Genomic DNA, 54,432 nt, shown 5'->3' on the forward strand with positions numbered 1-54,432 from the left:
TGCAGACGGCGTTAAGCAACGCGGCGTTGCGACGTCACGGGTTTTGGATGCCATCCGACCTTGCGGCCACCGTGTGAAGGGCCGCTGCGTTCAACCGCCGGATGCGGAAAACCGCACGTCCGGTGGTGTGGGAGGGTGCCGGGGCGCAATCCCCGGCACCCGACCCGATCAGCAGACAGGGCTGTCTGCGTTACCAAGACAACCTCTGGAGGCACGGGGCACCGCGAGGGATGGCGGTTGAGGATTCTTTTTTTCGAAAGAAATGGCGTGGTGCGCGAGGGGTCAGTAGGGTTCAAGCCAGTGAAGATTGCATTTGTTGGGGACATTGTGGGGGAACCGGGGCGCCGGGCGGTGCAGCGGCTCTTGCCGCGGCTGCGACAAGCGCACGGGATTGTGTGTGTGGTCGCCAATGGGGAAAACGCGGCGGGCGGTTCGGGAATCACACAGGAAACAGCGGCCGAGATTTTTTCAGGAGGCGTGGATGTCATCACCACGGGCGATCATGTCTGGGATCAGAAAGAGACGGCCCATTTCATCCAGCAAGAATCGCGGCTCTTGCGTCCTTGTAATTATCCCGCGGGCACCCCGGGGAACGGCAGCTTCATCCATCGCATGGAGGATGGCAGTGCGATTGGCGTGGTGAATGTGCAGGGACTGACGTTCATGCCTGATTTGCGGGATCCATTTGAAGCTGTGGAGGAAGAATGGCGCCGTCTGCGGGCCGACACGCGGGTGGTGATCGTGGATTTTCACGCGGAGGCCACTTCGGAGAAAGTGGCTTTGGGACGGTTTATGGACGGGAAGGTCAGCGCGGTCCTGGGCACGCACACGCATGTGCAGACGGCGGACGAACGGGTGTTTCCAGGCGGGACGGCGTTTCTATGTGACGCGGGGTTTACCGGGCCTCATGAGAGTGTCATTGGACGAGAAATCGAGCCGGTCATCCGCCGTTTTCGCACGCGCATGCCGCAACGCTTCGGCGTGGCAAGGGGAGACGTGCGGATGCAGGGGGTCATCCTCGAAGTCGATCCTGAATCGGGGCGATCCCGATCCATCGAGCGGTTCTCGATTCCTTTGGAAGAGGGCACCGCCTAGGTTTTAGTCCGGCAACCTTCGATTCCGAGTATGGCGGGACTTCAACAGACCGGTTGGGACTTCGATGCTCCGCCCCCTGAACGAGGATCTTCGTCACGGGCGGAGTCCTCCAATCGGACCTGGTCCGTGAGTGAATTGACGTCGCGCCTCAAGGGTTTGATCGAAACTCAATTTCGATCCGTCTCGGTCCGGGGTGAGATTTCCAACTTGCGCATCCAGAGTTCCGGGCACGCGTATTTTGGGTTGAAGGACGAGGGCGCGCAGCTTTCCTGTGTGATGTTCAAGTCGGCTGGGGCCGAGTCTCGCCGGTTGCTGGCGGATGGGTTGAGTGTGGTGGCGACGGGGGAGATGAGCGTCTATGAGCCGCGGGGCCAGTATCAACTGGTTGTTCGTCAAGTGGCCTTGGAGGGGCAGGGGGCGTTGCAACTGGCGTTCGAGCGCTTGAAGCAGAAGCTGCGCGAGGAGGGGTTGTTCGACCCTGGAAAAAAGAGGCCCATCCCCAGGCATCCCCAGCGTGCCGGGGTGGTGACTTCTCCCACGGGTGCGGCGCTGCGCGACGTGTGCCATGTGCTGGCGAGGCGCGACCCGGGTTTGCGGCTTTTGCTGGCACCCTGCCGGGTGCAAGGCTTGGACGCGGCGCGGGAGATTTGCGCCGCCCTTGAAGCGCTCAACCAGTGGAGCCGTGTTCAGCCCCCGGGCCAGAAGCTCGACGTCATTCTGATGACGCGTGGTGGCGGCAGCCTGGAAGATTTGTGGTGTTTCAACGAAGAATCGGTGGCGCGGGCCATCCGAGCTTCCGTCATTCCGGTCATTTCCGCGGTGGGCCACGAGATTGATTTTACCATTGCGGACTTCGCCGCGGATTTGCGCGCGGCGACTCCAAGCGCGGCGGCGGAGATCTTGAGTGAAGGTGCGATGCAGGCTCGCGACTTCGTGGAGGAAGTGGGACAGTCACTTTTCAGATCTGCGCGGCGCGGGTTCGATGCGGCCTGCGATGGCTTGGACGGAGCGCGGGGTCGATTGGCACGGGCGCATCCGCGGCGCCAGTGGGAGGATCGTGTGCAGCGGGTGGACGAGGTGGTGGATCGTTGGCAGAAGTCTTGGGTTGCGGCGCTGGCGTTGAAGAAGCAGGAGGCCCGGGCGTTGGGGGCGCGGGTGGCCTTGCGGCTCTTGAGGCCGCGTTTGGACGCGGCGAGGATGGGTGTCCAGCAGTGGCGCACCCGGTTGGAGAGTGCCGCGCGGCACGGGCTGAATCAGAAAAGCTCCGGCTGGGAATCGGCTCGGTCGCGATTGCGGGCCCTCTCACCTGACGCTGTCTTGGAGCGCGGTTATTCGATCACCCGCCGGGAGAGGGATGGTGTGATCGTGCGCCGGGCGGGGGATGTCGAGGATGGCGAGGTGTTGCTGACGAGGGTTTCTGCCGGGGAACTGCGCAGCCGGTTGATCTGACACGGAGAGAGCAGGGCGCTCCGTGGCAGCGAATCGGAATGCGGATCAAGGCTGCGTCAGTGTGCCATGGCCTGCGCGCGGCGCCGGCCTTCGGTCAAATAATCCAGGCAGTTTGCCAGGCGTTCCTTGAGTTCCTTGCGATGGATGATCGCGTCGATCAGCCCGTGGTCGCGCAGGAATTCGGCGGTTTGGAAGCCGGGAGGCAACTCCGCTTGGGTGGTATCTTTGATGACGCGCGGCCCTGCGAAACCGATCATGGCGCCGGGTTCGGCGAGGATCAGATCTCCGACGCTGGCAAAACTGGCCATGACACCGGCGGTGGTGGGGTGGGTGAGCACGCTGATGAAAGGGAGGTTTTGTTTGGCGTGGTAGGCCAAGGCTCCGCAGGTTTTGGCCATTTGCATCAGGCTGAACATGCCTTCGTACATGCGCGCGCCGCCGCTGGTGGCGATCAGGATGACGGGCAGATGCCGGTCCGTGCAGGTTTCCACCAAACGGGTGATTTTTTCTCCAACCACGGAACCCATGGATCCTCCCAGAAATCCGAAATCCATCACGCCGAGCCCTGTCCGATGGGAGCCGATTTGAGCCAAGCCCGTCAGCACGGCATCCTTGAGCCCGGTCGATTTCATGTAACTCCGCAGTTTGTCCGCGTAGGAAGCGGCACCGGTGAATTTCAGGATATCCACACTGGTCAGTTCCGAGTCCATTTCCTCGAACGAACAGAGTTCGACCAGGGCATGAATGCGTTCTCGCGCCGAAATCGGGAAGTGGTGTTCGCAGCGATTGCAGACTTTGAGGTTGGCGTCGAGTTCCTTGTCATGGAGCAAATGGGAGCACTTGGGGCATTTGGTCCAAAGACCTTCCGGGATCTCCCGTTTCCGCGATTTGCCCGCCCCGATTTTCCCCTTCTTTACAAAGCTTGTTTCGCCTTTCAGTTCGGGCGGGGTGACGGCAGGTTCCACCGTTTCAAGTCCGAGCGTGCGCTTCGTAAAGGTGCTGGTTCCCATGTGCGGTGGTCACTCTAGTCTTCAAATCCCCAGGCTGTCGATTCGCGATTCGAGCCGTCCTAAGTTGAGGGCGGCCTGGCCCACCAAGCCTCGAGCGAGGGTCCAAACCGCCACTTCCTCCGCCCCGGCCTTGAGGAGTGACCTTGCACAGGCATCGGTGGTCGCCCCCGTGGTCAACACATCATCCACCACCACGATTCGCGCGGCTCTAACCATTTCTAAGTTATTGACTGTAAATGCTTTGTTGACGTTTCGACGGCGGTCTTCGCGTCCCAAAGCGGTTTGGGTTGACGTATTTTGGACACGGCTGAGGCAGCGAACGTTCAGTGGAATTCCGGTGGCGGAGCTTAGTTCTCGGGACAAACACTCGGCCTGGTTGAATTCTCTTTCGCGACGCCGGACAGGGTGCAGTGGAACCGGCACGATCCAGGTCCAGCTACCTGATTGAAGTGAGGGGGCCGCTCTGGCGACGAAGAGGGAGGTCAAAAAGGGCTCGAAGTATTTATGGCCGTTGTATTTGTACCGATGAATGATCTGGGAAAAGGTGGGTGTCACGATGAGACAGGAACGAGCATGACTGAAGGCCAAATCCATGTCCTCGCAGTTGGCGCAGCGGAAGTTCGAATCCATACTCCCTGCGTAGGGGAGCGCGCATTTCTCACAGAAGGGCGGTTGGAGCCATTGCAAGCCATTTTGGCACGCGGCACAGACAAACCCGGATTCGCACGAGGCGCGTTTCAGTCGGCAGATTTGGCACCAAGGCGGGAAGACCAAGTCCAGTGCAGTCTTGAGCCAGAGATGTGAGTTGGAGGCCAGTTTCTGCAGTAAACCTGGATCAATGGACGGCGCTTCGCTTGGTGAGTGGCTCATGGGAGGTGCTCCTTCGCGCTATGAAGATATAAACCACGAGCAACACGGGCAAGGCAATCCAGCCGTCAATGAGGCGTTCGCTACCCCAGACGCGTGGGGAGGCGCTCGAGACTGGATCGGTAAGGAAACCGTACATTTTTAGCCAGAAGACCCAGCCGGCGTGGAGCGCTGCGGGTCCCCAAAGGGATCCAGACTTGAGGTGCCATCGACCCAGGATGAGGCCTGCCACGAGCAGGTTGAGGAATGCGGGAAACAAGGAAGGCAGATCGACGAAGCCGGCGGTCATTTGCGCGAGCACGGAGAATCCCGAATCCCATTTGATATCTCCCTCATGCTGAACTCGGCGGAAAAAATGGGTGATGGCATAGACGGAACTGCTGAACCAGAGTGCGGCTTTTGGACCCCAAGCTGGTCGTGTTCCCCCCAGCAGCATGCCCCTGAAAAGGGATTCTTCGATGAGGGCAACTGCCACGGCAGAAAGGGCGGCTTTTCCGACTGATTTCAGGGTTGAAGGCAAGGTCAGAGAGGTCTGGAGTTCGTGCGCACCGGCAAGCCAGGCGAGAATCCCCAGGGAGATCCAACCGACGAGAAATCCGTGGGCGAGTTCGCGTCCGGGAGCCGGTTGGGGGGTCCATCCCAAGCCGGTGATCCCGCGAAGATTTAAAAAACGGCCCAGCGGCCAGAGTCCTGCGATGGCGATCAATAACAGGCAGCGATTGACGTAGCGATGGAACGGCGCCGAAGCGAGACCTTGCCAGGCTGGGTGATGCTCAGCCAGGAATTGGACCAAGGCATGGAGCCAGGGGGCGAGGATCGCCGCTCCGAGGAACACTGCGGTGAAGTATCCGAGAAGCGCCAAACCGGTGCGTTTCATGCGTGGTCTCCACGCGAAACCGCGTTCTCTGAGAGTTTCCTGTGGGGCAGGAGACTGACAAGTGGGGTGGTTCCAAGCCGATGGACCCCTGACAAAACGGGAAAAATCCACCAAAAATTGGCTGGAGCGGCTGGGGGGGCGGGACGCGGGTCTGGATTCATGCAAGGTTCTGCGTTGCAAAAACCTTTGGCACGGGAACCGCTGCCATGATAGACGATTCGCCGCGCCGGGTGCGGTTCATTTGGGGAAACATGTTTGGATTGAGCAGACAGACAGCGGTCACGCAGGGGCCATTCGGCCCTTTCCAGCTCCATGAGTTGATCAATTCGGGGGGCATGGCGGAGATTTGGCTGGCGACGAACGCGAGGAACGAGCACCTCGCTCTGCGATTGATGCAGGAGACATCGGGTTTCGATTTTCTGAGCAAGAAGCGTTTTCTCAGGGGTTCGGAAGTGCTTTCGACCATGTCGCCGCACGATTCGGTGATTCGCTATTTGGGACATGGCAAAATCAACGGTATTCTCTATCAAGCCACGGAGTACGTTGAAGGCGCCAATTTGAAGCAATGCATGGCGCGCAATGACGAGAATCTTGCGGAGTTCGTCGGAAACATCATCCTTGATGCCGCCTCGGCTCTGGAGCACGTGCATGACTCAGGATACATGCACCTCGATTTCAAGCCTGAGAATATCATGGTGACGGCCAATGGAGGTTCCCGCCTGATTGACTTCGACCTGGCTCAGCCGATTCCGGACAAACCCAAGAAATTGACGGGGAACCCCGGCACTCCTGCTTACATGGCGCCCGAGCAACTGATGCGGCGTCCGATTGACCGGCGGACGGACATTTTTTCCTTCGGGGTGACGGCGTACGAGGTGCTGACCTTTCACAAGCCCTTTCCCGGTGAAACGCCAAAAGAGGTCCTGCTCAAGCAAATCGCGGATCGCCAGAATGGATTCGTTCCCCCGCGCGAGCTCAATCCGGCCATTCCGGCTGGAGTGGAGAAGGCCATTTTGAAATGCATCGAAGCGGATCCGGAACGGCGTTACCCCTACATGAGCGTGCTCGTGCGTGACCTCAAGTCCGCGCTTTACGTCTAGTGATCTGTTCAGGCCCCCGCACCTTGGACTGGGCATTCCGAGTCAGCGGTGGGCCCGCCGGAAGGAGCCATCAAGCGAATTTGGTGATGCCGGGCAGCGCGAGAGGCGGAGGGGTGAACTTCATGTTCCAATCGATGGGATCCGGCACCAAATGATCGTTCGATTGGAGGGCCTGTTCCCACGTGACTTCGAGGCCGGTGTAGGCGGCCATGCGACCCATGATGGACAGCAGGGTGCTGGTGCACATGCGGTCCCCATCGTTGATGGGATTTCCCGAACGAATCGAGGCGAAGAGTTCATCGTGCTCGGTTTGATACATGTTGTTGTTTTCGCCTTGGTAGCGCCACGCTTTGGGGCCCTGAATTTCAGGAGTGGAACGCACCCCAATGGTGCCGGTGCCCTGGGTGCCCAGCACATAATCGGCGTTCTGATTGTAGCACCCCGTTTGCTGCCGGCAGCCGAGGAACGCGCGCACTCCTTTGGCGTATTCGTAATTGATGTGGAAGTGGTCGTAAATGTTGCCCCCATGCGCGGGTATCTGTCGGCCCCCGACCGCCACGGCTTTGAGGGGCGGCACATCGCCCATCGCCCAGGCAATCTTGTCGATGCTATGCACCGCTTGCTCCACGAGCCCATCCCCGCAGAGCCAGACGAAATTGTACCAGTTGCGGATCTGCCACTCGATATCGGTCATGCCGGGACGCCTTCGATCCGCAGGCGGCATGGGCTTCACCGGTCCCGTATAATAAGTGCTGTAGAGCGCTCGAATCTCGCCGAGATCCCCTCCCAGCACGCGCTTGTAAAACTCCCGGCGCGCAAAATCGTAGCGCCAGCAGAATCCGGCGACGACCGCCAGTTTCTTCTTTTTGGCCACTTGCGCCGCCTCCATCACCATGCGGACGCCGGGTGAATCAGTTGCCATCGGTTTCTCACAAAAGACGTGCTTGTTGGCCTCAATCGCGGCCTTGAAATGAACCGGACGAAAACCCGGCGGCGTGGCCAGCAACACCACGTCGATCCCGCTCTCCAGCACTCGCTGGTAGCCGTCCAACCCGGTGAAACATCGCTCCGGGTCCACTTTGATTTTGTCCGGCGCTTCCCGGCGAAGGGCGGCGAGGCTGTTCTGCATTTGATCCTCAAACGTGTCCGCCATGGCGTGCAAGACCACGTTCTTGTCCGCCGCCAGAGCCTGGCTGGCGGCGCCCGTGCCACGTCCTCCGCAACCGATCAATCCGACTTTGAGCGTGTCGCTGCCGGCGGCATGCACGCCGCCGCCGAGGTGTAGATCTGCGGCAAGCACGCTTCCAAAAGTGAGGGTCGAAGCTCTCAGGAAGTCGCGCCGATTGGATGAAGCGGCAGGGGTTGCACTGACAGCATGTGTGGGTGTGGATGCGGATTCGTTCATACGTTGAGACGGTGTTGATTCTACTCTGCAGATTGCCTGCGGGTGGTGTGCTGCGTCAAGGCTTCGCGTCCTTCGAGACTTGGTCCTGACGGGAAGCACGAGGGGGTGGGGGTGGAGGCGCGTAGTCTTCCCCCAGCTTCATGCCTGCCGGCGGTCCGGGCGGCGGGGGGGGGTGTCCGGCGGCGATCAAAAGTTGATGCAGCGCTTGGACGGTATCCGGAGAGGGTTTGTAATTTCCCACCCGGTAACCTTCGGCAATTTTGACCGGGGTCCAGCCGTGCCGGTTGGTTTGGTGCCAGGAGGTTGCTTTGGCGCCGTGATCGGCGAGCAAACGGACGGCGAGCGGCAAATTCTTGTAAGCCGCTCCATGCATTGCGGTATCACCGTTCCGGTCTTGCGCGTTCACATCGGCCCCGAGCGCGAGCAGATACTTGAGCATCTCAAGAACTTCGGGTCCGGTGCCCGCTTCCTCGGTCGGCGCCATGGTGCCTAGGCCGGCGGCGGCCATAAGGGGTGTGCTCCCATCCGCGTTAGGAATCCCGGGGTTGGCACCCAACTCCACGAGGAGCTTGGCCATGGGCAGATCGGCGGTGGCGCAGGCGAGCAGGAATGGGGTGGCACCTTTTCGATGCAGCACAGCCTTTCCGCCCCGGCCCGAGCTGAGTTGGAGGTTCGGGTTGGCACCTCTGCGGACGATTTCCCGGATGAACTTCAAACTGCCCACCTGACCCGAACCGAGTGGAGGCGGATCGCCGTCCTCGCCATCGCCGCGGTTGGGTTTGCGCACCCACGTCAGAGCGTGCAGCGGTGAGAATCCCGAACGTTGATCGTTGGGATCAGCTCCGGCTTCCACCAACTGCAATGCGAGTTCGAAGTGCCCGCTTTCCACCGCTAGCAGGAGTGGGCTCATGCCTCGGCGGGGTCCCTTGGACACTTGCTTCCGTGGCTCAATCGTCGCTTGCACATCGGCTCCAAGACGGAGCAGAGCGGCGACGGCTTCCGAACGGCCATCGCGTGCCGCCAAATGGATGGGGCCGAACCCCGAGTCGAGCGTGATTTTCAGATGGGCCCCGTTTCGGACCAGGGCTTCGATGATGCTCGCGTGTCCTTCGGAAGCGGCCCAATGGAGGGCGGCCTGTCCTTTCGAGTCGGTGGCGTTGGGGTCTGATCCCTTCGACAAGAGGATTTGGACGGCTTCGAGATTGCCGGAGCGGGCCGCGATGGCGAGCGGCCGTTCTCCTCCTGGGGAGGTTTGCGCGGGATCCGCCCCGGCGTTGACCAGCAGGCGCGCGACGTGACCGTGGGGTGAGGCGCAGGCCAGCGCCAGGGGGGTGATGCCGAATCGATTCGTGGCATCGGGCTTGGCTCCGGCGCGGAGCAGCCAACGCGTCGAGTCGGGGTGGCCGTGAAAGGCAGCCCAGTGCAGGGCGGATGCGCCGTCTGCTTGAGCCGCGTTCGGATCGGCTCGTCGAACCAGTTGACGTTTGACTTCGGAGAAGTCCTGTCGCTCGGCTGCGTCGGCCACCGTGGAATCGGATGGCGACGGGGTTGGATTTCCGGCGTACGCGGACCAGAGCACCGCGAAGAGGCCGAAAACGGAAGCGCGTGCGCGCATGCAGGTCAGAGGGAAACCGATCCGCCGAGCTCGTCGATCTTGCCGCTGCTGTCCGCAAACTGGTCGAGTCTGACGCCGGCTTGATCGAGGAGGGTGAGGTGCAGATTAGCCAGAGGGGTGGTTTTTTCAAAACGAATGTGGCGTCCGCCACGAACTCCCGCGGTGGCTCCGCCCGCCAGGATGACGGGCAGATGGGTGTGGTCATGGACGTTGGGATTTCCCATGCCGCTTCCGTAGAGATAAAGAGAATGGTCGAGCATTGAACCGCCGCCTTCGGGGGTGTCCTTCAATTTCAGAACGAATTCGGCGAAGAGCGAAACGTGGAACTGATTGATCTTGGCCATGCGAGCGATCTTGTCCGGATCGTTGCCATGGTGGGTGAGCGGGTGATGAGCGTCGGGCACGCCCACTTCGGGGTAGGTGCGATTGCTGGTTTCGCGAGCGAGTTGGAACGTGATGACGCGCGTGATGTCTCCAAGGAGGGCGATGCGCTGCAGCTCGAACATGACTCGTGCGTGTTCGGCATAGGAAGGTGGGACCCCGGCGGGCCGGTCCATGTCCGGCAGCGCCCCTTCCTGGGAGGCGGTTTCGGCGAGTTGGATGCGTCTTTCAACTTCGCGGATCGTATCGAGGTAATTCTCGACGCGTGCTCGGTCGGCGGGCCCGAGTTCGCGATTGAGGCGGGCGAGGTCCTGTCGGAATCCATCGAGCAGACTGGCTTTGCGCCGGAGAGCGGCGCGTCGTTCGGCCTTGGATCCGCCGCCGCCGAACAATGTTTCAAAGACCAGGCGCGGGTGGGCTTCGGCGGGGAGGGGTGTGGTGGGAGAGGACCAGGAAAGGTTGTTTTGATAGACGCAGGCGTAGCCGTTGTCGCATTGGCCGGTGGTTTGGAGGAGGTCCATGGCGATTTCGAGCGACGGCAGTTGCGTCGTTTTCCCGATCTGGCGGGCGGCGATTTGATCCACCGTGGTGCCGAGATAGTAATCGGAACTCTCCGTGAGTTTGGCGCGGGCGGCGCTGAGGAAGGCGGAATTGGAGGTGGCGTGCGTGCCAGGATAGGCGTTCTTGAGTTCGAATCCGGAGAATACGTTGACGTGGTTCCGGATCGGTTCGAGCGGGGAGAGAATGGGGGAGAGCTGATCGAGAGAATGCTCGCTCCGAGGAGTCCAGCGTGTGAGATCACAGCCCATGGGCATATAGACGAACCCCAGGCGGCGCACGGGTTGGGCGGCGGTCTTAGAGAGTGCGGTGGCGGCGGGAACCATGGCGTCGAGGAGGGGAAGGGCCAGTGTCGCGCCCATGCCGCGCAGGAAAGCACGGCGAGGAAGGTGTTTGCGGGTCAAGATCATGGTTTGGACCTCATGTTAAACGGTGTGCTCTGAACAACGCCGAGAATCAAGTCTGAAACGCGGTAGCCGGACTTGGCCGCCTCGCGCACAATTTTCCTCACGGCCGGGCTGTCGGAAGGTTCCACACCACGTCCGAGCGCAAACGTCAGGAGTTTTTCGGTGAGGGTGGCGGCAAAGATGTCCGGACGCATTTGCAACCGCTGTTCGAGTCCGGCGACTCCTGCAATGACACTGCCATCGGGGAGCCCGCCGCTCACGTCGATGGGCTGGCCGTCCTCGGTGGTGCGCCATCGGCCGACGGCATCGAATTGGCCGAGGGCAAATCCCGGTGGGTCCATGAGGTTGTGGCAGCCGGAGCAAGCGGGATTGGCGCGGTGTTGAGCGAGGCGTTCGCGCATGGGGAGGCTCTCGAGGGTAGTCTTTTCGTCCAGGGAAGGAACGTTCTCCGGCGGTGGCGGCGCGGGGGTTCCCAGAATGTTTTCGAGCACCCACTGTCCTCGCAGGACGGGGGAGGTGCGAGTGGCGTAGGAGGTGACGGTCAGGACGCTGCCGTGGCGGAGCAGACCGCCTCGCTGGCGGTCGGGTCCGAGTTGAACCCGGCGGAAATGGCTGCCTTGGACGTGAGCGATGCCGTAGTGGCGAGCGAGGCGCTCGTTGAGGTAGGTGTAATCGGCGGTGAGAAGGTCGATGGCGCCGCGGTTCTCTCGAAGCACCGATTCGAAAAAGAGCCGGGTTTCCGTTTTCAACGCCTGGCGAAGATTGTCGTCGAAATCGGGAAAGAGGCGTTGATCGGGCGACACTGAATCGAGGTTGGGAAGTTGGAGCCATTGGCCGGCGAAGTTTGCGGAAAGCCGGGAAACTTTCGCATCGGCGAGCATGCGCCGCACCTGCTGGCGCAGGATGGCAGGTTGTTGAAGTTGATTGTTTCGGGCGAGTTCGAGCAGCGTATCGTCCGGTAGGCTGCTCCAAAGAAAAAAGGACAACCGGCTGGCGAGTTCGAGGGAAGTGATGCGGTAGGGCTGGCCGGAGGGGAGGTCCGTTGGATCGCGCTCGACGCGGAACAGAAAGTTGGGGTTGGCGAGAATCGAGGCGAGAGCGTGTTCGATACCGGACTCGAATCCACCCAAAGCTCGTCCGGACTCGAAATGGGCGAGCGAGCGGGAGAGGTCCACAGCATCGGGCGGGCGCCGGTAGGCTCGGAGCATGAGTTGGGAGAGGATGCGAGCGGCTTCGTTCGTGCCTGGATTCGTAGCCCGGTTGAGGTCGCCGAAGAGGATCCGGCGGCTGGGGGTCATGGAGGGGGGCGAGGGATGGAAGGGGCCTTGGATGGTGATCTCGTAGATGGCTGGGGTGAGGCGCGGGTGGCGATGCATGTTGAATCGCGCCTCCCAAGGCTGGCGCCGGGTTTGGGCGAGCTGGGGCGTGTTTTGGAGGAACGTGACTCCGATCTGTTGTGCTCCGGCGGGCAAGTTGACCTTGAAATGGAGGTGGGCATCGACCTTGGAGAAATCTCGGCGTCCGGGCGGTGGCGAAACGGTGGCCTGGCCGATCGTTTTTTTGTCGAGGAGCAACAGCAGTTGGTGGGGCTCATAAAGCCCCTCGACCTCCTCGTTGCGATCACGCGCGAGGCGGACTTGGATTTCGTAGGTGCCCGATTGCGGCGCGTGATGGGAAAGTCGAACCCCTCCGCGCGTGCCCCAGGGCATGCCCTCGACATGGCCTTCCTGGGTAAGATCAGGGCGGATGCGATAGATTTCGGCTTCGATCGAGGGCGATGGGGCTCCGACGGCGAGACGGCTTATCTTCTCGGCGGCGGCAAAGTAACGGTTGAGCAAGGTGGGAGAAAGGTTGGCGACCGTGACATTGTCGAATCCGCGGCTGGAATCCTCCTTGGGCAGCAGGGATGACGCGTCGATTTCCAGGGCGAGCAGGTCTTGGATGGCGTGTTGATATTCGGTGCGAGTGAGCCGGCGGAATGTTTCCGTGCGGCCGGGTTCCGGGTGGAGCGCGGCGTGCCGGTCGAGCTTAGACTCGATCGAGGTCAGGGCCTTCCGGTATTCTGCTTCCGAGGGGCGGCCTTTGCCTGGAGGCGGCATTTGCCGGGTGTTCAGTTTGCGAACGACTTTCTCCCAAGCGGTCGTGTATTCGGAAATCGGTTGATGGATCCACGATTCGAGATTGAGTCCCCCTTTCTTCGCGTCTGCATCGTGACAATCCAGACAATAGTTTTGGATGAACGCGCCTGGAGCGGCCTTGGAAGTCCTGGCCAGGGCCGCCTGTGCGGAAGCATCAGCGAACCCGAGGAGAAAGCCGGCCACAAGCCACGGAAGGCCCAGCGAGACCGCCCGACACGAGTCCAGCCTTAAGGGAAAGGCATGGGCCAGGAAGGTACTCATGGTATCGCGTGGATATTGAACCACAACCCGGTGACAGAACCAAAGCTTGAAATGAGCGACGAAACGCAACTCAAACTCGTCCAGCCAGGAATCCCTTTGGGATTGAAGGCGGGATTCCGTCGCCGTGGGCATCGCCCATTCCGTGGTCATTGAGAAAAACACGACGAAGAACGAGGCCTATCCTTGATGGATCTGGTGAGTGATTCGGAAAGGCTTTATCGCCTGGACCTTGCGAAGTTTCTTGAAGGCAATTGCCATTGTAAACAAGTAAACTCCGCCGGGCCGAGGTGCGGAGTGGCGACTAACTTCAGTATCAAGTGAGTTGGGAGGATCATGCAAACTGGTGCCGGCGCCGGGTGGGTTGGGCACGGATGCAGACCGGCTGACCGGAGGGACCGGATCAGATCCGAGTCGGACGGCGGGAAACGCCGCGTTGGCCGACCCACAATAGGCAGAGGATCAACGCGAGGAACGGGAGCAGAGAAAGGGCGTCGGCCCGGCCCTCATTCCAATTCTCAGCCGAGAAGAAGGGATTGTGGGAGGAAGACCACCGAGTAACTCTGGCGCTGAAGTCAGTGAAAATGCCCTCGCTAAATGCGATGACGATGCCGGCGATGGCCCCGCCCGCGATGTAACCTGAGGCCAGCATGACTCCCGAGCTTTTGTCACTTTCGGCAGCCAGCTCCTCCTCGGTGGTCTTGTGTTGTTCCAATTCTCGCCGTTGCCGACGATCGATCCACGCTCGGATCACCCCTCCCATGAAGAGGGGCATGGAGGACGAGATCGGCAGATAAACGCCGACGGCAAAGGCCAGTGAAGGGACACCGCAGAGTTCGAGGACGACGGCAATGAGCACTCCGAGGAGCACCAGGGCCCAAGGCAGTTTCTGATCGAGAATGCCTTTGATGATGTAGGACATGAGCAAGGCTTTGGGAGCGTCGAATTTTCGCACCTCGGTTCCATCCTCGCGTTTGCTGTGCGATCCGTTGATCCCGGGATCCACCAGCCAGAGCGCCTTGCCATCGGGCGCGACGAGATACTTGCCCGCGGGAGCGATGGCGGCATCCGTGTTGTGCCAGACTTTGAGCGGCTCACCGACCTCGGATTTGTCAGGATCGCGCTTCTTCTCGGTGCGGGTGAGTTTCGAAGCGTCGGTGGTCAGCCCCGGTTTGATTTGAGCGATAGGGACATAAACGGTGGCCGTTTCATTCAAGGTCAAGAGAATGGGGCCGAGGACGAGCGCAGAGGCGAGAGCGCCCACGAGGATGGCGGCTTGCTGCAGCCGGGGCGTCCCGCCCACTAGGAAACCGGTTTTGAGATCCTGGGCGGTGGTTCCGCCATTGGAGGAAGCGATGCATACGATGCCGCCGATGGAGAGCGCGGTCAGGTAGTACCGGCTTTCCCTCCAATCCAACAGGAAGAAGATGAGGCAGGTGAAGAGCAACGTGGCGACGGTCATGCCGGAGATAGGATTGGACGAGCTGCCAATTTCCCCGGTGAGCCTCGATGAAACCGTGACGAAGATGAATCCGAAGATCACGATCAGCAGAGCTCCGACCAGGTTCACTTGCAAGGGGGGCGCCATCCAGATGGCGGCCAGGAGGACGACGAGTCCGCCCACGACGACCTTCATGGAAATATCCTGGTTGGTGCGGGTGATGCGGGGGGTGCCCGTGCTTTTCCAGCCGAGATCCTGAAGCCCACCCTGGATGCCGTGCCAAATCGTCGGGATGGAGCGGAAGAGGCTGATGAGTCCGCCCGCGGCCACCGCGCCAGCCCCGATGTAGAGGACGTACGCGCCGCGAATATCGCCAGGGCTCATTTGCGAGATGGGGGAGGAGCCGGGTTCGAGCGCGCTCGAGCCCAGGGAACCGAAGAACTTGATCATCGGTATCAGGACCAGATGCGAAAGGATCCCGCCGGCGACAGTCACGGCGGCGATGCGGGGTCCGATGATGTATCCGACCCCGAGCAGTTCGGGTGAGATTTCGCATCCCACGGATCCGGACGGAAGAACCTTCGAGAAGACTTTTTCGGGGACATCGCGCCAGCCTTTGAACGCGACCATGGCCGTCTTGTAGAGCAGTCCAATGCCGAATCCCGTGAAAATCGTGGCGGCGGCGAGGTTGTTTCCAGCGCCGGCCTTGGCGCTCCGTTCCCATTCGGCGCGGGCGGAAGCCGAAGCGGAGGCGCGGGATTCGGCGGAGGCGCCGGCCTTAAGGACATGGGCGCAAGCGGTGCCTTCCGGGAAGCGAAGAGTTCCGTGTTCGCGGACGATGAGGGCGCGGCGGAGGGGGACCATCATCAAGATGCCGAGAAGACCTCCGAGCACGGCGACGAGGGCGACGCGGGAAAGTTCGAGGTCGAAGCCGAGGATGAGGATGGCCGGCATGGTGACACCCAAGCCGAAGGCGATGGATTCCCCGGCTGAGCCGGCGGTCTGAATGATGTTGTTTTCCAGAATGGTCGAGTCTCGGAAACCGAATCGGGCGAGCATTCGAAACCAGGCGATGGAGATGACCGCAACCGGGATGGAAGCGCTGACGGTCAATCCCACCTTGAGCACGAGGTAAAGCGAAGAGGCGCCGAAAATCATGCCGAGGAACGTACCGGTGAGGAGCGCCCGGGCCGTGAACTCTGGCAGCGAAGTTTGGTCGGGAATGAACGGTTCAGGGGCCGTGGATGAGGCGCTCATGCAAAAAGAAACGGGGGTCAGCCTGCGAAGGATCGAGCCCAGGCATCGGCGGCGAGAAGTTGATCGAGCGTGGGATGGGAGATGACCTTGTGGGCGTTCATGGCCCGTTCGACCCACTGCGAGATGCCCGGGAAATCGAGCTTGCCGGCGCAAAAGGCTTCAACGGCGACCTCATTGGCCGCATTGAGCACGGCGGGAAGAGTGCCGCCGGTTTCTCCCGCCCGCCGGGCCAAATTCAACGAGGGAAAGCGGCGCGTGTCCGGTTCCTCGAACGTGAGCGATCGATACGCGGGGAGGCTGGTCTGGACCCGCTGGCTGGCCGCTCTCTCGGGATGCAACAGCGCATGTTGGATGGGAAGGCACATATCCGGGGCGGAGAGTTGAGCGAGGATGGAGCCGTCGACAAATTCCACCATGGAATGGATGACACTTTGGGGATGGACCACGACATGAACGCGGTCCATCCCGATATCGAAGAGCCAGCGGGCTTCGATCATTTCGAGGCCTTTATTGAACAGCGTGGCGGAATCGATGGTGATCTTCCGGCCCATGACCCAGGAGGGGTGCTTGAGCGCGCGTTCAACCGTAATCGCAGGGAACTCGGCAGCCGGGGTTTCCCGGAAGGGACCTCCTGAAGCGGTGAGCAGGAGACGGCGGACGGAATCGGACGGCTTGCCATCGAGGCATTGGAAAATGGCGGAATGTTCGCTGTCCACGGGGAGCACGCGCACACCGTGGCGTCGTGCTTCGGCCATGACGATTTCGCCGCCGAGGACGAGGATTTCCTTGGAGGCAACGGCGATGTCTTTACCCGCTCGAATGGCCGCCAGGGCGGGGAGAAGCCCGGCCGTGCCCACGATGGCGATGAGCACGATATCCGCTTCGGGCAGGGTGGCGAGTTGGATCAGGCCGTCGGGGCCATGATACACCGGGCACCGGGAACCGACGCGGGAGGCGAGGTCGGGAACGCGTCCGGAGTCGGAGATGGACACGGCGAGGGGTTGGTGGCGGAGGGCTTGTTCGGCCAGGAGGTTCGCGTTGGAACCGGCGGCGAGCCCGATGAGCCGGATACGTTCCGGGAGGTCTTCGGCGACCTTGAGCGTGCTGGTGCCGATGGAACCTGTGGATCCGAGCAGGACGACATTCTTCATGAAGGTGTGGGTGGAATTCTTTCGAAGGACGGGCTCGTTGGAAATACAGAAATGGAGGTGATGGCCGGGGGGGGGAAGCGCTGAGGAAGGGGGATGGCGCCGAAGCGGGGGATTCATCGTTCTACCGTGAAATCAATTGGGTTGTGCCGGGAGCCCAAAGTGGGGGCATGGTTGGTGGAGAGGGAAGTGTTTTTGGAGGTTTGATGAAGGAAGACTCGGAAGCCGGAACCTTGGGCCAGAGGCTCGAAGATCAGGGGCAATTTTTGGAAGGGGTCGAGGCGGAGTTCAGGTCGGCTGGGAGGAGGGAGCGCGTCGAGGGTTGTTGGAAGCCGGCCGTGCTTGAGGCGAAACTCCTCGATTTCCAAACCGACGCGGGCACATCGAAGCCGGCCAGCCAGGGTCCCATGCAAGATCAGTTCACCTTCGGAGATCGTGCCCAAGTAATCAGCTCCTGGGAGCCAGTGAGAGCCCGTGGCCGGTTCGAGTTTGACCAAAGCCTCGCGGGCTGCTGGCCAATCAAGAAGGGACAACTCCTTGAGGCGAATTACGCGATGGAGGCAAGAGGAAAGATCCCGATCGGAGAGGCCGGTGAAGTTTCCGACATTCCACCGGAAGGCGTCGATGTTCGAGGTCATGGGGAGGACCGGCACGCCCCTGCGCAACATTCCCGGACCATTTTCTCGAACCAAGATGGCGTAAGTTCCCATACTGTCGGCTAAGTTGCCCAGGAAACCCGGAGTTGCGTAGTCGGGTAGAGCTGCCCTCAAGCGTTGAAGCGTCATGGCGGGAAGCCGGTGCTGACTCAAGAGCCGCTCCATCAAATTGAGAGCCTGGCTCTGCCATCCTCGGTGCAGGTAGATTCCGGGCCAGTCCGGGGAGTTCGCGAACATGTCTCCGATCCGCAACTGGGCGGCAATCAGGTCCACCGCCTCTTCCAGTCGACCCTGGTCCATGCGAACGGCGGCCGCGAGGAGCAGGGGTTCCTGGAGTTTGAAAAAGTGGACTGAGGGATTGTCCACAAGGGAGTACTCGGACTTGGGGAATTCAATGCCGGTGAGAGCTGCGGCGTCGCGAAAGAGTTCCAGGCAGCGCGCGTTCTGGTCGATCTCGGGGCCAAGCTGAGCGAGACGCGCGGATGAGAAAGGTTTGTGCCGGAAGGGAACCTCGTCGTTTTGGTAGCGTGCGGTGGACCATTTTCGCAGGGGCGTGAGTTGAGTTGCCGCTTGATCAAGCAGGGGCCGGGCGTTGGCCTCGGCCGGAACACGGAGTTTCGTGTGAGCCAAGTCCTTGAAGTGGCGGGGCATGCTCAACGAGCGCATTCTTGCGAAAGGCTCTCCCAGCGCATGTTTCCACCAGGCTCGGTGGATGAGGAGCGCGGCGACCGATAAAGCGGCCAAGCCGAAGGGGATGGAATAAAGTTTGGGCCATCGCCAGAAGCGGAAGGTGAAGGCGGCCAGGGTTGTCTTTCGGTCAGGCCTGACGAGTGCGGACTTTCGGAAACCCTCCGAGGCAATCAGCCGAAATTGGGAAAGCAACTTCCGCTTGGCAGAGAGGCCAAAGCCAAGCGACCATGGGAGGCTGATCACGAGCAACAAGAAAGGAATGTAAGGGAACCAAGGGGGGGTCCGGGAGAGCAAGACTGCCATGCTCGTGGCCGCGGCGGAAAGGACAGCCGTGAGGACCAACGGTGCCACCAAAACGCTCACGATGGTCTGATTGACGGCGATTTGGGAGGTTTTCCGAGTGAGAGCATTCCAAAGGGCCACCCAGCGCACAGCCCAGGCATCGACCACGACCAGGACCAGCCGGGCGGCCAATCCGCCCAAGGCCACATTCCGCTCGGTTTCGTTCGTCACGGTACGCCAGACGACCGTGGTGGTGAGCAGGATATCCGCGGCCGCCAGGCACAGCACGGGTTTGAGAAATATGGTCTGCAGAGCCAGACGATGTCCGTGAACGAATTCCCGAACTTCGACTGGAGTGGTGAGAAGCAATTCCAGGGCTCCGGTGCGGCGATCCTCGCCCAGCCGAAGGCAGGCCTCGGTGCCCCACCAGATTTTCAAGACCCCGTAGAGCAACCAGAAGAGGAAGTAGAGAAAGCCCCACGCCATCATGAGCGAAGTATGGGCTGCCAGCAGTGGGCACCAAATCGCTGCCATGCTGAGGACGAACCACCAAGCGTATTGAGTCTTGCGTTGATGACGCCCGGCCAGCCAGAGGAAAGGATTCTGGTCGAGGAGGGTGGGGCGCCGTTGCCGCCGTGAGTTCCCTTCGCCATAACTCCAGCGGTCGGCGAATTGCTGCCACTTCATTCGGCGCGGGCTGGGAGGCGTTCCCCGGGCGGCCAAGGGCAAGACACGCGAGGCGAACCACAGCAGGGTCCAGCCCGTGGCATGTCCAAAGGCCAAATTGGACAGAAACCTCGGTTCCAAAAAAGTTGCGATTGTCATCCCGCCTTGCGCCGTTTCGATGGCGATGATGAGGGAGGCAATCGGGCTGAGATCTACGATTCCGCTGGACCAAAACCCGAGAAACAGGTTGTTGGGGGAGGCCAGGAGAAACGCGGCGAGAAGGGGGCCGAACAGGACCAGCAACACCAAGCCCAGGGCCGAAAGGGTGGCGCGGCGGCCGTCCACGCTCAAGGCGGACGCCAGCGCGGCGCATGCGAGGGAGAGAAACAGCGCATTGGCCCAGACCAGGCCCATGCGGAACACGTCCGAAAGCCGGATTCCTCCCAGCAGGAGCGCGATGGCGAGAACGGGGAGCAGACTGAGGATGGCGTAGAGCGCCCCCAGAGCACGGGCGGCGATCTTGCCGAGCACGATATCATGTCCTCGAAGGCTGGTGAGAAAAAGCAGTCCGAGAGTTCCTTCCCGCTTTTCCAAGCTCAGGTTGTCGGCAAATGCGAGACCGATGGTGGTGCAGAGAATGAATGCCCCCACGGCCAGCATCGAGAAGAGCATGCGGGCTTGGGAGGCAGGCCCCGAGGCGGAGCCCTCGAAGAAAAGGACGACCACCAGGACGGCCATGCCCCAGAGCGCACCGATCGAACGGTTGTGGTAAACTCGCGGTTCTCGAGCCGCGGCCGCCAGTTCCCGGGACACAATGGGGAGCGCCGTCATCCGGGGGACCACCCGAAGTCGGGACTGACGCGGCGTTCACTTTGGGAGGAAGAAGGCATGGGTGGAGGAGGAAAACCACAATGGACACCTTCGTCCCCGGTGTTCGGTTGTTTAGGGAGGTGGGGCGGTGCTGGCGCGGGCGATGAGCTCACAAGGCAATCGTTTGGATTCCACTCGGTGACCTTCCAATTGTTTGAGCAGTAAATCGACCGCGGCGGTGCCGAGGCTGAATTTCGGCAGGTGCATGGTGGTGAGGGGCGAGGGTAGTTTATCGCTGAAATGAAAATTGCCGGCGCCGACGACGGAGACCTGGCGGGGGACGGAAATGCCTTGTTGGGTCAGCACCGACATGACTCCGGCGGCAACCATATCGTTGATGGCCACGATGGCGGTGGCCGCACAGCGTTCATGCAGAAATTGCAGGGCGGCGGCTTCGCCCTCCTCCATCGACGTGCCCGCATTGTAGAGGCATTTGTCGTCCTGGGTGAGCCCGGCTTCCCGCAGAGCCCGGCGATAGCCTTCGTAGCGTTCCTGCGATTGCGGGGACACGACGGGTCCTGCGAAGAAGGCGATGTGTCGGTGGCCCAATTCGAGCAAGTGTCGGGTGGCGCGTTCGCCGGCCTGAAGGTCGCCACACTCGACATTCGGAAAGTCGGCGCAGAAAAGGGCTCGCTGGCCGAGGACGACAGCGGGTGTGCCCTGGGCGGCGAGGAATTGGTAGACGGGCGCCTGGGCAGCGAGGCGGTACACGGGCGCCACCAGGAATCCATCCGCGTTGCGCGCAAAGAATCCGCGAAGGACTTGCTCTTCTCGTTCCGCCCTCTGCAGGGTTTGACCCACCAACAGGTGATAGCCCCGGGCGTGGGCCTCCTCCTCGATGCCGGAAAGGACACGAATCCAATAGGGATGGGAGAGCGAGGGCAGGACGACGCCGAGCAAACGAGTGCGGGTATTGCGCAAGCTCGCGGCGGCGGAGTTGGGCACGTAACCCATTTGCTGGGCGAGCAATTTGATTTTGGATTTCGTGGCGCTTGAAATATCAGGCTCGTCTCGCATGGCTTTCGAGACGGTCATGATGGAAACCTTGGCGCGCGAGGCGATGTCCAGCAGCCGCACGCGGGCCAGGTTTCGCCGGGGACGGGGTGGAGTGGGGGACGCCTCAGACATGGCCGCCGCTCCAATGGAGTTTGCGCCGGAGGGTTTCGAAGAAGGAAGTTCCGGAGGGGTAGAGCAGGCGCAGCCGGCGCCGGCTGCGGCGAACGTGGACACGGTCGTCGTGGCCCAGGTTGAGACTGACCTGACCGTCGGCCGTCAGAATGGCGGAAGGGCGGGTGGAGTGAACCGTCACGGTCAGCACCTTATCCAGACCGATGACCACCGACCGATTGGAGAGCGTGTGGGGGCAGATCGGGGTGATCATGAAGACGGGCGCATCGGGTGCGACGATGGCGCCACCGGCCGAAAGCGAGTAGGCGGTGGAGCCTGTGGGGGAGCTGATGATCAGCCCGTCACACCGGTAGCGGGTGAGCGGCTGATGATCAACCGCGACATCGAGTTCGACCATGCGCGAAGCGCCAGACCGGTTGATGACCAGGTCGTTGAGGGCGCGAAAGACGGGGCTTCGGTTTCCGGCCTCGATGCGACCCGTGATGAGGGGGCGCGAATCCATCAGGAACTCGCCCTGCCAGACCTGCCGCAGGATGCGCGGAAGATCACTGGCCACCACGGCGGTGAGAAAGCCGAGATTGCCGATATTGATTCCGAGGACCGGGGTGTCGAGTCCATCGAGTTCTCGAGCGACCCGGAGCATGGTGCCATCGCCGCCCATGACGAGCAGAAGGTCGCACGCGGCCGCGAGGCTCCGGGTATCGGGATGGGTGGGAAGGTTCAGCCGGGCGAGGGCCGCGGTGGCGGCATCGGCCAAAGGCTCGCGCCCGGCGCTAGCGACGAGCTTGCAAGCCTGCCGCGCTACTCTCGGGGCGTCCGATTTCTCGGCGTTGGCGATGAGCCCCACCTTCAGGATTGTGTCAGCCAGTTTTCTCAAGCCAGACCAGGAATTCTTTATTGCCGGCAGGGCCGAGTATTGGGGATTCGACCACCCCACGCCAGCTCAACCGCGCGTCTTGAACCGTCCAGCTTTGGAGTTCTCTCAAGATACGGTCGTGAATGGCGGCATCACGAATCACGCCGGCGCCTTTGCTGGCCTCGGCGCGTCCGGCCTCGAATTGAGGTTTGACGAGGGCCACCACTTTCGCGGCGTTGTCGAGCAGAGGGATGAGCGGGGGCAAAATGAGTTTAAGAGAGATGAACGAGCAATCCGCGACGGCCCACCTGAAAGGTTGAAAAGGCTGGGGAAAGGAATGGGGGCTGAGATTCCGGGCGTTGGTCTTTTCCATGACCACGACCCGGGGATCCTGCCGGAGCTTCCAGGCCAGCTGGCCATGGCCCACGTCGACGGCGTAGACGCGGGCGGCACCGTGCTGGAGCAGGCAATCGGTGAAGCCGCCCGTCGAAGCCCCAAGATCCAGCGCGGAAGCCTCAGCGGGCGACAATTGGAAATGACGAAGCGCGTGTTCGAGTTTGAGTCCGCCCCGGCTGACATAGCGTTCCGGGCTCTCCAATTCGATCGCGTCGGAGAGGTGCACCCAGTCGCTTGGCTTTTGGGCGCGGCGCCCTTTCACACGGACCTGTCCGGCCAGGATGGCGATTTGGGCTTTCTCGCGGCTGGGGAGAAGCGCCAGGGCGACGAGCGCCTGGTCGAGACGGAGTCGCGAGGACCGGTTGGAGGCGGGAGGCTTGGGGCTTGGAGTCGGGTTCACGTGGCGCCCGCGATGGATTCCTCACGCCCTGGCCCGGAAATTTCATACCCCTTCTGCTGCGACTTGCTGCGAGCCCGACTGGCGTTGTTGGCCTCGCTTTCCTCACCGGTCAGTATGTTCTCATACATCCCTGTCTGCTGTAGCGCAGGCTGCCCAGCCTGCGGGGCGACGAAGGAAACCAAGCGTGTGGAGAGCATGGAAGGGCCTGGTTCTTCACCCGCCGGGCCGCCGGGCAGTCGGCGATACGGCAGGCTGGGCAGCCTGCGCCACACGACAAACAACTTCGGGATGCACGGTGGTGTTCCCCAAGACCTATTTGGGAGCATTCAACTGGCGCAGCGTATCGTAATACGTGCTCAGAAAAATGGAGTTGTCGGCGATGGCTTTCTGCACGACGCCGCTCAGATTGAGCAGATCGGTGGGGTGGATCACGGCGTGAACGCTTTGCTGGAAGCCCTGCATGGGGTTCATGGTCTGAAAGTCGCTTCCGATGAGGAGGACGGTCGCGTGCCGTCTCAGATTCATGGGCATGGTCTGGAGCGTGCGCAGGGAGATGTTTTCCTCGGGACTGCTGCACTGGAAGCACTCCTCCAGGACGACCAGCTGATACTGAATCTGCGCGAAGCGCATGATGAAGTCTTCGTGGGTCAGCGGCGTGTGGATCTTGTATTCCAGTTCGTTCAACACCGTTTGGGCGATGGAGAGGTAATCCGGAGTCGTCAGGGCCAGCAGCGCCGGCTTGTCTTCAGGACGGATGAATTCGAATTCGAGGGACATGGCGGGGGCGGGGTGGGGAACGGCTAGAGTTTGAGTTTGAGCGCGCCGGGAATGGCGGGAGCAGGACCCTTCTTGGCGGCTTCTTCCTTGGCTCTGGCCTTCTCCTCTTCCTCGGTTTTCATTTTGAGATTGCTGAGCGAGGAAGTTTGTTCCCCGCGTCGCTTCTTGATGTTGTCGATGCCGCGGGTGGTCGGGCCGCGTTTTGAGCAATACAGCAAGGCGGTTTCCTCCGTGATGGCGCCTTGTTCGTAAGCGTCCATGCAGGCTTGGTCGAACGTGCGCCAGCCGAACGTATAAGCGGCCTCGACGATTTCGTAGAAGCTTTTGCCCTCGCTCTCGCCCTGGACGATGCTGTCCTTGATCCGGATGTTGGAGCCCATGATTTCGAGGAGCGCCTGGCGTCCTCCTCCGATTTTGGGTGCCAGTCGCTGGCTGACCACCCAGCGGAGTGTGTCCGCCAGGCGGAGGCGGATTTGCTCCTGTTCGTCGGTTTCGAACATGCCCAGAATACGGTTGATCGTCTGCCTGGCGTCGATGGTGTGCAACGTGCTCATGACGAGGTGGCCGGTTTCGGCGGCGCTCAGTCCGAGTTCGACGGTTTCGCGGTCGCGCATTTCGCCGACCAGAATGATCTTGGGCGCCTGGCGAAGCGCGGCACGCAGGCCGCTGGAAAACTTGTCGAAGTCCGTGCCCATTTCGCGCTGATTGAACGTGGCCTTTTTCTGCGGGTGAACGAATTCCACGGGGTCTTCGAGGGTGACGATGTGGATGGACTTGGTTTCGTTGATCTCGTTGAGGAGGGCGGCCAGGGTCGTGGATTTGCCGGATCCGGTGGCCCCGGTCACGAGGATGAGGCCGGTCTTCTCCTTCGCCATGTTGTGGAAGGTGTCCGGGAGCTTGAGGTCGCCGAGGGTTGGGATCTTGGTGTTGAGTTTGCGGAGCACGATCGAGTAGTGGCCGCGTTGGGAGAAGATGTTGACGCGGAAACGGGCCTTGCCGGTCAGCGAGTAGGAGGCGTCGCAGGAGCCGGTGCGCAGGAGATCTTCCGTCAACCATCGTGATCCATTGACCAGATTGAAGGCGATGGTCTCGGTTTGAAACGGGGTTAGTTTTTCCACCGGAGGGACGATCGGCACGGGGACCAATTGAACGGAGCTCTCCACCTGCAGCGGCTTGTCGACGGTGATGTTGAGGTCGGAGACATCCTTGTTGGAATCCAGCATCGTGCCGAGCACGTAATCGAGTTCGTTGCGGCGCATGGCGGAGGGTGGAGTTCGGAGTGAGGCTTTGGAGTCTTGGGGTTGGCGGTTTACTCAACTTCGCCATTGGCTTTGGCTTCCTCTTGTTCCTGGGGGTGAGGAAGGGGAAAAACTTCTTTTTGTCCAGGGACTTGTCGAAAGCGTCGTGAGGAGCCACCCGTTTCATTTTGACGTGTTCCATGATGGCGTCGTCCAGGGGCTGGTTGCCGAGACGCTTGCCGACCTGGATCATGCCGGCAATCTGGTGCGTCTTGGCTTCGCGGATGAGGTTGCCGATGGCGGCGGTGACCACGAGGATTTCCAGGGCGGCGACGCGTCCCTTCTTGTCGATTCGTTTGAAGAGGTTTTGGGCGACCACACCGCGCAAGGCTTCGGACAAGCTGGCTCGGACCTTGTTTTGCTGTTCGGCCGGGAAGACGTCGATGATACGGTCGATCGTCTTGGCGGCGCTTTGGGTGTGAAGCGTTCCGAACACCAAGTGACCGGTGCTGGCGGCGGTGAGCGCCAGTTCGATCGTCTCGAGATCGCGCATTTCGCCGACGAGGATGATGTCGGGGTCCTCGCGCAAGGCGCCTTTGAGGGCGGAGGCGAACGAGCGCGTGTGGAGGCCGACTTCGCGATGGTTGATGAGCGAGGCTTTGCTTTCGTGGACGAATTCGATCGGGTCCTCGACGGTGAGGATGTGGTCTTTCCGGTTCTTGTTCGCGTAATCCACCATGGCGGCCAGGGTGGTGGACTTGCCGGAGCCGGTGGGGCCGGTCACCAGGACCAGGCCTTTGTGGAGCATGGAGAACTTCTTGAGTACCGGCGGCAGCGGGGCGTCGAACTTCTCGAAATCCTCGAAGGACAGCACCTTGCTGGGGATTTGGCGAAAGACCGCGGCGACGCCGTATTTCTGATTGAAAAAATTGGCGCGAAAGCGGGAAACGCCTGGAATCTCGTAGCCGAAATCGACATCGCCCGATTCTTCGTAAACCTTGATCTTATATTCCGGCGTGATTTCGTAAAGCATCGCCTTGAGAGCGTCGCTCTCGAGAGGCGGGTACTCGACGCGGAGCAATTCGCCGTTGATGCGGAGAATGGGCGGGTTGCCGGAGGAAAGATGGAGGTCCGAGGCTTTTTGCTCCATCATGAGGTTGAAGAAAGCGTCAATCTTGGCCATAAGTCATTACGACTTGGTGTTGCTTCCATATCCAAGTCGGGTGTTTGCTGCAATCCTTGAATGCCTTGGGTGAAATTCTGTCCAGCCGCATCCGGGAGGGTGGGGCGATGCGATTTGACGCCTGGATGCACGCCGCCTTGTATGAACCGGAGCTGGGTTACTACGCGCGTCCGGGCCGGACGTTGGGGCGGCAGGGGGATTTTTACACGAGCGCCTCGGTGGGGCCGGTCTTCGGATGGTTGCTGGCCGCCCGGATTGGCTGGTGGATGGAGAAGCTGGCGGCGGAAGCGCCGGGCTCGGATTTAATGCTGGTGGAGGCCGGTGGGCATGAGGGGCCATTGGCGGCGGAGGTAGGATTGGCTTGGGTCAAGGAACGGCCTGATTGGATCTCCCGCCTGCGCTATCTTTCCATCGAGCCCATGGAATTCCTCTGGAATCTGCAGAGGGAAAGGTGGAAAGAGACCGGTCTCCCGGCCGTACGCGCGAGGGATTTGCAGGAAGCCATGGCGATGATGCCGGACCAGGGCGGCGTGGGAGTGTTTTTTGCGAACGAACTTCTCGATGCGTTTCCGATCCGCCGTTTCCGGTGGAACGTCGCGTTGAAGGACTGGTGTGAGGCTTATGTCGGGTGGGAAGGCTCGCGGTTTGTGTGGGAGTGGAGGAACTTGAGGAGGGGGACGGACTTTCCGATCATCCCGGAGGACACTTCGGGTTCCACCTCGAAACCCGAATTGCCGGAGGAACTCGCTGACGTTTTGCCGGACGGTTTTGTTTGGGAGGCGAGCCCGGCGGCACTGGAGTGGTGGGGACGGGTGAGCCGGTTGTTTCAGCGGGGCGTGTGGTTGACCTTTGACTATGGGCACGACGCATCGTCGCGATGGGATCCGCGGAGGGTGGGCGGCAGCCTGAGGGGGTATCGCGGGCATCGTCCGGTGGAAGATGTTTTGGACAGTCCGGGCGAGCAGGACCTCACGGCGCATGTTGATTGGCAGGCCGTTTGCCAGCGAGGAGAGCGTGAGGGCTTGAGGACGGTTTCGTTGGAAGCCCAGGAGCGTTTTCTGGTGCAAGTTGCGAACGAGGCAGGCTGGATGCAGGAGGGCTCGGTGTTGAGCGACGCCCAACAAAGGCGGCAGTTCATGGAACTCACGCATCCGGGCCGGCTCGGGCGTTCGTTTCAGGCGCTGGTGCAGGAACGAGTTGGGATGACGCGCTGATCCGCCGAAGAAAGCGGCGGGATTTGATCGACTCCCCATGTCGGCACTCCGGATGGACAGGAAATCCGCCAACCTATTCGAGGTTTTTCAGGGGCAGGGGAGGGGATCGCCGCGGCCGATGGGCGCAAGCGGAAGCGCCGTGATCGGCGTGCCCTGACAGCCTGCGGATGCACCGTCTCTGGATCTGGTGAGTGATTCGGAATGGCCCTATCGCCAAGACCTTGCGAGGATATTTGGAAGGCCACGGCCGTTTACAGATTGAAGGAGTGACTCCCGTTGGGGAGTTGTGAATTGGGTTCGGTCGCTCTGTGTCCTGATGTCTCCGCGAGAGCAGGTTCGACTGGTGAGTTAGGCGAGTAGATGCGGCAGCACTTCTCCGTGGATGTCCGTCAGTCGGAAATCGCGTCCCTGAAAGCGGTAGGTGAGGCGTGTATGTTCCAGGCCCAGCAAATGGAGAAGTGTCGCGTGCAGGTCATGCACGTGCGCGCGGTCCTCGACCGGGGAAAAACCGAGTTCGTCGGTTTGACCCACTTCCGCTCCCGCTTTCATGCCGCCGCCGGCGAACCACATCGTGAAGGCGTCGATGTGATGGTTGCGGCCCGTGGTGTCGCGATTTTCGCCCATCGGCGTGCGCCCGAATTCGCCACCCCAGATGACCAGGGTATCGTCGAGCAAGCCGCGGTGTTTCAAATCGAGCACCAGAGCCGCCTGGGCTTGGTCCACCTCCCGACAGACTTGGGGCAGGTCTTTTTCCAATGTTTCACCCGGACCGCCGTGGCTGTCCCAGTTGGTGTGGTAAAGTTGAACAAAGCGGACATCGCGTTCGATGAGCCTTCGGGCGAGCAAGCAATTGCGCGCAAAGGAAGGTTGTTCGCGGCTGGCGCCGTAGAGTTTCAGCGTTTCGTCCGTTTCGCCTGAGAGGTCGGTGAGCTCGGGGGCGCTGCTCTGCATTCTGAACGCCATTTCGTAGGAGGCGACGCGCGTCTCGATTTCGGGATCGGCGGTGAAGCGCGCCCGCAGCGCATTCAAGTCCCGCAGCGCGTCCAGGGTGCGGCGTTGGTCCTCCGAGGTGACGCCAGGGGGATTGGCTTGATTGAGAATCGGCTCGCGTCCCGGACGAAAAGGAACGCCCTGAAAAGTCGTGGGCAGGAATCCGCTGCCCCAATTGACGGCGCCCCCGCGCGGACCTCGAGGTCCGCTTTGGAGCACCACGAAACCAGGAAGATTCTGCGATTCGCTGCCGAGTCCGTACGCGATCCAGGAGCCCATGCTGGGGCGTCCGAATTGGCCGGAGCCCGTGTTCATGAAGAGTTTGGCGGGCGCATGATTGAACAAGTCCGTGGCGCAGGAACGGACCATGGTGAGGTGATCCACGATGCGGGCTGTGTGAGGGAAAAGATCTGACACCCACATGCCACTCTGGCCATGGCGGCGGAAAGCGCGTCGAGTTCCCAGCAGCTTGGTGCCGTGGCTCGTGTTCATGAACGCGAACCGTTTGCCGGCGATGAGCGAATCCGGAACGGGTTGGCCGTTCAATGCGACGAGTCTTGGCTTATAATCGAACAACTCGAGCTGGGAAGGCCCTCCGGCCATGAACAGATAGATGACCCGCTTGGCACGTCCGAAGTACATGGATTGTTTCGGCGCCATGGGAGAGGAGGCATTTGCCCCCGGGAAGCGGGAAAGCGCCATCCAACCCAATCCGATGCTGCATCGCTGCAGGAACCATCGGCGGCTGCCAGCCAGATCGGGATGGCGGGAGGGAAAATTATTCACGAGTGACGGTTTCATCGAGATTAAGCAGCACTCGAGCCACCGCTACCCAGCCGCGGTGGGATTCGTCCGGAGCGGAAGCTGGAGTGGGATAGGCCGACAAGAGCGCTTCGAGCCGGGACAATTCCTCGGGGGTGGGAGGCCGTCCGAGACAGGCAAGAAAGGCATGACGAAGCGTTGACGCGGGGCCTTCGCTGGATCGGGACCATGTCTTTGCCAATTCCAAAGCCATTTCATGGAACTGGGTTTCGTTCAGCAGGGTGAGCGCTTGCAGAGGCGTGTTGGATTGAGTGCGGCGAGAGCAGGCGCTGAAGGCATCCGGCGCGTCGAACACCGCAAGCGCGGGGTGGGGAGTGGCTCGCCAATAAAAGGTGTAAAGCCCGCGCCGGAATCGGTCTGCCCCCGAGCTGGTTTTCCATTCGCGACGCGACTGGCCAAGGACCATGACGCCGTCCGGTTGCGGCGGATGCACGCTGGGTCCTCCGACGCGAGGCACGAGAAGTCCGCTGCTGGCGAGCGCGGTGTCGCGAATGATTTCAGCCTCGAGGCGCATCCGATTCTGTCGCGCCCACCAACGATTTTGGGGGTCGCGGGATGCCAGGTCGGAACGAAGATGGGAACTCTGCCGGTAAGTGGAGGAGGTGACGAGGAGCCGGAGGAGACCTTTCAAATCCCAACCCGTTGTCATGAACTCGGACGCCAGCCAATCCAGCAGTTCCGGGTGAGTGGGGGGGGCGCCCTGAACGCCGAAATCGTTCTCAGTTTCGACAAGGCCGCGGCCGAACAGATGCATCCAGACTTGATTCACGGCTACCCGGCTGGTGAGCGGATGATCAGGACGAGCGAGCCAGCGCGCCAAATCAAGCCGGTTGGCCTGTTTAGACTCGGGGGTTAATGGGGGCAACGAGGCGGGAACGCCCGGATCGACAACCTCGGCCGGGCGGGTGAAGTCTCCCTTGATCAAGCGGTGGGTGACGCGGGGATCTTTGCGCTCGCTCATCACGAGCGCGGTGGTGACTTCGGGCCTCGCCTTGCGCAACTGCTCGACGACCGCCATTTGCCGCCGATACGCGGGGTCGTCCGCCCGGCGGGCTTGGCGGATAAGATTCCAATCGGAATCGCCCCGCAGGGCGGCGGGAATCGGGAGGGCCTTCCTCACTTCGGGTTTGAGTTGATCCCGGACAGCGGCTTCGAGGCGGCGTTCCCACGCTTCGGTCGATTCATCCAACCGAATGGACAGTGTGTTGAGCTCCGCTTCAGCCGCGTTGAGTTTTTCGGCGTGGCGATTTCGAGCCGCGGCTTCGGCCGGCGTGGGGGCCTCGAGGGAGGGTTCATCCACGTTATTGAACAGGGCGAAGAGGCGGAAATAGTCGGTTTGGGTGAAAGGATCGAATTTGTGGTCGTGGCACTGGGCGCAGGACAAGGTCAGTCCCATGAAGACCGTGGAGGTTGTGGCCACGCGGTCGAAGATGGATTCGATGCGGAACTGTTCCAGATCGATGCCGCCTTCCTGGTTGATCTGGGTGTTGCGATGAAACCCGGTGGCGATCTGCTGGGCGGTGGCGGCGTTCGGGAGGAGGTCTCCCGCGAGTTGTTCGGCCATGAACCGGTCGAAAGGAAGGTTGGCATTGAACGCATCGAGCACCCAATCGCGATAGCGCCACATCGACCGCGGGGCGTCGACCGAGTAACCGTTGGAATCGGCGTAACGAGCTCGATCCAGCCAATGGCGCCCCCATCGCTCGCCGAAGTGCGGCGAACCGAGCAATCGATCCACTTCTTCCCGGCATGCTTGCTCGACCGGCAAGGCCATGAACCGCGTGATCGCGTCGGCTGTGGGAGGCAATCCGGTGAGATCCAGCCAGAGCCGGCGCAGCAGGGCAAGGGGCTCGGTGGGTTGGGAGGGGGTGATGTTTTCGGATTCTAATCGATGAAGGATGAATCGGTCGATGGGGTTGGAACTCCAGGAGGAATCCCGGACCGGGGGCAGCGGCGGACGTCGCACGGAAAGGAAAGCCCAGTGGGCGGCGGATCCGCTGGGTTCGTCGGCGGGCGCAGCCGCGCCCGAATCGATCCAATTCCGAATGCGCTCCAAGTCAGAACCCGAAAGCCGAGGTTTCTTGTAGGGCATGGGCGGAATCTCCGCATGCCTTCCTTCCGCCGCTTGGACAAGCAAGCTCTGCCGGGCGTCGCGAGGATGGATGGCGGGTCCGCTGCGTCCGCCTTTCCGCATGGCCTGGGCCGTGTCGAGCCGGAGGCCGCCCTTGGCCTGAACCGATCCGTGGCAGGACACGCAGTGGGTGGTGAAGAGGGGTTTGACTTCGAGAAGGTAATCCGGTCCGCTGGCGCCGAGTACAAGGCCTTGGAGGGCCCCGAGGCCCGCCACAACAGCCCATTGAATGCTCAGGCCCATGCGTCCAGAAAGATTGATAGGAATGGAATCACGCTCCTGAAGCTTTCGCAATGAGGTTTGGATTCAGAATTCGCGCGCTTCCAGGAACAGGCGGAATTTGTCCTCGCGACACCCACCCACCGGGGAACAGATCAGTCTGCAGGTCGGCGTCCATGCGGGAGGGCAGGATCGCGATTTCCTCCTGATCATGCGATCATCGCCGCGATGGTGCCGAGCGCGTTGCCTTCCAGTCGGTTGTTCACGAAGATAAAGGTTTTTCTTGCCGGATCGGTTTGCCCCTCACGAATCAGCGCGCGGCCGGCCGCTCGAACTTCGGGATTGATCTCGCGCACCTGATCGTAAGGTTGAAACGCCTTGACCGCGTCCGCATATTTTCGCCCGGGTTTGAGCAGGAATCGGGCGGCGAGACGTGAAGGGCAAGTTCGGCTTTCGGGCAGCGCCATTTGTTCCGAGACGGAGGGCATGACCTCCCAGGAGTTGAAGACGTGGGTCACCTCGTGACGCGCGAGACGTTCGAAGTATTCCGGCTGCAACCAGCCTTCGTTTCGCAATTCGATTCCCAGAGGCCAGCCCTTCGGAACCTGTTCGAGAAACCGGTCTAGGTCTGTCACGAAGGCGCGACCCTGGCTGTAGTCCGAGGGCCAAAAGCGGGAGAACTCCAGGATGAGAAGCCCGATTTGAGACCGAATCGTATCACAGGGCGCCAGGAAGTGATCCGCAAAAAGGCGGGGATTGAGGAATTCAGGGTTGAGTTGTCCTGCCCGGGCCCCGAAGCGGTCGAGGTTGGGAAACTTTTTGACCGTGATGGCATCGGTGACCTTGAGAGCAAATTGAAAATCGGCGGGCACTTGGGAGGCGAGCCCCTCCAGGTAGGAAGCACGCGGAAAGTCGTAGTAGGCGGCATCCACACACACGGTTTTGAATACCGCGGCGTATTCCTCCAGGCATGACCGCTCGAAACGGGTCTGCGCGAATCGCCCTCGATACTCGTACTTTGAGGCGCTATAGAGTGTTCCCACCCACCCCTCGTATTTCCACGACGAGGTGCCGACGAAGACGCCGTGGCGGGAAAGGCCTTGCAGGCTTTCCCGCGCGGATTTGAGCTGGAACCCCGGTTCGCTCATTTCCCCAGGAATTGTTGGATAAATTCGATGGAGGCCGGGGGATCCTGATGAATCAGGGCATGCCACCCCCTCTGCCAGGCCGCCTCGATGTTTTCCGGGCGGTCGTCGAGATAAACGAAGCGCCCGCCGGTGTGTCCGGTCAACTTTTCCAAGGTCTCATACATGCCGGGAGCGGGCTTCAAGGCCCGGCATTCGTAGGAGAGGATGTGTCCGGTGAAGTTCTGGAAGAAGGCATAATGCGCGCGGATGAACTCGACCGCCAGTTCGTTGGTGTTGGAGAAAATGTAGGTGGCGTGCCCCGCTTCCTGACAGCGGCGTTGCAGTTCGATCATCGGGGCGATGGGCGAGAAAATATCGGCGAAGTCTGCCCGGAATTGATTCAGGGTTCTTTGGTAACCGGTCCGTTCGGAAAACGCCCGGTGGAATTCGGTCGTGGACACCTGCCCTTCCTCGTAGGCCAGCAGGAGAGGAGTGTAGCCCAGGATGGCTTGGAGGGGTGCGGGATCGAGTCCGTCGCGTTCGGCAATGCGGCGGAGGGCGATTGCATAATCGAAATCGAGCAGCACTTTCCCGAGATCGAAAACCATGATGTGTTCAGGCATAGGTGTCGTGCGCGGATCGTGAAGGAATTGGAGAGGCAAGATTGTAAAGATGGATGGAAGAATTCTGCTCAGTGCGGGGAATTCCACACATTCCTGAATTCGAGCCTTTAGCTTGGTTGAAGCCCATCTCTCTCTCAACACTCTGTTGAAAGTGATGCCCCCCCCGGACCCGGCTAAAAGGCATCGCTTCGTGCATGCAGGGCGCAGTCTCCTTGGCGCTGAAATCCCGGTCGCGCAAGAATGTTGAGATCTCCGGTCCAGCCAGGCGGATCAACGGACCGTCGGCGGGAAGGTCGGCAGCAGCGAGAGGGTCGATGAAACGGCGGCAGCTATTTCGCAAACTCCCACAAACCGAAGGCGGCGCCCTGCGGGTCCGCGACGATGGCGAAGCGTCCCATGGGCAATTGGGTGATTCCCTTGCAAACGTGGGCGCCCAGCGACTGTGCCCGGGCCAGGGATTCTTCAAAGCTGGCGACCGTGACATAACACATCCAGGCCGTCGGCGCGTTGGGAGCCTGCGGCGGCAATTGCACGATGCCTCCGGCGGGGGATCCCTGGTTCTTGAGGAAAATGTAATCCATTCCGGGCCCCATGCTCATCTTTTCGGTCGTCCAACCAAAGAGCTGGGAATAGAACTGAGCGCTCGCTGAGGCATCGCGTGTGACCAACTCGTTTCAACTAACGATGCCTGGCGTGGTGTCGGGTTGCTGATTTTGACTCATAAGGCCAATCGGATTTGCAATTCGTTCAGTGGACACCCTGTTCCAGGAGGCATGGTGCAGGCAAGCGAACATTCTTTGACGGCCGGTTCCACGGTGCATCCAGGAGTTGTCGGTGACCGGGTTGTTGTGGTAACGCAGACAGCCCTGTCTGCTGTAGCGCAGGCTGCCCAGCCTGCGGGGCGACGAAGGAATCCAGGCGCGTGGAGAGCATGGAAGGGCCTCGTTCTTCACCCGCCGGGCCGACGGGCCGTCGGGGATACGGCAGGCTGGGCAGCCTGCGCCACACTGCAGAGAACGGCTTCGGGATGCACAGCCGGTTCCGGAGTGATGATTGGGCCGGGGAGGCGACAAACCGAAAGACTGTCACTCCGTGCCCATGGGACTTCTCCCTGCGGAGTGCTCGGCGGCGGACCTGATCTCGGGCATTGCGGTTCCGCTTTGCCGGTTGATGATCACGCAGGTTCCCATTGCGCCCCGGCGCGGGTTGGGGGTGTGAGGCCTTTTGCTTTTCCTCGCGCAGAGGCCGCGAAGGACGCAGAGAGAACGTCGAGGGGCGAGTTCCCTGGGGACACCGATCTCAGTCAATGGGGTCAAGACGTGACTTATGACACAATGATGGAGGACGAGCGATGCGGGCTGGAGCATACCCGCGCTCGCACGACCCCAACCCAGGCACTGGCCTCCCAACACTGCGTAGAACATGGATTTTTTCTTAGATCTGAAGGAAAGGAATCATTCTGGCAACAAGCGCGCGGTTCCCTTCGCCGGGAGATTCCCCGTCATGGAACCCGGATGAAATGTCCGGGCTAGATCGGCCGCCGGCCAGCCAGCGCGCGTTCGAGCGTCACCTCATCGGTGTAATCGAGGCCGCTTCCCACGGGCAAGCCTTGGGCCAAACGGGTTACTTTCAGCGGTTTTGAACTCAGCCGGCGCGCGAGATAATTCGCCGTCGCGTCCCCCTCGACATCGCTTCCCAGGGCGAGGATGATCTCGGAGACGGCATCGCGATCAACGCGGTGTTCGAGCGCCGCGATGCGCAGATCCTCGGGTTCGACACCGTTGAGGGGAGACAATTTTCCACCCAGGACATGGTAGCGTCCGCGGAAGGCCCCGGACTTTTCAAGCGTGATCAGGTCGGTTGGACGTTCCACCACGCACACGCAAGACGCGTCGCGCCGGGGATCCTGGCAGAGCGGACAAGGCTGGGATTCGGTGAATCCACCGCAGTCGCGGCAAAAGGAAACTTTTTCACGGACGGCGGTGAGGGCTGCCGCGAGTTGCCGGACGTGGGCAGGGTCCGTTTGGACGATATGCAAGGCCAGGCGGTCGGCGGAGCGTGGACCAATGCCTGGCAATTGAGCGAGGCAGGCGGAAAGGTGCTGAACCGGCTCGGGCAGGAGGGGCATGGGGGAGCGGTTCAACCCGGCGGGGTCAAACCAAGCCGGGCATGTTGAATCCGGCGGTGACCTTCCCCATTTCCTCGTTGGAGATTTCCTTGGCTTTGGCCAGGGCGTTGTTGGCGGCGGTGAGGATCATTTCCTCGACCAATTGCGCGTCGCCCGGGTTGAGCGCTTGCGGATCAATCTTGATGGAAGCCAGAAGCCCGTCGCAGCGCGAGACCACTTTCACGGCGCCGCCGCCGCTGGTGGATTCGACGGTGCGTTGAGCGAGTTCGGCCTGGACTTGTTCCATTTGCCGTTGAATGCGGGAGGCCTGTTTAATGAGTTTGCCTATGCTGGACATAATTCAGTGCAGAAAAGGATTTGCCGACAAGCGGTGGAAGATCAACCGCGAACTTCGACGATCTGGCCCTTGAAGATTTCCAGGGCTTGTTTGATCAAAGGATCATTCTTGAATTCCTCCACCGAGACTCCTTTGGGGGGTGCTGCGGGCTTGGGCCCAGTCGGGGTGGCCGGTGCCGGAGCGGATCGTGACGCCGAAATCTCCGCTTTCTCGGCTTGTGGGGTTGGGGGAGGGGGCGGCGGGGGAACGAAAACCGCAGCTCCCTCGGGGCGGTCGGCTTGAACGAACCGGACCTGGCAGTCGCGATGGCCGGCTTCAGCCAGCTTGGTCTGGAGCAGGGTCCGGTTCTTGGAATTATCCACGAGCCCGAGGTGATCGGAGAATTCCTTGTCGAAGCCGATGGTGAGGACCTGTCGTTCGAAGGAGACGGGATGCGCTTCGATCAGATAGGTGCGGGTAAACGGGCTGACGCGCCCGACCGCTTCGATGAGTTGGGCCCAAAGCGTGGCCAGGTCGGAGATTCGGGGAGGTGACCCCGCGGCTTCGGGCATGCTGGATGTCGAATCCGGGGTTGGGGTGACCGTGGTGTTCAACGGCGTGGCGGCTCGAAGGGGTGGGGAAGTGGACGGTTCGGCACGGCGTGGCGCGGGGGTTGGAGACGACTCGGCAGGAGCGGGTGGAGAAACCGGTTCAGCGTGGACGGAAGGAGAAGCTGAGCCGAACTGGCCGCGCAGCGCCTGGAGTTGAGTCAGGATTTGGTCGATGGGGACGATGTGCGCGGCTTGGGCGGCTTTGAGCAAACCGACTTCGATCATGATTCGGCGGGAGCCGGCGTCGCGCATGCGGCTCTCGGTCGAGGCCAGAACATCCAGGGTGCGGGAGAGCGCTTCCGGTGTGCTGGATTGAGCGAGGGATTGAAGGTCCGCCGCTTCCATTTCGGAGATATCGAGGAGATCGAGCCTGCCTCCCGAGGCTTTGAAGACCAGGACATTGCGGACGTGGGAAAGCAGGTCGGAGAGCAGGCGGTGCAGGTCCTTGCCTTGGCGCGCCAGGGCGTCGAGCTCCGTGAGCAGCCGTGGTGAGTCCTGGCGGAGCAGGGCGGCGGTTAACTGCTGGATTTTGCTTTGGGCGGTCAGGCCGTACATGGAGAGCGCGTCGGGCTCTTTGATGTTGGTGCCGCAAAAACTGATCAATTGATCGAGGGAAGACTCCGCGTCGCGCATGCCGCCATCGGCTCCGCGGGCCACCGCGAGCAGGGTGGCTTCATCGACTTGGATGCCTTCCTGGGCGGCAATGCTTCGCAGATGGTTCACGATCAGAGCCGTCGGAATGCGTCGCAGGTCGAAACGCTGGCATCGGGAAAGAATCGTGGGCAAGACCTTCTCGGGTTCGGTGGTGGCGAACATGAACTTCACGTGCGCCGGGGGCTCCTCGAGGGTTTTGAGGAGGGCGTTGAACGCATCCTTGGAAAGCATGTGGACCTCGTCGATGATGTAGATTTTGAACTTCGAGGCCGCAGGGGCGAACTTAACGGTGTCGCGGAGTTCCCGGATGTCTTCAATGCCGCGATTGCTGGCGCCGTCGATTTCGATGACATCGAGGGACCGGCCCTCGGCGATTTCACGGGCTCTGGGGTCGTCCTCCGGAAAATCAGGTTTGGGACCGCCGGTGCAATTCAGGCACTTGGCAAAAATACGGGCGATGGTGGTTTTACCGGTGCCTCGAGGGCCGCAAAAGAGATAGGCATGGGCGATGCGATTCTGGGCGATGGCGTTGGCGAGCGTTTGCGTCACGTGCTCTTGTCCCACGACTTCACAGAAACGTTGCGGCCGGTATTTTCGGGCGATGACTTGGTAGGACATAACTTAAGGGAGCACAGCGCGGGCGAAATTAGAGCCCAGGACCGGACATTTCATAGAGGTTCCGTCAACGAGAGATTCCCACGGACCCGAGGAAACAGGATTCCGCTCAGGATCCGCCGGGGGCAAGGGAAGAAAAAATGCCAGGGTGACCACGACATATGCCGAGCAAACTACCGTTGCTGCATTCCTGCCCTGGCGGGGTTCGTAAGTCCGCATCTCATGGGCCCTGGCAAATTCAAAAATCGTGCGGCGATCTAATCGACGGGAGCGCGCGTGATCAAGCCTTAACCGATTTCTTGAGGGTTGGCTCGAAGAAAATCGAGCTTTGCGGGTGTCGCGGGCAAAGTTGAAGGCTTAGATCACGCCAGAATGCCGTGAGCGACATGCCCGAAGACGTCGGTGAGCCGGTGATCGCGTCCTCCGTGCCTGAACGTCAACTGTTCATGATCGAAGCCCAACAAGTGGAGGATGGTGGCGTGCAAATCGTGCAGATGAACCCCGTTCTCCACCACGCGATATCCGTAGTCATCTGTCGTTCCGTAGGTGAGTCCCGGTCGCACCCCTCCGCCAGCCATCCAGGCACAGAAACTTTCGGGCTGATGTTCGCGCCCGTGCTTTTCCAAGGGTTGCGTTCCACTGAGGTCCTGGCTCCAGGGCGTTCGCCCGAACTCGCCGCTCCACACGACCAGGGTATCCTGCAATAACCCGCGGCCTTTCAGGTCCTTCACCAGAGCGGTCACAGGCTGGTCGGTCTGGGCGCACATGCGGGGCAGACCGTCGCGGATTTGGCCATGATGATCCCAGCCGTCCATGGTGACTTGAATGAAGCGCACGCCGGCCTCCGCGAACCGCCGCGCAAGCAGGCACGCGCGCGCGTTGCGATCTGTGGGCTCTTTGCCCACGCCGTAGAGGTCCAGAGTTGTTTGGGATTCACCCGCAAGATCGATCCATCGGGGCGTTTCCGTCTGCATGCGAAAGGCCAGTTCGAACGATTGGATGACGCCCTCCATCTGGATGTCGGGGCCCGATCGTCCAACAAGCCCCGCATTCATGGAGCGCAACAGTTCCAGGCGCCGGCGCTGGGTGGCGGCCGGTGCGGAGGCGTCGCTGAGGTATTGAATGGGAAGGTCGGTCGGTCCGCTTGGCTTGGCATTGACCTTGGTTCCTTGGTGAATGGCGGGGAGGAAGGCGGAGCCGTAATTGCGGGAATCGCCTTGCGGATTGAGGGTGATGAAGCTGGGGAGATTCTGATTTTCGGTTCCCAAACCGTAACTGACCCAGGCGCCCAACGAGGGCCTCAGTGACAGGAAAGCGCCGGTGTGCAGTTGCAGGGTCGCCTGGTCATGAGAACGATTGTCCGCGGACATGGAGCGTACCAGGCAAAGATCATCGGCGACGGTGGCCAGATGCGGCAGCAGGTCGGACATCACGATGCCCGCTTGTCCGCGCGGGGCGAAGGGAGACATGGGGCCGAGGGACATGGAATTCTCGAGTCCGACGGTCGCTTCCTTTCCGAGAAACGGGATGTAGGGTTTATTGCCTTCTTCAGCTTTGAGGCGGGGTTTGTTGTCGAATAAATCGTGCTGGGAAGGCCCGCCGGCCATGAAAAGAAAGATGACGCGTTTGGCCCGGGGGCCAAAGTGAGGGGCGCGTGGAACCAGGGGATTGGCGTCGGCCATGGCCCGTTCTGTGAGCAGGGCATTCAACGCCAGGGAACCGAACCCGCAGGCCGTGGTCTGGAGAAAGCGGCGTCGGGATGCAAGTGAAGCCTTCATCAATGTCCTCGGGGTTTACAGTTTGAACAAGAATTCGTTGGAGCAAAGCAGCGCATGACAAAGCTCGGTCCAGGCGGCCCGTTGTGGGTGAGTGGCCTCCGGGGGAGGCTCGGCCAGAAATCGCTCGGCCCGATGGATTTCGTCCTGCTCGGGCGCGCGTTGGAGGACCCTTTGATAGAGGCGCGTCATGCGTTCGCGGTCAGGAAGGCCTTCCGGTCCGAGCGCCCATTCGGCGAGATGACCGGCATGGGTTTTCATGAACCCACTGTTGAGCAGGAACAGCGCCTGGGTGGCGACGCTGGTGGAGGGACGCTGGCCCGTCATTTCGGTCGGAGGGACGAAATCGAAGAAATTTCTCAACTCGGCGGGGCCGGGCTGTGCCCGGGAGCGGACGACCGGGAGATAGATCGTGCGCAGGCGATGCTGTTGCTCGGGGAAAATGCTGGTGCGAAAGCTGATCGGATTCGGGTCTTTGGGGTCGAGCCCGCCAACGTTCTCCAGAAGATGAAGGGCGAGGGCGGGGCCGCCCGGAGCAGGTAGAAGCCGGCCGGTGACGGCGAGAATGGCGTCGCGCAGCGATTCGGCGTCCAGCCGGCGTGAAGGCATGCGGGACCACAACCGGTTGTCCGGATCAGCCTGATGTTTGCCGGGATCGTGGGAACTGGCCTGAGCGTAGGTGCGGGAAAGAGCGATTTCTCGAAGGATCCTTTTTTGAGACCAGTTCCCGTGGATCAACGATTGCGCGAGGTAATCGAGCAACCCGGGGTGGACCGGAGGATCCCCGCGGGTGCCGAAATAATCGACTGACCGGACGAGCCCTTCTCCCATCATTTGTTTCCAAAGTCGATTGGCGAGGACGCGGGAAGTGAGCGGATGGCGCGGTTGGGTGAGCCATTGAGCAAGTTCCAGCCTTCCGCTCGCGTGCGGAGGGATGGCGGGTGGAGGATCGGTTTGAACGACACGGATGAATCCGCGAGGCACCACGCGACCCGGTGTTCGCGGGTTGCCTCGTTGATGGATCGGGCCGTCGGCCGGCTCCGACGATTCCCGAACTGCGTAAGCGACGGAGGCTTTGGGAGCGATAAACGCCAGATGATGCAGGCGCGTTTGCAACTGACCCAACTGCTTCTCCAACTCGGCCTGTCTGGGTTTCCCATTCTTTTCCGCGCTGGTCGAGGCAGTCGGGGCGTTGGTGGATGCCTGGGACAGGGCGGTTTTTACCCGGGAGAGCTCGGCGGAGAGCGCGGCGCGTTCGGATCGAATCTTCTCCACCTGGGCCAGGTGCCGCGCCAGGGATTCCTCACGCCGAAGCCGATCCTCGGGAGGCTCGGGCAGCTCGGAAACCAGGATCGAGCTCCAGACCCCCCGGTCTGTCATGAACGAGGATTCGGTGCTGTTGAAGATACCTGCCATGCCGTAGTAGTCCTCGAGGCGGATCGGATCGAACTTGTGGTCGTGGCAGCGAACACAACCGAGAGACTGGCCGAGGAACGAGGCGCCGATTTTCTGAATTTGATGATCGACGATGTCCGCTTTCAACTGGGCTTTGTCTCCCGTGACGATGTGGATTTCCCCGAGCAGGAGGAATCCGGTGGCAATGATGGCCTCCTGGCGTTCCCGGGCATCCCGCAAAGGCATCAAGTCCCCCGCGATCTGTTCGTGGACGAAGCGGTCGAAGGGTTTGTCTGAATTCAGCGCTTGGACCACGTAGTCACGGTAACGCCAGGCGTACGGGGCGGGCACGTCGTTGACGGTGCCGAGTTGGTCGGCGTAACCCACGAGATCCAGCCAATGCCGCGCCCAGCGTTCGCCAAACGCGGGTGAAGTCAGGAGCTTGTCCACCACCTTTTCCCGGGCTTCCGTCGAAGGGTTGGACAGAAAGCGGGCTGCTTCGCCTTCATCGGGCGGCAAGCCGGTGAGATCGAAAGTCACCCGGCGCAACCAATTCTGAGGCGCGGCATCGGGGGCGGGGCGCAACCCCGACGCTTCCATTCGGGCCAGCAGAAATCGGTCGATGGTGTTCCGCGGCCAGTCGGCCTGGAGTACGGACGGAGGAACGGGGGAAAGGATGGGCTGAAAAGCCCAATGCGCCGGCGGAGGCTCGGCCAGTTGCGCGTCACCGGGAAGCAAGAGAAGCACGGAGGCCAGCCCGAACCATCCGAAAATGCCGCGCTCGCCGACGCTAATGATGCGTCGGAGGCGGGAAGCGGGGAGTCTTGGTTTCCCGAACATGAGTCATCGAGAAACCTAACTCAAACGACCATTGAAGCCAAGCAATCTTCGAAGGAGATTCGGGGCGGCCGTGTATCCCGATGTTGTCGGTGATGCGCGAGGCAGCTTTACGGAGCGGCCTTCACTCCGCTTCAAGGTGTGTCTTCAATGGGGGTTGGCAGCTTCAACGGGCAAGGGTGCTGACAGGGCGAAAGCATTCACCCAGGGCGGGCCATGGAGCGGGAGGAGATCGCCGCGGCCCATTGGCGCGAGCGGAAGCGCCGTGAACAGCGCGCCCCGACAACGTGCGGATCCGCCGGAGAGAGTGGACGGGACTTTTGATGTTTGAAGTTCGGGGCGGGTTGGGTTTGGATTTCATTCCATGAAACACACGGAAGAAGGAGGAGCCATCCTGGGCCGGACGCGGCGTCATTTCCTCTCCCGCTCGGCCGCAGGCTTGGGCGCCATGGCCTTGGGCTCCCTGCTTGAGCCCGGTTTGGTGCGCGGGGCCGAACGTCTCGCACGTGGCGAATCTTGGCGCGGGGTCCTGGGGGCTCTGCCTTTTCGAGCCAAGGCCAAGCGCATTATTTACCTCTATCAGGCCGGCGGCCCCTCCCACCTGGAAACCTTCGATCCCAAGCCCAAGTTGAAGGAACTGGACGGGAAGGCGATGCCGGAGTCGATGACCAAGGGGCAGCAGATTGCCCAACTGCAAGGGCGTGAGTTGAAATGTCTGGCCCCGCAAACGGAATTCAAACGGTATGGCCAGGCCGGCATCGAGATCTCGGAACTGTTCCCCCGCACGGGCGCGGTCATGGACGAAATCTGCTTGATCCGGTCCCTGCACACCGAACAGATCAATCATGACCCCGCCCACATGTTCATGAACACCGGCTCGATCATTGCCGGACGTCCCAGCATGGGCTCATGGCTGTTGTACGGGCTGGGTTCCGAGGCCGAGGATCTGCCGGGCTACGTCGTGCTGCAATCGGCAGGCAAGGGAGGTCAAATGCAGCCCATCGCGGCGAGACAATGGCACAGCGGTTTCCTGCCCAGCCGTTTCCAGGGAGTGCGGCTTCAATCCAAAGGCGAGCCCGTCCTTTATTTGGATCGCCCGCCCGGGGTCGACCAGGAAAGCCAGAAGCGCTTGGTGGAGTCGGTGCGAGAGTTGAACGTCGCCAGACACGAGGACTGGCAGGATCCCGAGATCTTGACGCGAATCGCCCAATACGAAATGGCCTTCAAGATGCAGGCGAGCGTCCCGAGCTTGGTGGACTTTTCGGGCGAGCCTCAACATGTGTTGGACCTTTACGGTGCCAAGCCGGGGGATGGCAGCTTCGCTTCGAACTGCCTGCTCGCGCGGAGGTTGGCCGAGCGCGGGGTGCGATTCATTCAGCTCTACCACCGCGATTGGGACCATCACGACGACGTCAAGAAAGACGTGCCACTCAAGGCGGAGGAAGTGGACCGCGCCTCAGCCGCCCTGCTGCTGGATCTCAAGCAGCGGGGCATGTTGGACGAGACCCTGGTGGTCTGGGGTGGCGAATTCGGGCGCACTCCGATGGCTCAAGGAAAGGGGCGCGATCACCACATCAAAGGTTTTTCGATGTGGCTGGCCGGAGGCGGCATTCGCGGGGGGATGGCGTATGGAGGAACCGACGAACTGGGCTACGCGGCGGTGGAAAATCCGGTCAGCGTTCATGACCTTCACGCGACCATGCTGCGGCTCCTCGGCATCGAACACACACGGCTGACCTTCCGCTACCAGGGACGTGACTTCCGCCTCACCGATGTTTCCGGAAATGTGCTGAAGGATATCCTGGCGTAAGGTGGAGTCGGCATGGGCGGACGACGGACTTGGGAAGCGTGCACGAAGGGGAATCATCGTTTCCTCGAGCCGACCCCAGTGTGGTCTTGCCACGGCGGACTTGGTTCGTAGGCTTTCGCGCATGCGGATTCTTTCGGGCATTCAACCCTCGGGTGCGCTGCATTTGGGGAATTACTTCGGCATGATGCGTCCCGCCATCGATCTGGTGGAGCAGGGGGAAGCGTATTACTTCATCGCGAATTATCACTCGATGACCTCGCTGTTCGATCCCGCCGAACGGCGGCGCCACACCCTGGACGTGGCCCTGGATTTTTTAGCCTGCGGACTCGATCCGAAGCGGGCGGTGTTTTTTCGGCAGAGCGATGTTCCGGAAGTGACGGAATTGACCTGGCTCCTCACCACCCTCACGCCCATGGGATTGCTGGAGCGGTGCCACAGCTACAAGGACAAGCTGGCGAAGGGGATCTCCCCCAATCACGGCCTTTTTGCGTATCCCGTGCTGATGGCCGCGGACATCCTGCTTTACGATTCGAATGTGGTGCCGGTGGGCCGGGATCAGAAACAACACGTGGAAGTCACGCGCGATATCGCCATCAAATTCAACGAACTCTACGGCCCGACTTTTGTCCTCCCCGAACCCCGCATTCGGGAGGAAGTGGCGGTGGTGCCCGGCACCGACGGTCAAAAAATGAGCAAGAGCTATGGCAACACCATTGAACTCTTCGGGGAGGAAAAGACCTTGCGGAAGAAAATCATGAGTTTGGTGATGGACAGTCGCTCTCCCGCGGAACCCAAGCCCGACGCCGGCAAGAACATTGCCATCCAGTTGCTCAAACTCGTGGCACCCCCCGAGGTTTCGCGGGAGGTCGAGGACCGCTTGCGGACGGGCGGGTTGGGCTATGGCGATTTGAAGAAGACGTTGTTCGAGCATTGCTGGAACGTATTCGCGTCTGCCCGGGCCAAACGCGCGGAACTCGCGGCGGATCCCGCTTTCGTGGAATCTGTGCTGCGGGACGGAGCGCAGCGGGCTCGCGGGATCGCCCGTAACGTGCTCGCCCGGGCTCGTCTCGCCTGCGGCATCGACTGAACCCTGTGACTACGACCCCTTCGGCTCCAGCCCCCGCCACCGCGAAACTGCGCGTGGAATCCGCCGATTTCCTTCGTGGCGCCGTGATGATCATCATGGCGCTGGATCACGTGCGTGGATTTCTGAGCAACGCGGGAGTCGATCCGGTGGATGTTTCGCGGACCTGGCCGGCGCTGTTTTTCACGAGATGGATCACGCATTTTTGCGCTCCGGTGTTCATCTTTCTCGCCGGAACCAGCGCCTGGTTTGCGGGCACTCGCCGCACCAAGGCGGAACTTTGCCAGTTCCTCTGGACGCGCGGCCTGTGGCTGGTGTTCCTGGAACTCACGCTCGTGCGATTCGGATGGCGATGGGAGTTTCGCTTTCACGAATTCAACGCGGGCGCCGTCATCTGGGCGATTGGCTGGTCCATGGTTTTCCTGAGTTGCTTGATTTTTTTACCCACCCGGGTTGTCGGGGGATTCGGGCTGGCCATGATCGTGCTCCATCACACGCTGGATGGCGTGAAATCGGATGCTTGGGGCTCCGCCGGATGGTTGTGGAAAGTCCTGCATGAGGGCGGTTTGTTCGACACCCCCTGGGGTGGAAAGTTCGCGGCGAGTTACCCGCTCATCCCCTGGATCGGGGTCATGGCGGCCGGGTATGCGTTCGGTTCGATTTTCGCCTGGGATTCCCCGCGTCGAAGGCAGTTCTTGTTCCGGGGCGGTGCGGCCATCCTCCTGGGCTTCGTGATCTTGCGCGCCTGGAATGTCTATGGCGATCCTTCCCGCTGGAGTTCACAAAGGGACGCGATGACGACCCTGATGTCCTTCTTGAACTGCAGCAAGTATCCACCCTCCTTGCTCTATCTCGCCATGACGCTCGGACCGGCCTGGCTCTTGATGGGATGCATCGATCGTCCGCTCGGCGCTTGGGCCAAGCCTGTGCTGGTTTTCGGAAGAGTGCCGCTGTTCTACTATCTCCTCCATTTGCCTCTCATCCACTTGATCGCGATCGGTGCGGCGATGCTTCACGGGCAGGAATCCGCGCTAAAGTCGCTGCTGGGGGCGGGTGGTGAACGGCCGGGATTCGGGTTTCCCCTTCCTTGGGTTTACCTGATTTGGATTGCGGTGATGCTGCTCTTGTATCCGGTGTGCGCTTGGTACGCCCGGGTCAAGGCGAAATCGAAATCGGCTTGGTTCAGCTATCTATGAAACTGCATGTCATCCATGACGCGCGCTGCGCCGGTTACCACTTCCGAGGGCATCCGGAACGCCCCGCGCGGGTTTCGCGCACGGTCGAAAAGTTGAAAGCCCAAAGCGACATCCCCATCGTGTGGGAAAGCCCCGCGTCCGTGGTGGAATCGAGCCTTCTGCGAGCGCACAGCGAAGGGCATTTGAAGGTGATCCGGCATGCAGCGGGAGATTTCGATGGGGACACCCCGGCGTCGCCGGATATCGGCGAGCACGCGGAACGTTCGGTGGGGGCGGCTTTGAAAGCTCTGGAACTTGCCCGCCGGGGCGAAGCCTCGTTCAGCTTGATGCGCCCCCCCGGCCACCACGCCCTGCGAGACCGGGCCATGGGGTTCTGCTACTACAATGCCGTGGCGGTGACGGCCTTGGAGGCTCTCGCCAAGGGAATGGATCGAGTGGCCGTCTTCGATTTTGACGTTCATCACGGCAACGGCACGGAGGCCATTCTCCTGGATCATCCCGGCGCGCGCTTTTTCTCCGTCCACCAGCATCCGTGCTATCCCGGAACCGGCACGGAACATCGCGGCAAGAATTGCTTTAATTTCCCCGTCGCGCCCCGCACGCCGGCGCCGAAATATCGCGAGGTGCTGCGGCGAGCCCTCGACGCAATGATGGCCGGCCAACCGCAGTTGATCTGCGTTTCGGCGGGGTTCGACGCGTTCGCCCGGGATCCCCTGGCGCAAGAGACTCTGGAGGCAGAGGATTTTCAGTGGATGGGCGAACAGCTTCGCCGCGGGGGCGTTCCTTTTCTGAGCCTCCTGGAGGGTGGTTACAGTGTTGAACTACCGGAGTTGATTCTGGCCTATCTCAAGGGCGTGACGGGTCAATAGCGGCCGCCCCGATCCCATGTCGCGCCTCCCTTTTGAGCTCTTTCTGGCCTTTCGCTATCTGCGGCCGAAGCGGACTTTCGTCTCGGTGATCACCCTACTTTCCGTCATTGGCGTGACCCTGGGCGTGGCCGTGCTCATCATCGTCATCAGTGTGATGAGCGGATTCGATCGTGAGATGAAGGACAAGATTTTGGGGTTCAATTCTCACCTCAAAGTGATGTCCTCCCAGGGCACCTTGAAAACTCCGCGGCAGGTCGCGGAGAAGGTATCCGCCCACCCCAGCGTCACGGGCGTTTCTCCGTTCGTGATGGGGCAGGTGTTCCTGGAGGCCCATTCCGGCGATGGAACCTCGCGGGTCCTGGCTCCCGTCGTGCGGGGAGTGGATCCGGTGTCCGAACGACGCGTCAGTCGAATCCCCGATTCGATGGTGGCGGGTCAATTCGACGTGCGCGGCAATGGTGTCGTCCTCGGCGTGGAATTGGCGCGCAAATTGCACCTGCAGGTCGGCGATTCGATTTCCATTTATTCGATTCGGAATTTGAAGGCGATGAAGGATGGCGCGCAGCGGGGCATGGAGGAGGTGGTGTTGCCGGACGATTTTGAAGTGCGCGGGATTTTCGACATCGGCCATTTCGAGTATAATGAGCTGTACGTGGCCACTTCAATGGGGAGCGCGCAGGACTTGTACGGCCTGGGCGCGGACGCGCACGGTCTACTCGTCAACGTCAAGGAACCGGAACAGGTCGAACGGGTGCGACAGGAATTGGAGCAAACGTTGGGATCGGCCTTCGAGATCGTCACTTGGATGGACGAGAACGGCCATCTGCTGGACGCGCTGGTCGTCGAAAAGAACGTCATGTTCTACATCCTGTTTTTCATCATGATTGTGGCGGCGTTTGGAATCACGAGCGTGCTGATCACGTTCGTGGTGCAAAAGACGCGTGAGATCGGCGTTCTGAAGGCGCTGGGGGCCACGCGGTGGCAGGTCTTGTGGCTTTTCTTGAGCCAGAGCGTGCTCGTGGGAACCCTGGGCGTGGTGGCGGGCTTGGGCTTGGGCTGGCTGGGGGTGCAGTATCGGAACGAGTTTCTCGTGTTCATGCGTCAAGTCACAGGCTTCGAACTTTTTCCGGCCCGCATTTATAGCTTTTCGAAACTGCCGGCCCTTTTCGTGCCATCGGACATCGCGGCCATCTGCCTGGGATCGCTCATCATCTGCGTGTTGGCGGGTTTGCTGCCGGCGTGGAACGCGTCGCGGCTTCATCCCGTGGAGGCCTTGCGCCATGAATGAGGAAGCGAAGACCACGCCGAGGGAGAAGTCGGTTGAGGTCGTTTCAGTGACGAAATCCTACCGGCTCGGAGCGAGGGTGGTGCCCGTGCTGCGCGGGATCGACCTCGTCATTGCCGCGGGTGAGTTTGTGGCGCTCCGGGGAGCCAGTGGCGCGGGAAAAAGCACGCTTCTGCATCTCATGGGAGGACTGGATCGGGCCGATTCCGGCCGCATTTTTGTGGAGGGCGCCGAGCTTTCCACCCTGTCAGGCGGGGCACTTTCCGCCTTCCGCAACGCGCGAGTCGGTTTTGTGTTTCAAGCCTACTGTTTGCTGCCGGAGCTCGACGCTCTGGAAAACGTCTGCCTGCCCGCTCGGCTGGCACGAGTGGACGCCTCGGAGGCATCGACCCGCGCGGTCTCCTTGCTGGACAAAGTAGGATTGCGCGGAAGGTTGGACCATCGTCCTTTGGAGTTGTCCGGCGGCGAGCAGCAGCGGGTGGCGATCGCGCGTGCCCTCATCAACCGTCCGAAGCTCCTGCTCGCGGATGAACCGACCGGGAATCTGGATTCCAGGACGGGGGCGGAGATTATCGAGCTCCTGATACAATTGCAGCGTGAGGAAGGCGGAACGTTGGTGATTGCGACCCATGACGAGCGGGTGGCCTCGCGAGCCCCCCGGCAAATCGAACTGGGGGACGGCGTCGTGGTTTGATGATCGAACGAAGGATCGCGGCGTTGAGGCTGCTTTAGAGATTGATCAGGAAGCAGCACTTCGGGAGTTCATCCCGTCCCAATCGACGAAACGCAACTCAAACGCGTCCCGCTAGGAATCCCAACGGGATTCCGTCTCGAAGCCCAAGGTTGCGAGGGACGAGCTACCTTGGGTCACAGTCCGCCAATGGAAACCAACCCCAACGGGGTTGTGACGAAATCCTATTTCCGTTTGGCGTGGTAAAGCCACAACCGCGTTGCGGTTGAATTGAATTCCAAACGGCAACCCAAGGTAGCTCGTTCCTCGCAACCTCGGGCTGGAGGACACAATCCCTTTGGGATTGAAGGCGGGATTCCGTGGCCCATTGAGAAAACACGACAAAGAACGAGGCCTATCCTTGATGGATCTGGTGAGTGATCCGGAAAGGCTTTATCGTCTGGACCTTGCGAAGTTTCATGAAGGGCAATTGCCGTTGTAAGCAAATAAACTCCGCCGGGCCGGGGTGTGGAATGGTGAGTAACTTCAGCATCAAGTTAGTCGGAAGGATCAAAGTTTGCGATGGTTCACGGAGGTCATCGGCACAATGGGCGGCGCCTCTTTCATGAATCGGTTCACGTCCGCGGCGAAGGCTTCGACATCCGCTTCCAAGGTATCCCAAGCGCACATGAGCCGGCATCCGCCCGGGCCGATAAAGGTGTAGAATTTCCACCCCTGCTGCCGCAACGCGTGGATAACGTTCGGGGGCAGTTCCGCGAATACCGCATTGGCCTGGACTGGGAAGAGGAGTTTGACTCCGGGAATGGCGGACAATTTGTCTTTCAACAGCGTGGCCATCGCGTTTGCGCGGGCGGCGTGTTTCAACCAAGCTCCATCCCGAAGCAATCCCACCCAAGGGGCCGACAAGAATCGCATTTTGGAGCACAATTGCCCCGCCTGCTTGCATCGATAATCGAATTCCCGGGCCAGGTCTCGATTGAAAAACACCACGGCCTCACCAACCTGCGTTCCGTTCTTCGTGCCGCCGAAACACAAGACGTCAATTCCCGCCTGCCAGGTGATTTCCTTGGGCTTCACTGCCAGCGAGGCCACCGCGTTGGCAAAGCGCGCGCCGTCCATGTGAAAACCGAGTCCGAATCCCTTCGCTTTCGACCAAATGGCTTTCAATTCGTCAGGCGTGTACACGGTCCCCAGCTCCGTGGCCTGGGTGACACTGACCACCCGGGGTTTCGGATAGTGAATATCGCTTCGCTTCAACACCATCCGTTCAACCCCGGCCGGATCGATCTTTCCCGCCGGACCCGGCACTTGGAGAATCTTGGTGCCGTTGGAAAAGAACTCGGGGGCGCCGCATTCGTCGGTTTCCACGTGCGCGGTTTCATGGCATAGAATGCTGTGATAAGACTGGCACATGGAAGCCATGGACAGTGAATTAGCTGCCGTTCCATTGAAGACGAAGAACACTTCGCATTGAGTTTCGAACGTGTCCCGGATGAGGTCCGCGGCTTGCTGGGTCCAGGGGTCGTCGCCGTAACTCACGGCGTGGCCCGCATTTGCCTCCTGCATCGCTTCCCAGGCTTCGGGGCACACGCCCGCGTAATTGTCGCTGGCAAAGTGACGTTTTCGTTCAGGCCTGCTGTCGCGCGTGATCTCGCTCACCCGCGCATCATGAAGTTTCGACAATCTCCAAGTCCAGTCGCGGATGGCTGGCCGTGTATGCCGAGGTTGTTGGTAGGGCGGGCCTGTCCCAGCCCGCCGCCCACTGGATGCAAAACATCATGCTCCGGCGGCGCGCCGGGACGGACGCGCCCTACCTGCATCGCCGGCAACATCGGGATGCACCGGATGGTTGGGGGCATGATCGAACTTCATGGTGACACTTCCCGGGTACTGATTGAGAATGCTCCCATGACTCGAGGTTCCCGGCACCTTGCTGTTCTGGTCCAATGGGGTTGGATTTGCCTTGCCAGCGCCTGGCTCGAATCCGCCGCGGCGGATGCGCGCCCGAACGTGGTGTTGATTATTTCCGATGACCAGGCATGGACGGACTACGGATTTATGGGCCACCCCGCTGTGCGTACGCCGCACCTGGACCGGCTTGCCGGCCGGAGCCGGGTGTTCCGCCGGGGTTATGTGCCGTCCAGCCTTTGTTGCCCGAGCCTGGCCTCGATTCTGACAGGACGTTATCCCCACCAACATGGCATCGTGAGCAATGATCCACCTCTGCCTCCGGGACTCGCCGGTGCCCAGCGTTGGAAGTCCCCGGAATTCGTTCAAGGTCGAAAGTGGATGAACAACGCCTTGGAATCGCAACCCACGCTGCCCAAACAATTGGTGGCCGCGGGTTATCGCAGCTTCCAGGCCGGAAAATGGTGGCAAGGCCACTTCAGCCGGGGCGGTTTTACTCATGGGATGACCCGGGGAGATGAGTTCCAAGGCGGACGCCACGGCGATGAAGGATTGAAAATTGGCCGCCATACTATGGTTCCTGTGTTCGAGTTCATTACCGAGTCCAAGAAGGAAGGGGCACCGTTCTTCCTTTGGTATGCTCCCATGCTTCCGCATGATCCGCACACGCCTCCGGATCGTCTGCTCGCGCGGTATTTGCCTTTAACGCCATCCCCTCACGTGGCGCGTTATTGGGCCATGATCGAATGGTTCGATGAAACCGTGGGACAACTTCTCGCCCATCTGGATCGTGAACGACTCACGCAGGACACACTGGTGGTTTACATGACCGACAATGGCTGGATCCAGCACCCGGACCGACCGCGCTTCGCTCCCCGGTCGAAACAATCGCCCTACGACGGGGGACTGCGCACCCCGATACTCCTGAGCTGGCCGGGACGGATCGAGCCGTCGCGTTGGGATGTTCCGGTGAGTTCGGTGGACATTGCCCCGACGGTGATGGCGGCATGCGGCCTGCCAGTGCATTCAGGGGTGGCGGGGATCGACTTGCGTGACGCGCGCGCGTTGGGCGGGCGCAATGCTGCCTTTGGCGCTTGCTTCACTCATGATGCCGTCGTTCTTGAATCGCCTGTGTCGAGTCTGCGCTGGCGTTGGGGGGTGGTGGGGGAATGGAAGATCATTGTTCCCCATGCGGCGCGCGAACCGGGCGATTCGGTGCAGCTTTATCATGTGACGAAGGATCCGCATGAGCTGGTGAATCTTGCTCCGGTAGAGCCTCGCCGCCTTGATCGCCTCCTTCGAGCCGTCGATGCGTGGTGGGATCCCTCACGGCAACGAACTGCACCGTGACTTCCCCGTCTTGGTGGTGGGGGCACGTGAGGATCTCCGCACGGTTCACAAGGAGGTTTCCGGCCGCCTGATCTTCCCCTCCGTGTCGTGGGGGTGAGATTTCATGTGGAAATCACTTGAGATTGGGTTTGGAGTCTTGAATATTTCCTTCGTTGCGCGTGGTCTTCCAGGTGAAAGAGAAGGGCCAGGCAACAGGGTTGGGGTCGTAGCTCAGTTGGTAGAGCGTCTCGTTCGCAATGAGAAGGTCGCAGGTTCGAATCCTGTCGGCTCCACCAGTCCGAGAAATGGTTTCCGGAGGTCGTCGCCATTCAGCAGCCGGTGCGTGGCGAACGAATGCTGCAAGCTGTGTGGCGTGGCCGGTCTGGGAAGCCGGGCGGTTCGAACGGATTCCTTCCATCATCCGCAATTCAGTGCCGTGGACAAGGCGCAGCGGTAGCGCGAATCCTCCGTGACCACATTCAGCACCCGGATTTGTTCCCTTTGTCGCCTTGGATGGACTTCGGACCGCGCCGTTCACGGCGCCTCAACGTGGACAACCCATCCGCGTGAATTCCCAACCCGTCTCGAATGACGCTCCAGGCTTCCCCCGTAACGCAGACAGCCCTGTCTGCTGTGCCGCAGGCTGCCCAGCCTGCGAGGCGGTGCCAGGCCTATCGCCCCGCAATTCCCCCAGGCGTGCAACCGCAATCCCCGGACCGCGCCGTTCACGGCGCTTCATCGTGGACAGCATCACGACATGATTTGACCGATGAGACTGGAACAAAAATCGAATTACCCGGCATCCAGCGGACTTTTGACCCCCAATCCTGGCTTTGTCATCACATGGGTGTAAATCTGTGTCGTCGAGACATCCTTGTGCCCAAGCAATTCCTGCACCGTCCGAATATCGTATCCAGCTTCCAGGAGATGCGTGGCAAACGAATGTCTCAGGCTGTGGCACGAGGCTGGCTGATGGATCTGAGCCGCACGAACCGCCTCCTTCACCGCTCGTTGAAGCGCCGTCTCATGCACATGATGGCGCCGAATCTGATTGCTCCGTGGATCTCGGCTGGGATGCGAGGCGGGAAACACATATTGCCACCCCCATTGTCTCGCCGCATTCGGATACTTCCTGGCCAGCGCGTAGGGCAGTTCGACCTCACCTTGACCGGAGGCCAACTCCTGCTCGTGCAGCGTTCGCACTCGTCGCAGATGGTTCTCCAAATCCGTTTTTGTCGAAAGCGGTAGCATTGTGACCCTGTCCTTGAATCCTTTGCCGTCACGTACAAGGATTTGATTCTGCTCAAGGAGGATGTCCTTGACCCGCAACCGCGTACATTCCATCAGCCGCAAGCCTGCGCCGTAGAGCAGCCGAGTCATCAGATGCAATGTTCCTGGCTTCATCGCGGCAAGCAGTCTTCGAACCTCTTCCACTGTTAAAACTACGGGCAGCCTTTTCGGCCTGTTCGCGCGGGCTGCGTCGATGGGACCCGGCTCTTGGTGCAGAACCTGTTGATAAAGAAACAACAACGCACTGAACGCCTGGTTCTGAGTGGAAGCTGCGACTTTGCCCCGAACGGCGAGATCCGTAAGAAACGCTTCGATTTCCAGAGCCCCCATTTCACGGGGATGCCGTTTGCCGTGGAAAAAGATGAATCGCTTAATCCATTGAACATAAGTCTCCTCCGTGCGGAATGAGTAGTGCTTCAGGCGGGCGACCTCGCGCACCTGATCCAGAAGCCTGGATTTGGGGTTGGGAATGAATCGTCCCAACCGCTCCGTTGCAGCCTTTGTATCTTGCATACAGAACCACCTCCTGAACGCAAGTTTCTCCTGGACAAGCAGCAAGGCAAGAATATTCTACGAGTATGCTGTCTTTAAAGACAGCTATTAGGCAGTCCAGTTATAGTTAGGCCACATCGTGCGTCGTGCCAGCTATGAGCACTAAACCAGTCCACGGACCAGACGAACTGCGGCATTTGGAACTCTTGAGAGAAGCTCAGCAACTTCTCGCCGACGCCCTAAACTCGTTGGGTGGTAAAACGCCGGCAACCGCCGAAGCAGCGTATCTGGGATGGGCGGCGGTCCATGTGAATCGCGCTGCTGAGGGATACCTGTGGCTTCGAGATTCATGCCGAGTTGCCGCCTCGAAGCTCTTAGTTCGCCCAGCACTCGAAGCGACCTTTGCAGGGATAGCTGTGATAAAGAATCCAAGCCTCCTGTTTCGCAAGGCCTATTCTGAGTGGGAGGAGGATAAGAAGATGTTTGCGACGGATGACATCGGCAGGAACCAGGCCGACAAGGCCTTGGAAGAACTGAAGCGTACGTTCCAGACGAATTGCCCCAACTGTCTCGTCGACTGCAAGCGACTCACTGTTCGCGACGCGGCTGACGCCGCTGGATTCGTCGAAAACTATGAGAGTGCGTATCGCACTTACTGCCAGTTCACGCACGGCGCAATGCGAGCAGTTCTCGGGCATCTCGATGATGCCACGGACGAAATTGACACGCCGATTGTTACTTGGTGCGTGCTTCAGATGCTCGACCATTTGCAAACAGACACACCAGCCCAGATTCCAGATCTCGTCCCGTTCCGGAAGAGGCTGCTTTACCCAGAAGCCACAATCCATGCCGCCTAATCCATTTAGCCGGATC

General features: G+C 60.8%; 40 protein-coding genes, 1 tRNA gene, 1 other RNA gene and 1 pseudogene. 14 read left to right on the top strand and 29 right to left on the bottom strand.

Annotated elements, in window-relative coordinates:
• Positions 1 to 300 precede the first annotated feature (300 nt).
• Positions 301 to 1,095 (top strand): TIGR00282 family metallophosphoesterase, encoded by a 795-nt coding sequence (locus FJ404_08290; protein MBM3822867.1) that lies wholly within the window; start codon positions 301 to 303, stop codon positions 1,093 to 1,095.
• Positions 1,096 to 1,125: 30 nt separating this feature from the next.
• On the top strand, positions 1,126 to 2,544 hold the full coding sequence (gene xseA / locus FJ404_08295) for an exodeoxyribonuclease VII large subunit (GenBank protein MBM3822868.1): 1,419 nt from the start codon (positions 1,126 to 1,128) through the stop codon (positions 2,542 to 2,544).
• A 56-nt stretch (positions 2,545 to 2,600) separates the two neighbouring features.
• Here the strand turns inward: xseA and FJ404_08300 are convergent, their stop codons facing one another.
• The 3 genes from FJ404_08300 to FJ404_08310 are packed head-to-tail and all read right to left on the bottom strand — an operon-like array spanning position 2,601 to position 5,298.
• A complete protein-coding gene (locus FJ404_08300; GenBank protein ID MBM3822869.1) occupies positions 2,601 to 3,554 on the bottom strand; it encodes an acetyl-CoA carboxylase carboxyltransferase subunit beta in 954 nt (317 codons plus the stop codon).
• 21 nt (positions 3,555 to 3,575) lie between these two features.
• Positions 3,576 to 4,424, bottom strand: a complete 849-nt coding sequence (locus FJ404_08305; protein ID MBM3822870.1) for a ComF family protein — start codon at positions 4,422 to 4,424, stop codon at positions 3,576 to 3,578.
• Positions 4,390 to 5,298, bottom strand: coding sequence for a CPBP family intramembrane metalloprotease (locus tag FJ404_08310; protein MBM3822871.1), 909 nt, complete (start codon positions 5,296 to 5,298; stop codon positions 4,390 to 4,392). The genes FJ404_08305 and FJ404_08310 overlap by 35 nt, the downstream gene beginning before the upstream one ends.
• A gap of 206 nt (positions 5,299 to 5,504) precedes the next feature.
• Here FJ404_08310 and FJ404_08315 point away from each other — a divergent pair, with 206 nt between their 5' ends.
• On the top strand, positions 5,505 to 6,398 hold the full coding sequence (locus tag FJ404_08315; GenBank protein MBM3822872.1) for a serine/threonine protein kinase: 894 nt from the start codon (positions 5,505 to 5,507) through the stop codon (positions 6,396 to 6,398).
• Between the two features lie 70 nt (positions 6,399 to 6,468).
• Here the strand turns inward: FJ404_08315 and FJ404_08320 are convergent, their stop codons facing one another.
• The 11 genes from FJ404_08320 to FJ404_08370 all read right to left on the bottom strand — a co-directional run bounded on the left by FJ404_08320 (position 6,469) and on the right by FJ404_08370 (position 23,231).
• The gene (locus FJ404_08320; GenBank protein ID MBM3822873.1) at positions 6,469 to 7,803 is read right to left on the bottom strand and encodes a Gfo/Idh/MocA family oxidoreductase; all 1,335 of its coding nucleotides are present in this window, start codon (positions 7,801 to 7,803) and stop codon (positions 6,469 to 6,471) included.
• Positions 7,804 to 7,858: 55 nt separating this feature from the next.
• Positions 7,859 to 9,418: a hypothetical protein gene (locus FJ404_08325; protein ID MBM3822874.1), complete on the bottom strand. Its 1,560-nt coding sequence runs from the start codon at positions 9,416 to 9,418 to the stop codon at positions 7,859 to 7,861.
• 5 nt (positions 9,419 to 9,423) lie between these two features.
• Positions 9,424 to 10,767 (bottom strand): DUF1552 domain-containing protein, encoded by a 1,344-nt coding sequence (locus tag FJ404_08330; protein MBM3822875.1) that lies wholly within the window; start codon positions 10,765 to 10,767, stop codon positions 9,424 to 9,426.
• Positions 10,764 to 13,163, bottom strand: a complete 2,400-nt coding sequence (locus FJ404_08335; protein MBM3822876.1) for a DUF1592 domain-containing protein — start codon at positions 13,161 to 13,163, stop codon at positions 10,764 to 10,766. The genes FJ404_08330 and FJ404_08335 overlap by 4 nt, the downstream gene beginning before the upstream one ends.
• A gap of 400 nt (positions 13,164 to 13,563) precedes the next feature.
• Positions 13,564 to 15,858, bottom strand: a complete 2,295-nt coding sequence (locus FJ404_08340) for an oligopeptide transporter, OPT family (protein MBM3822877.1) — start codon at positions 15,856 to 15,858, stop codon at positions 13,564 to 13,566.
• A 17-nt stretch (positions 15,859 to 15,875) separates the two neighbouring features.
• Complete coding sequence (locus tag FJ404_08345) at positions 15,876 to 17,009, bottom strand: 1-deoxy-D-xylulose-5-phosphate reductoisomerase (protein ID MBM3822878.1); 1,134 nt, start codon at positions 17,007 to 17,009, stop codon at positions 15,876 to 15,878.
• A 113-nt stretch (positions 17,010 to 17,122) separates the two neighbouring features.
• Positions 17,123 to 20,131, bottom strand: a complete 3,009-nt coding sequence (locus FJ404_08350) for a hypothetical protein (protein MBM3822879.1) — start codon at positions 20,129 to 20,131, stop codon at positions 17,123 to 17,125.
• Positions 20,132 to 20,242: 111 nt separating this feature from the next.
• Entirely contained in the window at positions 20,243 to 21,298 is a 1,056-nt protein-coding gene (locus tag FJ404_08355) for a LacI family transcriptional regulator (GenBank protein ID MBM3822880.1), read from the bottom strand.
• Complete coding sequence (locus FJ404_08360) at positions 21,291 to 22,022, bottom strand: ATP-NAD kinase (protein MBM3822881.1); 732 nt, start codon at positions 22,020 to 22,022, stop codon at positions 21,291 to 21,293. The genes FJ404_08355 and FJ404_08360 overlap by 8 nt, the downstream gene beginning before the upstream one ends.
• A gap of 136 nt (positions 22,023 to 22,158) precedes the next feature.
• A complete protein-coding gene (locus tag FJ404_08365; protein MBM3822882.1) occupies positions 22,159 to 22,950 on the bottom strand; it encodes a TlyA family RNA methyltransferase in 792 nt (263 codons plus the stop codon).
• On the bottom strand, positions 22,947 to 23,231 hold the full coding sequence (locus FJ404_08370; protein ID MBM3822883.1) for a hypothetical protein: 285 nt from the start codon (positions 23,229 to 23,231) through the stop codon (positions 22,947 to 22,949). The genes FJ404_08365 and FJ404_08370 overlap by 4 nt, the downstream gene beginning before the upstream one ends.
• Positions 23,232 to 23,238: 7 nt before the next feature.
• Here FJ404_08370 and FJ404_08375 point away from each other — a divergent pair, with 7 nt between their 5' ends.
• Positions 23,239 to 23,754, top strand: coding sequence for a hypothetical protein (locus tag FJ404_08375; GenBank protein ID MBM3822884.1), 516 nt, complete (start codon positions 23,239 to 23,241; stop codon positions 23,752 to 23,754).
• Here the strand turns inward: FJ404_08375 and FJ404_08380 are convergent.
• Both FJ404_08380 and FJ404_08385 read right to left on the bottom strand, forming a co-directional pair.
• On the bottom strand, positions 23,751 to 24,986 hold the full coding sequence (locus tag FJ404_08380) for a PilT/PilU family type 4a pilus ATPase (protein MBM3822885.1): 1,236 nt from the start codon (positions 24,984 to 24,986) through the stop codon (positions 23,751 to 23,753). The genes FJ404_08375 and FJ404_08380 overlap by 4 nt on opposite strands.
• Positions 24,987 to 25,083: 97 nt before the next feature.
• Positions 25,084 to 26,148, bottom strand: a pseudogene (locus tag FJ404_08385) (type IV pilus twitching motility protein PilT).
• A 65-nt stretch (positions 26,149 to 26,213) separates the two neighbouring features.
• On the opposite strand from FJ404_08385, the gene FJ404_08390 reads away from it, so the two are divergent.
• The gene (locus tag FJ404_08390) at positions 26,214 to 27,362 is read left to right on the top strand and encodes a hypothetical protein (protein ID MBM3822886.1); all 1,149 of its coding nucleotides are present in this window, start codon (positions 26,214 to 26,216) and stop codon (positions 27,360 to 27,362) included.
• Between the two features lie 348 nt (positions 27,363 to 27,710).
• On the opposite strand, the gene FJ404_08395 is transcribed toward FJ404_08390, so the two are convergent.
• The 11 genes from FJ404_08395 to FJ404_08445 form a co-directional block, all read right to left on the bottom strand.
• Positions 27,711 to 29,153: a DUF1501 domain-containing protein gene (locus tag FJ404_08395; protein ID MBM3822887.1), complete on the bottom strand. Its 1,443-nt coding sequence runs from the start codon at positions 29,151 to 29,153 to the stop codon at positions 27,711 to 27,713.
• Positions 29,131 to 31,548, bottom strand: a complete 2,418-nt coding sequence (locus tag FJ404_08400; GenBank protein MBM3822888.1) for a DUF1553 domain-containing protein — start codon at positions 31,546 to 31,548, stop codon at positions 29,131 to 29,133. Before FJ404_08400 ends, FJ404_08395 begins: the two co-directional genes overlap by 23 nt.
• 185 nt (positions 31,549 to 31,733) lie before the next feature.
• The gene (locus FJ404_08405; protein MBM3822889.1) at positions 31,734 to 32,672 is read right to left on the bottom strand and encodes a DUF72 domain-containing protein; all 939 of its coding nucleotides are present in this window, start codon (positions 32,670 to 32,672) and stop codon (positions 31,734 to 31,736) included.
• The gene (locus FJ404_08410; GenBank protein ID MBM3822890.1) at positions 32,669 to 33,274 is read right to left on the bottom strand and encodes an HAD family phosphatase; all 606 of its coding nucleotides are present in this window, start codon (positions 33,272 to 33,274) and stop codon (positions 32,669 to 32,671) included. Before FJ404_08410 ends, FJ404_08405 begins: the two co-directional genes overlap by 4 nt.
• A 329-nt stretch (positions 33,275 to 33,603) precedes the next feature.
• Positions 33,604 to 33,867, bottom strand: a complete 264-nt coding sequence (locus FJ404_08415) for a VOC family protein (protein ID MBM3822891.1) — start codon at positions 33,865 to 33,867, stop codon at positions 33,604 to 33,606.
• 935 nt (positions 33,868 to 34,802) lie between these two features.
• A complete protein-coding gene (gene recR, locus FJ404_08420) occupies positions 34,803 to 35,402 on the bottom strand; it encodes a recombination protein RecR (GenBank protein ID MBM3822892.1) in 600 nt (199 codons plus the stop codon).
• A 25-nt stretch (positions 35,403 to 35,427) separates the two neighbouring features.
• Entirely contained in the window at positions 35,428 to 35,739 is a 312-nt protein-coding gene (locus FJ404_08425; GenBank protein MBM3822893.1) for a YbaB/EbfC family nucleoid-associated protein, read from the bottom strand.
• 41 nt (positions 35,740 to 35,780) lie between these two features.
• Positions 35,781 to 37,601 (bottom strand): DNA polymerase III subunit gamma/tau, encoded by a 1,821-nt coding sequence (dnaX, locus tag FJ404_08430; GenBank protein MBM3822894.1) that lies wholly within the window; start codon positions 37,599 to 37,601, stop codon positions 35,781 to 35,783.
• A gap of 135 nt (positions 37,602 to 37,736) precedes the next feature.
• Positions 37,737 to 37,833, bottom strand: an RNA gene (gene ffs / locus FJ404_08435) — signal recognition particle sRNA small type.
• A 127-nt stretch (positions 37,834 to 37,960) separates the two neighbouring features.
• Complete coding sequence (locus FJ404_08440) at positions 37,961 to 39,376, bottom strand: DUF1501 domain-containing protein (protein ID MBM3822895.1); 1,416 nt, start codon at positions 39,374 to 39,376, stop codon at positions 37,961 to 37,963.
• Between the two features lie 15 nt (positions 39,377 to 39,391).
• Positions 39,392 to 41,608, bottom strand: coding sequence for a DUF1549 domain-containing protein (locus FJ404_08445; GenBank protein ID MBM3822896.1), 2,217 nt, complete (start codon positions 41,606 to 41,608; stop codon positions 39,392 to 39,394).
• Between the two features lie 361 nt (positions 41,609 to 41,969).
• Here FJ404_08445 and FJ404_08450 point away from each other — a divergent pair, with 361 nt between their 5' ends.
• The 6 genes from FJ404_08450 to FJ404_08475 all read left to right on the top strand — a co-directional run bounded on the left by FJ404_08450 (position 41,970) and on the right by FJ404_08475 (position 48,543).
• Complete coding sequence (locus FJ404_08450) at positions 41,970 to 43,415, top strand: DUF1501 domain-containing protein (GenBank protein ID MBM3822897.1); 1,446 nt, start codon at positions 41,970 to 41,972, stop codon at positions 43,413 to 43,415.
• Positions 43,416 to 43,536: 121 nt separating this feature from the next.
• Positions 43,537 to 44,502 carry a tryptophan--tRNA ligase gene (trpS, locus tag FJ404_08455; protein MBM3822898.1) on the top strand — a complete coding sequence of 322 codons (966 nt, stop codon included), beginning with the start codon at positions 43,537 to 43,539 and terminating at the stop codon, positions 44,500 to 44,502.
• Positions 44,503 to 44,588: 86 nt separating this feature from the next.
• Positions 44,589 to 45,695, top strand: coding sequence for a DUF1624 domain-containing protein (locus FJ404_08460; protein MBM3822899.1), 1,107 nt, complete (start codon positions 44,589 to 44,591; stop codon positions 45,693 to 45,695).
• Entirely contained in the window at positions 45,692 to 46,564 is an 873-nt protein-coding gene (locus tag FJ404_08465; protein MBM3822900.1) for a histone deacetylase, read from the top strand. The genes FJ404_08460 and FJ404_08465 overlap by 4 nt, the downstream gene beginning before the upstream one ends.
• Positions 46,565 to 46,580: 16 nt before the next feature.
• The gene (locus FJ404_08470) at positions 46,581 to 47,852 is read left to right on the top strand and encodes an ABC transporter permease (GenBank protein MBM3822901.1); all 1,272 of its coding nucleotides are present in this window, start codon (positions 46,581 to 46,583) and stop codon (positions 47,850 to 47,852) included.
• Positions 47,845 to 48,543 (top strand): ABC transporter ATP-binding protein, encoded by a 699-nt coding sequence (locus FJ404_08475; protein MBM3822902.1) that lies wholly within the window; start codon positions 47,845 to 47,847, stop codon positions 48,541 to 48,543. Before FJ404_08470 ends, FJ404_08475 begins: the two co-directional genes overlap by 8 nt.
• A gap of 546 nt (positions 48,544 to 49,089) precedes the next feature.
• Here the strand turns inward: FJ404_08475 and FJ404_08480 are convergent.
• The gene (locus FJ404_08480; GenBank protein MBM3822903.1) at positions 49,090 to 50,199 is read right to left on the bottom strand and encodes a low specificity L-threonine aldolase; all 1,110 of its coding nucleotides are present in this window, start codon (positions 50,197 to 50,199) and stop codon (positions 49,090 to 49,092) included.
• A gap of 249 nt (positions 50,200 to 50,448) precedes the next feature.
• Here FJ404_08480 and FJ404_08485 point away from each other — a divergent pair, with 249 nt between their 5' ends.
• Positions 50,449 to 51,798: a sulfatase gene (locus FJ404_08485; protein MBM3822904.1), complete on the top strand. Its 1,350-nt coding sequence runs from the start codon at positions 50,449 to 50,451 to the stop codon at positions 51,796 to 51,798.
• A 199-nt stretch (positions 51,799 to 51,997) separates the two neighbouring features.
• A tRNA-Ala gene (locus tag FJ404_08490) sits at positions 51,998 to 52,073 on the top strand.
• Between the two features lie 496 nt (positions 52,074 to 52,569).
• Here the strand turns inward: FJ404_08490 and FJ404_08495 are convergent.
• Positions 52,570 to 53,580: an integron integrase gene (locus FJ404_08495; GenBank protein MBM3822905.1), complete on the bottom strand. Its 1,011-nt coding sequence runs from the start codon at positions 53,578 to 53,580 to the stop codon at positions 52,570 to 52,572.
• A gap of 134 nt (positions 53,581 to 53,714) precedes the next feature.
• On the opposite strand from FJ404_08495, the gene FJ404_08500 reads away from it, so the two are divergent.
• Positions 53,715 to 54,416: a hypothetical protein gene (locus tag FJ404_08500; protein MBM3822906.1), complete on the top strand. Its 702-nt coding sequence runs from the start codon at positions 53,715 to 53,717 to the stop codon at positions 54,414 to 54,416.
• Positions 54,417 to 54,432: the final 16 nt, after the last annotated feature.

It is taken from the genome of Verrucomicrobiota bacterium (genome assembly GCA_016871495.1).
Classification (GTDB): Bacteria; Verrucomicrobiota; Verrucomicrobiia; order Limisphaerales; family VHDF01; genus VHDF01.

Excerpts from the sequence above, each read along its gene's own strand:
- xseA (MBM3822868.1), top strand. The coding sequence starts at position 1,126 with ATGGCGGGACTTCAACAGACCGGTTGGGACTTCGATGCTCCGCCCCCT.
- FJ404_08300 (MBM3822869.1), bottom strand. The coding sequence starts at position 3,554 with ATGGGAACCAGCACCTTTACGAAGCGCACGCTCGGACTTGAAACGGTG.
- FJ404_08305 (MBM3822870.1), bottom strand. The coding sequence starts at position 4,424 with ATGAGCCACTCACCAAGCGAAGCGCCGTCCATTGATCCAGGTTTACTG.
- FJ404_08310 (MBM3822871.1), bottom strand. The coding sequence starts at position 5,298 with ATGAAACGCACCGGTTTGGCGCTTCTCGGATACTTCACCGCAGTGTTC.
- FJ404_08315 (MBM3822872.1), top strand. The coding sequence starts at position 5,505 with ATGATAGACGATTCGCCGCGCCGGGTGCGGTTCATTTGGGGAAACATG.
- FJ404_08320 (MBM3822873.1), bottom strand. The coding sequence starts at position 7,803 with ATGAACGAATCCGCATCCACACCCACACATGCTGTCAGTGCAACCCCT.
- FJ404_08325 (MBM3822874.1), bottom strand. The coding sequence starts at position 9,418 with ATGCGCGCACGCGCTTCCGTTTTCGGCCTCTTCGCGGTGCTCTGGTCC.
- FJ404_08330 (MBM3822875.1), bottom strand. The coding sequence starts at position 10,767 with ATGATCTTGACCCGCAAACACCTTCCTCGCCGTGCTTTCCTGCGCGGC.
- FJ404_08335 (MBM3822876.1), bottom strand. The coding sequence starts at position 13,163 with ATGAGTACCTTCCTGGCCCATGCCTTTCCCTTAAGGCTGGACTCGTGT.
- FJ404_08340 (MBM3822877.1), bottom strand. The coding sequence starts at position 15,858 with ATGAGCGCCTCATCCACGGCCCCTGAACCGTTCATTCCCGACCAAACT.
- FJ404_08345 (MBM3822878.1), bottom strand. The coding sequence starts at position 17,009 with ATGAAGAATGTCGTCCTGCTCGGATCCACAGGTTCCATCGGCACCAGC.
- FJ404_08350 (MBM3822879.1), bottom strand. The coding sequence starts at position 20,131 with ATGACGGCGCTCCCCATTGTGTCCCGGGAACTGGCGGCCGCGGCTCGA.
- FJ404_08355 (MBM3822880.1), bottom strand. The coding sequence starts at position 21,298 with ATGTCTGAGGCGTCCCCCACTCCACCCCGTCCCCGGCGAAACCTGGCC.
- FJ404_08375 (MBM3822884.1), top strand. The coding sequence starts at position 23,239 with ATGCACGGTGGTGTTCCCCAAGACCTATTTGGGAGCATTCAACTGGCG.
- FJ404_08380 (MBM3822885.1), bottom strand. The coding sequence starts at position 24,986 with ATGCGCCGCAACGAACTCGATTACGTGCTCGGCACGATGCTGGATTCC.
- FJ404_08395 (MBM3822887.1), bottom strand. The coding sequence starts at position 29,153 with ATGAAACCGTCACTCGTGAATAATTTTCCCTCCCGCCATCCCGATCTG.
- FJ404_08400 (MBM3822888.1), bottom strand. The coding sequence starts at position 31,548 with ATGGGCCTGAGCATTCAATGGGCTGTTGTGGCGGGCCTCGGGGCCCTC.
- FJ404_08405 (MBM3822889.1), bottom strand. The coding sequence starts at position 32,672 with ATGAGCGAACCGGGGTTCCAGCTCAAATCCGCGCGGGAAAGCCTGCAA.
- FJ404_08410 (MBM3822890.1), bottom strand. The coding sequence starts at position 33,274 with ATGCCTGAACACATCATGGTTTTCGATCTCGGGAAAGTGCTGCTCGAT.
- FJ404_08415 (MBM3822891.1), bottom strand. The coding sequence starts at position 33,867 with ATGGGGCCCGGAATGGATTACATTTTCCTCAAGAACCAGGGATCCCCC.
- recR (MBM3822892.1), bottom strand. The coding sequence starts at position 35,402 with ATGCCCCTCCTGCCCGAGCCGGTTCAGCACCTTTCCGCCTGCCTCGCT.
- FJ404_08425 (MBM3822893.1), bottom strand. The coding sequence starts at position 35,739 with ATGTCCAGCATAGGCAAACTCATTAAACAGGCCTCCCGCATTCAACGG.
- dnaX (MBM3822894.1), bottom strand. The coding sequence starts at position 37,601 with ATGTCCTACCAAGTCATCGCCCGAAAATACCGGCCGCAACGTTTCTGT.
- FJ404_08440 (MBM3822895.1), bottom strand. The coding sequence starts at position 39,376 with ATGAAGGCTTCACTTGCATCCCGACGCCGCTTTCTCCAGACCACGGCC.
- FJ404_08445 (MBM3822896.1), bottom strand. The coding sequence starts at position 41,608 with ATGTTCGGGAAACCAAGACTCCCCGCTTCCCGCCTCCGACGCATCATT.
- FJ404_08450 (MBM3822897.1), top strand. The coding sequence starts at position 41,970 with ATGAAACACACGGAAGAAGGAGGAGCCATCCTGGGCCGGACGCGGCGT.
- trpS (MBM3822898.1), top strand. The coding sequence starts at position 43,537 with ATGCGGATTCTTTCGGGCATTCAACCCTCGGGTGCGCTGCATTTGGGG.
- FJ404_08460 (MBM3822899.1), top strand. The coding sequence starts at position 44,589 with ATGATCATCATGGCGCTGGATCACGTGCGTGGATTTCTGAGCAACGCG.
- FJ404_08465 (MBM3822900.1), top strand. The coding sequence starts at position 45,692 with ATGAAACTGCATGTCATCCATGACGCGCGCTGCGCCGGTTACCACTTC.
- FJ404_08470 (MBM3822901.1), top strand. The coding sequence starts at position 46,581 with ATGTCGCGCCTCCCTTTTGAGCTCTTTCTGGCCTTTCGCTATCTGCGG.
- FJ404_08475 (MBM3822902.1), top strand. The coding sequence starts at position 47,845 with ATGAATGAGGAAGCGAAGACCACGCCGAGGGAGAAGTCGGTTGAGGTC.
- FJ404_08485 (MBM3822904.1), top strand. The coding sequence starts at position 50,449 with ATGACTCGAGGTTCCCGGCACCTTGCTGTTCTGGTCCAATGGGGTTGG.
- FJ404_08495 (MBM3822905.1), bottom strand. The coding sequence starts at position 53,580 with ATGCAAGATACAAAGGCTGCAACGGAGCGGTTGGGACGATTCATTCCC.
- FJ404_08500 (MBM3822906.1), top strand. The coding sequence starts at position 53,715 with ATGAGCACTAAACCAGTCCACGGACCAGACGAACTGCGGCATTTGGAA.